This is a genomic window from Streptomyces sp. NPDC001858 (assembly GCF_053594615.1).
Genome location: NZ_JBSFEV010000008.1, coordinates 225,252 through 276,140, shown reverse-complemented (window position 1 = coordinate 276,140; position 50,889 = coordinate 225,252). Strand labels below are relative to the sequence as shown.

Genomic DNA, 50,889 nt, shown 5'->3' with positions numbered 1-50,889 from the left:
CGAGGAACTGCGCGACCAGCCACAACGCCGCCGCAGCCGAACAACGGCACACCGCAGCACCCCGAAGGGGCGCGAGGAACTGCGCGACCAGCCACAACGCCGCCGCAGCCGAACAACGGCACACCGCAGCACCCCGAAGGGGCGCGAGGAACTGCGCGACCAGCCACGACGGCGCCGCGCCAGGACGACGGCACATCGCGGCACCCCCAGCGGAGCGCTCAGCGTTCGCGCCGGGACTGCGGCGGGATACGGATGGGCAGGGCGCCGAGCAGCCGTTCGCGGACCGGCGGCGCGGTCGGCTCGCTGTCGGCGACGACGGGCCGGTCCTCCGCGAACCGGGCGGCCGCCACCAGTTCGGCGATGCGCGCACCGCTGCGCCGCCCCTCCAGGTGCAGCCGTCCGACGTTGGCCCGGTCGTCGGCGAGCAGCGTCAGGACGGCGCTGGGCCCGGCCGTGTACGTCGCGAGGTAGCCGTCGGCTCCGCGCACCAGCAGCTCGCGGAACTCGCCGCGGGCGGCGAGGTCGACCATGCGGCTGCCGACGCCGAGGGCCGCCGCGGTGAGCGCGGCCAGCCCTTCCGGCTGTACGTCCGGCAGGTCCTGGGCGAGGACGAGACCGTCCGCGCTGGCCGCCAGCGACCCCGTCAGCTGCGGCACGCGGGCGCGCAGCCGGTGCAGTTCGTGCAGAACCTCGGCCTCGACGGCCATGACCGGTGTCCCTTCGGCGCGTTGTCGTGCCTCCGAGGCCGAGGCTACGGAAAACCACGGCCGGAATCCATGACTTTGGCATTTTCCAACGGAACATGCTGCACGGCGCGAAGTGATCTCAACCAACCCGCGAACAAGGCGAGTTGAGGGTTGCGTGAGCGCTGTGGACGTCTCATGCTGGCCGCATCACCGAGGCCGGGGGGCCACGCGATGCGATACGGGCGCGGGATACGAGTAGCCGTTCTGCTGGCTGCGCTGACGCTGGCGGCCGCCTGCTCGAACGGCGACGGCGACGGCGGCAACGGCAACGCCGACGGCGGCGACAGCGGCGCGGCCCGCGAGGACACGGCGAGCGTCACGTCGGTGCCCGAGGTCTCGAGCAGCAGCCCGAGCCCGTCCAGGTCGCCGTACTACGACAGCAACGACAACGTGCTGATGGCCAAGGGCGACTGCTACGGCCCCCCGACGGAAGACCAGGAGGGCAACGCCGTGGAGTTGCCCTGCGACGACCCGGAAGCCATCGGCAAGGTCCTCAAGCGCGTCACGGAGAGAATTGGCGCGAACTCCTACGCCGACTGCCCCGACTCCTCGGACGACGTGCTGGGCATCACCGGCGAAGCCCCGTGGGAGATCGCCGGCTCGCGCGACTACGTCAAGTACGCGGGCGGCGTGGGCTACGCCTGCGTCCGCAACCTCAAGGCCCCACACCCGGGTGAACCGGGCGGCGGCGGCATGGAGGTCGAGATCGGCGACTGCCTGGAGGCCTCGGACACGGCCGAGAAGTACCAGGAGGTCCCCTGCAAGGGGGAGGTCGTCCCGGACGTCAAGGTCGTCGATATGACGGACCTGGACGGCAAGTGTCCGCGTGCGGACGACGACGTGGTGGTCGAGACGTCGTTCACCGGCGAGGTCAGGTTCGGCGCCATCGAGTACTGCGTACGCGCCTACACCCAACCGTGAGGCCGCCTGGCAGACGGTGAGACTGCGGTCCGAGGGCGCCGACGCCTGTGAGCGAGGGGTCGACCGCAGCTCGGTGATCGAGCCGCACGCGGACAGGGCCCGCCCCGACGCGGATGGTGGGCGAGCCCTGTCCGCCGGGTCCGATTCCCGGATCCCGGCGCCCGGCGGGCCCATGAGTGCGGGGCCGCCGGCCTTGGTGCACGGCGCGCACCCCGTACGGGCGACGCACACCCCGCCCGCGCTGCCGGGGGTCCGGACGCGTGGCGGGCCTCCCGGCAGGGAAGGCGCACCCTGACGGGCCGTCTTCGGCGTCCGCGCCGCCGACCCGCTTGATCGCCCACGCCTCGCGGCGCGCGATACTGGCATGCGTACCTCGCCACCCTGTCGTCGCCGCCCTCACGAATGGACTCATGCACATCTCCGCGACCGTTCCGTCCACGGCTCCCGCCACGGTGTGGCAGTCCCGTGGCCGCCACACCGGCCCCACCGCGCCGGACGTCCTGCGCAAGAATCTCCAGGCCCTCAAGGACGCCGAGACCGTCCAGGACTTCAAGGAGCTGCCCGACACCGACACCCCCGAGGGGTGGACGGCCTTCGAAGCCCGGTGGCTGGTGGCGGACGACGTGACCGTCCGCGCCCGGCTCACGCTCGCCGAGTGGTCGGGCCAGGGCCAGGAATGGACGCTGACGGCGGAGGCGGAGCAGCCGTGGGACCTGCGATGGCCGTCGCCGGCGGCCATGTTCTGGCCCTGGGAGACGGACGCCGCGTGGGGGCACGAGACCGTCACCGGTGAGCGCTATCTGCGCACCAACCCGCTCCCCGTCGACGAGAAGGAACTGCGGCGCACGCTGCGCAACGCCCTGCGCGACGCCTGGACGGTCCATGTCGTCGTCCACGAGGCCATGACGCCGGACGAGCGGGGCCGGCGGTCGCTGGTCCCGCTGCTGCCGCCCGGCCTGCATCACCGGGTCGTCGAGCACCGGGCGGCCCCGCATCAGCTGCGCACCGTGAACTGGGCGCTCAAGGAGTCCGGGGTGGAGGTGCCGCGCGGCGGTGCGCTGGTGCTGCCGGGGGCGCCGGCTCCGGCCGAGTACGACGTCGTCGACTTCTCGGTGCGCAGCGTGTTCCTGGACGGGACGCATCCCACCGAGCTGCTGGACGCGGTGCGCCGCTTCGCCGCCCTGCCCAGGCCGCTGCCGGAGGGCGCCGAGGCCGCGCTGACCGAGCTGCGCGAGCGGTGGCAGCTGCTGACCCTGGAGGAGGAGCTGGCGCGCGAGCGCGACCTGGTGGTGATGTACAAGGAGGCGCTGGAGGCGATGACGGAGTCCCGGGACCTGTACCGGGAGGCCGCCGAGCATGCGCACGAGGCGCTGGCCGCGTACCGGGAGGCGGCCGCCGAGGCGGGCGAGCTCCGGCAGCCCCCGCCGGCCAAGAAGACCGGCTCGCCCTTCCAGCAGCTGGGCCGGACCCTGGAACGCCTCAAGGAGACGACCATGGGCCTACGCCCGACACCCCCGACAACCACCCCGCCGGACCACCCGGACACCGCCCCGGACGCAGGAACCGGCACCGACGACCCCAGGACGACCGAACCGTAGGCCCCCGGCGGGACGGCGGGCCGCTGGAAGCCCGCCGGGTCGGTGTCGGTGTGGGTGCGGTCGCCCTGCACCCCCGAGATGCGACACGCGACTTGGCCCTGCCCACTACCAGGGTCGCCCGGTGCGCTCCGCCACTCGGACGCGGCAGCCGTGTGAGATTGCGCCCGCGGGGAAATCGTCAGAGAGACAGACTCGGAGACAAACAGAGCAGACGCCGCACGACGGACCATATGGGAGGGCCCGTGGATGCGCCAACCACGCTCGTCGTCGTCGCGGTGGTGGTCGCCGCCGTCCTGTTCGCCGTGGCCGCCGCCGTGCTGGTGCGTCTGGTCCGGGCCCGCCGGGGCCTGAGACGGGCGGGGCTGCCCACCGGCCCGCGCTGGGTGTTCTGGGGGGCGGTCGCCTACTTCGTGCTGCCGGCCGACGCGCTGCCCGACCCCGTCTACCTCGACGACATCGGCGTCCTCCTGCTGGCCCTGCGTTCGCTGCGCCGGGCCCCCAGAACCGCCCCGACCCAGGCCCCCGACTGACGTTCTCCGAAACCGATTTCCACCCCGCCCGAGCCCGATCTCCCCTGCTCCGCGCCCTGCTGAAGGCCCGACTCCCCGATGATCACGGAGAGTAAGGAAACCAACCACCCGTTCGATTCGTATAAGTGACTGAAGGACACACACATCCAGCAGCACTGAAGCGGGCCCGAGTGACGTCGCACAGCGGCACCGCTTGATCGAGGCAGTACCGACGAGGGAGAGACGATGCAACCGTTCACGCTCAACTACGCACGCCCTGCGGCCGAGTTGGAGTTCGCCACTGCGTACGCCTATGACCCCGGACTGCAGTTGAACGTGACTCTCGACGGCCGGATCGCCGCTCGTGATCACGCTCTGCTGAGAGAACTCGGGACCACGACCTCGACTGCGGGCTCCAAGACCCACTTCGACGACTGAACACGGACCGACGACAATGACCGTGCTCATTCTGACCTGTGAAGAGGACGTCACGGCGGACATGGTGGTCGTGCACCTGAACGCCGCGGGCGTCCCGGTCGTCCGACTCGATCCCGCCGACCTGACGTATTCCGTCGCGCTCTCCGGCGAGTTCGTGCACGGAGCCTTCCGGGGCCATCTGTCCTCCGCCGGGCGGCTGGTGAGCCTCGGCGGTGTCAGGTCCGTGTGGGTCCGCCGGCCCGGCTCCCCCGCGGCCAAGGCGCCCGAACCGTCCGCGTGGCTCACGGAGGAAGCCTCGCAGGCGCTGTACGGCATGCTCCGCGGTACCGAGGCGCGCTGGATGAACCACCCGGACGCGTCGCTGCGGGCCCGGCACAAGCCCTGGCAGCTGCGGCTCGCGCAGCGCAGCGGCCTGCCCGTGCCCGCCACGCTCATCACCACGTTCCCGCAGGCGGCCCGCGAGTTCGCGGACCGCTATCCGGATCTGGTGGTCAAGCCGGTGTCCGGGGCGCACCCGCAGGATCCGCCGCGCGCCGTGCCCACCACCAGGGTCCCGGCGGACGCCGACTTCGCCGCGGTCGCCTACGGTCCGACGCTGCTGCAGCGCCGGGTGGCCAAGCGGGCGGACGTCCGGCTGACCGCGGTCGGCGACCGTCTCCTGGCCGCCCGGAAGGAGACGGCCCCCGAGAGCGACCCGGACGTGGTGGACGTGCGCTTCGCGCCGTCCACCACCCCGTGGCGCCCCGTCGAGGTCCCGCCGCGCCTCGCCGAGGCCGTGCGGAGATATCTGCGGGACGCCGAACTGGCGTACGGCGCCTTCGACTTCGCGGAGGACACCGACGGGACCTGGTGGTTCCTGGAGTGCAACCAGTCCGGGCAGTTCGGCTTCGTGGAGGTGGACACCGGTCAGCCGATCGCCCGCACCATCGCGGAGTGGCTGGCCGGGTCGCCCCCGGAGCCCGCCGCCCGGCGATCCGACCGGTGCGGCTCGGCCGCCGGCTGAGCCACCGGGGCTCCTGGCCGTCCTCCGACGGCCAGGGACGGTCCGCTCTCCCGCGTCCCCACAGGCGCCGCCGCGGACTCCAGCAGCGCGTCCGCCGCGGCGACCGCCTCCCGGACGTCGCCCGTGCCCGTCAGCACGCACAAGGTGTACGTCACGTCCTGGAGTTCGCGAGCCGTCTGCGGCCGCGCCCGCTCCGCCTGAGCGATCTTCAGCGTCGCGTACCGGGTCAGCAACGTCCTGGTGACCCTCGGGTCCGGCACGATCACGAGCGCCCCTTTCGGTGGTGGTGCGCTGCGTGTGCCCGGACCGCGGCGCATCATGCGCGTCGGACGAACTTGTCACCCGCCGGGGTCATGATCGGGCCACCCGGGGCCCCGCGGGCCGTCAGGCGACCTGCCCGCTGTGCAGGTCCGTGTACGCGCCGCCGCGCCCCAGGAGTTCCTCGTGGGTGCCGGTCTCCAGGATCCGGCCCTCCCCCATCACCACGATCCGGTCCGCGCCCCGCACGGTGGACAGGCGGTGCGCCACCACGAAGGTGGTGCGGCCGTGCAGCAGCCGGGCGAGGGCCTGTTGGACGAGCGCCTCGGACCGGGTGTCGAGCGCGGACGTGGCCTCGTCCAGGACCAGCACCTTAGGGTCCCGGATCAGGGCGCGGGCGATGGCCAGGCGCTGCTTCTGCCCGCCGGACAGCCGGGCCCCGCGCTCGCCGACGACGGTGTCCAGACCGTCCGGGAGCCGCTCGACGAACTCCAGCGCGTTGGCGTCGCGCAGAGCCGTGCGGACGGCCTCCTCATCGACCTCGTCCTCCATGCCGTAGGCGACGTTCTCGCGGATCGTGCCGTCGAAGAGGATCGACTCCTGCGGCACCACCGACACGAACCGCCGGTAGGTGCGCAGATCCAGGGTGTTCATGTCGGTTCCGTCGAGCAGCACCCGGCCCGAGGTCGGCCGGATGAAGCCGATGACGAGGTTGAGCACCGTGGACTTGCCCGCGCCGGACGCCCCGACGAGGGCCACGGTCTCGCCCGGCGCCGCGGAGAGGGTGAAGTCGCGCACCGCCGGGCTGCCGCCGTCGTCGTACGCGTAGCCGACGTCCTCGAAGCTCACCGACCCGTGCAGCGCGGTGAGTTCGGGTTTGCCCGCGTTGTCCTCCAGCTCGGGCGCCTGGAGGACCTCGCCGACCGAGCGCACCGACTCCAGGCCCTTGGTGATGACCGGGGCGAGCCCGGTCAGGGTGGTGGTGGAGTTGGTGAGGGTGGTCAGGAAGGCGCTGAGCATCACGACGTCGCCGGCGGTGACGCCCCACAGGCCGTAGTACGAGATCAGCGCGGCGCCGGTGAGGACGAGCACGCCGATCACATTGAGCAGCACCCAGGCCAGCGAGCCGAACCGTCCGTTGAGCAGGTCGAGGCGCATGCCGGAGGTGAGCAGCCGGCTGAGGGTGCCGTCCATCCGGCGCAGCGCCTTGCGCTCCAGGCCGTGGGCGCGGGTGACCGGGATGAGCCGGGTCATCTCGGTGACGCGGGAGGACAGGGTCTCCACCTCGTGCCGGAAGTCCTCGTTGTGGGCGCGCAGTCGGGCCCGCAGCCGGTCCACGAGCAGGGCGGCGGCGGGCACCACGACGAGGAAGACGGGCACGAACTCCGGGGTGCGCCAGGCGATGATGACGAGGCCGCCGGTGAGCACGGTGAGCGCGCCGAGGCCCTGTTCGGCGGTCTGCTGCACCATCTGCTCGACGGTCTCGACGTCCCGCACCACCTTGGCCTGGAGCACTCCGGCGCTGACCCGGGAGTGGTAGCCGATGGACAGCTGCTGCATCCGGGTGCAGAGCGCGGAGCGCAGGGTGGTTCCCATGCGGCGGACGCTGCCGTAGAGCAGGCGGACGTAGAGCAGGTGCAGCGGGTAGTTGACGAGCAGGATGAACAGGATCACCCCGGTGCTGGTCCAGAGCCGGCCGATCGGCTGGTGCTGGACGACGGTGTCGATGATGGACGCGGTGATCAGCGGCAGCAGCCACACCGGGCTGTGCTTGACGGTGAACACGCCGGCCGCGGCGGCGAGGCTGCGGCGGTCGGCGCGCAGGAGGTAGGCCAGGGTGCGGATCGGGTGCTCGCCCCGGTATCGGTGGTCGAGCGGTCCTTCGTACGACGACGCCATGAACGTCGGTCCTCTCGCTCGGTCGGGTCGTCCGGTCGGGTCGTCCGGTCCTCGGGGGGGGGCGGGTCAGCCGGCGGCGTCCAGTTCCGCGAGTTCGTCGGCCGTGAGGCGGAGTTCCGTCGCGGCGAGGGAGTCGAGGACGGTCTCCGGGCGGCTGGACCCCGGGATCGGCACCACCACTGGCGACTTGGCGAGCATCCAGGCCAGGCAGACGCGCTGCGGGCTGACCCCGTGGGCCTCGGCGACCTGGGCGAACGGCGCGTAGGAGGAGCCCAGTTCGCGGGCGCGGGCGATGCCGCCGAGCGGGCTCCACGGCAGGAACGCGATGCCGAGCTCGTCGCACAGGCGCAGTTCGGGCTCGCTGGAGCGGAAGGCCGGGGAGAACTGGTTCTGCACGGCGACGAGCCGGCCGCCGAGGATGTCGTTCGCCTGCCGGATCTGCCCGGGGTCGGCGTTGGAGATGCCGGCCGCGCGGATCTTGCCCTGGTCGAGCAGGTCGCGCACCGCGCCGACGGACTCCGCGTACGGGATCCGCGGGTCGGGGCGGTGGAACTGGTACAGGTCGATCGCCTCCACGCCGAGCCGGCGCAGCGAGGCCTCGCAGGCCGCCTTGAGGTGCTCGGGGCTGCCGTCCAGGGTCCAGCTGCCGTCGCCGGGGCGCAGATGGCCGCCCTTGGTGGCGACCAGGACGTCGCCGCCCCGGTCGTGGGAGGCGAGGGCCTTGGCGATCAGGGTCTCGTTGTGGCCGACCTCGTCGGCACGGAGGTGGTAGGCGTCCGCGGTGTCGATGAGGGTGACGCCGGCGTCCAGAGCGGCGTGGATCGTGGCCAGGGAGCGGGCTTCGTCCGGGCGGCCTTCGATCGACATGGGCATGGCGCCCAGACCGATCGCGCTGACGTCCTGGTCACCGATGCGGCGGGTCTGCATGGGCTCATGACCTCTTTCGGAGTGCGGCTGCGGGCGGGCAGGGGGAAGTCCGGTGCACCGGGAGGTGAGCGCGGCGCACCGGACGTCCTCCAGCCTGACCCGGCCGTCGGCCGCGGGTCCAACGCGAGAAAGCGAACGCATTCAGCAGTGTGGCCGCTCAATCGCTCTGCGTGCCGTCCCCGGAGACGAATGAGCGGCGCGGGGCCAGTCTGGAAGGGTCACCCGCCGCGGTGACAGCGCTTCCCCGCTTTCCCGCCCGAAGGAGACCAGGACGTGCCGCTTCCCGCCGAGAACCATCACACCCACGCCTCGCCCGTCGCGCTCGCCGTCCGTCAGGCCGTCGCGGACGGGCTGATCGGGGAGGACCGGCCGGTGGCCGGGTTCCTCGATGTACGGGGCGTGCGCGACAGCGTCGCCGCTCTGCACGCGGCGTTCGCGCAGGTGCCGGACGTACTGCACGCCTTCGCCGCCAAGGCCTGTGCGCTGGTGCCCGTGCTGCGGCTGCTCGCCGACGCCGGGATGGGCTGCGAGGTGGCGAGCCCCGGTGAGCTGCAGCTGGCGCTGGACGCGGGGTTCGCCCCGGCGCGCATCGTGCTGGACTCGCCGGCCAAGACCCGCCGGGAGATCCGCGAGGCCCTCGCCCTGGGGGTCGCGCTCAACGCGGACAACCTCGACGAGCTCGACCGGATCGACGCCCTGCGCCCCGCGGACTGCGCGTCGGTGCTCGGGCTGCGGGTCAATCCCCAGGTCGGCGGCGGGTCCATCGGGGCGATGAGCACGGCGACCGCGACCTCCAAGTTCGGGGTGGCCCTGCGCGATCCGGGGGCCCGTGCGCGGGTCGTCGAGGCCTTCGCGCGGCGCCCGTGGCTGACCCGGCTGCACGCGCACGTGGGCTCGCAGGGCTGTCCGCTGTCCCTGATCGCGGCGGGCCTCGCGCAGACGCACCGGCTCGCCGAGGAGATCGACGCGCGCGTCGGGCGCCGCCAGGTGACCAGCCTCGACCTGGGCGGCGGGCTGCCGGTGAACTTCGCCGACGACACGGTCACGCCGACCTACGCCGAGTACGTCGCCGCGCTCACGGCGGCGGAGCCGGCGCTGCTGGACGGGCGCTATCAGCTGGTCACCGAGTTCGGCCGCTCCCTGATCGCCAAGAACGGCTTCACGGCGGCCCTCGTCGAGTACGTGAAGGACGCGGGCGGCCGGCGGGTCGCGCTCACGCACGCGGGCGGGCAGGTGGCCACCCGGACGGTGTTCATGCCGGATGCCTGGCCGTTGCGGGTGTCGGCGTTCGGGCCGGACGGCACGCCCAAGCGGACGCCCGTCGTGCGGCAGGACGTCGCCGGGCCGCTCTGTTTCGCCGGGGACGTGGTGGCCCACAACCGGCCGCTGCCGGCGCTCGCCGAGGGGGACCTGGTCGTGCTCCACGACACCGGCGGCTACTACTTCTCGGCGCACTGGTCGTACAACAGCCTGCCGAGGCCCGCCGTGTACGGCTATCTGCTGGACGCCGGTCAGGTCAGATTCGCCACGGTCCGGGCCGCGCAGACGGTGCGGGAGATCTCCGCGGAGAGCGGTCTGGCGCAGGCGGACGCCCTGCTCACGGGCTTCACCGCGGCGGCCCGCCCCTGAGACGGGGCTGTCCGGGGCGACCCCGGCTGTGCGAGGCTCGCCCACGACAGGGATCATTTGAATGTTGGACAGCAACGGAATGTCGGACAGCAACACGGCAACAGGGAGAGTCAGCGGTATGCGCATCGGTCTGCTCGGCACCGGCCCATGGGCGCAGATGGTCCACGCGCCCGTCCTCGCCGCCCACGACGACCTGGACTTCGTCGGAGTCTGGGGCCGGCGTCCGGAGGCCGCGCAGGAACTGGCCGACCGCCACGGGACCAGGGCCTACGACGACGTCGACGCCCTGCTGGCGGACGTGGACGCGGTGGCCGTCGCGCTGCCGCCGGACGTCCAGGCGCAGCTCGCGGTGCGGGCCGCCGGGGCCGGCTGTCATCTCCTGCTGGACAAGCCCGTCGCGGCGACGGTCGCGGGAGCGCAGGCGGTGGTGCGGGCGGCGGCGGAGGCCAAGGTCGCCTCGGTCGTCTTCTTCACCAGCCGGTTCGGGTCCGAGGCCCGTGCCTGGCTCGCCGAGCAGGCGGCCGTCGGAGGGTGGTTCACGGGCCACGCGCAGTGGCTCGGGGACGTCTTCCACGGCGACGGCGACAGCCCGTTCGCCACGCCCTGGCGCGGCGAGAAGGGCGCCCTGTGGGACGTCGGTCCGCACGCGCTGTCGGTGCTGCTGCCGGTCCTCGGCGACGTCCGCCGGGTCACGGCCGCGGCCCATGGCCCCGCCGACACCGTCCACCTGGTCCTGGACCATGCCGCCGGCGCCTCCAGCACGCTGACGCTCAGCCTGACGGCCCCGCCCGCGGCGACGGGCGCGAGCCTGGAACTCCGCGGCACGGCCGGGGTGACCGAGCTCCCCCGGGACACGACGGACGCCCACACCGCCCTCACCCGGGCCGCGGACGAACTGCTCACCGCGGCCCGCGAGGCCCGCCCCCACCCCTGCGACGCGGCTTTCGGTCTCCGCGTGACAGAGATCCTGGCCGAAGCCGAGACCCTGCTGGAGACCGAAACCCGCTGACTCAGTCCGCCTCACCCGGCGATCTCGAAATTCATCCGTTCCCGGACGATCGGGTAGCCCGCCCTGGTGAAGTGGGCCGCCATCGGGAAGTTGCCCTGGTCGGTGGCGGCGGCGATGAAGTCGGCGCCGCGTTCGGCGAGGTGGTGGGTGCATTCGGCGAGCAGGTCGTAGGCGTAGCCGTGGCCCCGTTGCTGCGGCAGGACGCCGATGAACCCGATGCAGGGGCCGGAGGGGTTGTGGGCCGGGATGTGGATGCCGGCCAGGTCGCCGTCCGGGGTGCGGGCGACCTGCCACCACTCGCGCGGGGACGGGCACCAGCGGAAGAAGTCCATCTCCTCTTGGGCGGCCTGGTCGAGGCCGCCTTGCTCGATGGCCTTGCGGGCGTGGGCGTCGAGGGTGTCGGAGTGGATGCGGCGCAGGGCGTCGAAGAAGACGGCGTCGTCGGGTTCGGCGGAGAAGGTGAGCCGGCCAGGGCGGTCGGGCAGGCCGCACTGCGGGGTCCAGCGGTACACGAAGCGTTCGACGAGCGGGGTGTGGCCGGCCGCGCGGGCCACCGTCTGCCGGGCCTCGACGGCGGCGCGCATGACGGGGTCGTCGCGCCAGCCGCCCGGCATGACCAGCTCCAGGCCGACCTGCCAGGGCGCGGTGCGCAGGAGTTCGGCGGCGGCCTCCTCCTCGCCGTCGGCGAAGTCGAACCACTCGACGACGAGGGGTTCGGCGTCGTCCGGGCCGCCCCACCAGGCGGCGCGGGCGACGACCCGGCCGTCGCGCAGGGCGACGCGCTTCCACTGCGGGCGGTAGGTCATCCTGCCGAACGCCTCGGCGGCGCGCAGCGGGTCGGGCAGGGTGTCGAAGAGATGGACGTCGCTCTCGTCGAGAGCGCGGATGACCAGGTCGGTCACGGATTCCTCCGGGATGCATGCGTGGTGGTTGCTGCGCTCCCGGGCGTCGGACGCGGAGATCGGACTCGCGGTCAGACGGGGCACGCCGGGGTCACGGGGTGGGAGCGCGGGACGGGTGTGCACTTCATGGCGCTCGCCTCCTTCCGTGGGTGTCCGGGCGTGCGGTCACACGGTAGGGGGTCGCTCGGGCTCGCGTCCATCGGTTTTCCCGGCGTGCGCGGGCCCGTGCCGGGGTGGAGCGTGGGGGTGTGGCACGACAGCACGGGGACCGGCGTGGGTGGCTGCGGGGCGCGCCGCCGCCGCGCTGGGTGCGGGCGCTGCCGCTCGTCCTGATCGCGGGCGTCTGCGCCGCCACGCTGGCCAGCCCCGACCCGCTGGACATCGGCTTCGTGCTGGGCGCGATCCCGCCGCTGGCCGTCCTGACGTACGGTCCGGTGGCGACCGCTCTGCTGGGCGCGGCGGTCGTCGTGATGCTCAACGTGCCCGCGTTCCAGCTGGACCGGCCGGGGCAGACCGATGTGCTGACGGTGTGTTTCGTCGCCGTGCTGAGCGTGTTCGTGGCGTTCGTGCGCCGCCGCCGGGACGTCCAGCTGGACACCGAGCGCACGATCGCCGAGGCCGCGCAGCGTGCCCTGGTGCCGCCGGTGCCCGAGCGGGTGGGCCCGGTGCGCTGCGCGGGTCTGTACCGGGCGGCGCAGGAGGGGACGCTGGTCGGCGGCGACTTCTTCGATGTGCGGATGAGCGCCCATGGGGTGCGGGCGGTGCTGGGCGATGTGCAGGGGCACGGGCTGGCGGCGGTGGCGACGGTGGCCGCGCTGCTCGGCGCGTTCCGGGAGGCGGTGCTCGATCTGCCGACGGTGGAGGCGGTGGCCGCCCGGCTCGACCGGCGGCTGGTGGTGGACTCGGCGCGGGTCGCCCATGCCGAGCTGTTCGCGACGGCCGTCCTGCTGGAGTTCACGCCGCAGGCGGACGCCGTGCGCGTCGTCGTCTGCGGGCATCCGCCGCCGGTGCTGCTGCGCGAGGGCCGGGCGAGCGAGGTGCCCGCCGTCCCGTGGACGCCCCTGGGGCTCGGCCTGCCGCAGGGCGCCGCGCTCACCGCGCACGTCCTGCCGCTGCGCCCCGGCGACCGGCTCTTCCTCGCCTCGGACGGCGTCTCGGAGGCCAGGGACGACGCCGGCGTCTTCTACCCGCTCCTGGACCGGCTGCCCTCCCTGGCCGCGGACGGCGACACCGACCCGGCGGCGACGGCCGACCGGGTGTGGGCGGACGTCCTGCGGTACTCGCCCACCGTCCGCGACGACGTCACGATGCTCGTTCTCGCGCCGTGGCGTCCTGGCCGCTGAGAAGCTCCGCGTCGCCCTCGGCGTCGATGTGCGGCAGGATCCGGTCCAGCCAGTGCGGCGTCCACCAGGCGTGCTTGCCGAGCAGGGTCATCACGGCGGGCACCATGAGCAGCCGGACCACGGTGGCGTCGATCAGCACGCTCACCGCGAGGCCCAGGCCCAGCATCTTGACCACGATGTTGTCGCTGATGATGAACGCGGCGAACACGCTCACCATGATCAGGGCGGCGCAGGTGATGACCCGGGCGGTGATCTCCAGCGCGTGGGCGACGGAGTCCTTGGCGTCGCCGGTGCGCAGCCAGTTCTCGTGGACGCGGGAAAGCAGGAAGATCTCGTAGTCCATGCTGAGGCCGAAGATGATCGCGAACATCATCATCGGCACATAGCTCTCGATGGGCACGTCGCCGTGGACGCCCAGCGCGGGCCCGCCCCAGCCCCACTGGAAGACGGCGACGACGACGCCGTACGAGGCCGTGATCGACAGGACGTTGAGGACGGCGGCCTTGACCGCGACGAGCAGGCCGCGGAAGACGGCGAGGATGATCAGGAAGGCGAGGCCGACGACCACACAGATGATCAGGGGAAGCCGGCTGGCGACGATGTCGCGGAAGTCGACCTGGGCGGCGGTGGTGCCGGTGACATAGCCCTTGGCGTCGTAGCCGGAGACCGCGTCGGGCAGGGTCGTGTCCTTGAGCCGGTTCGTCAGCTCGGTGGTGACTTCGTCCTGCGGGGCCTGCGTGGAGTAGACGGTGGCGAGCAGGACGTCGCCGTCCTGGGTGGTCGTCAGCGGGGTGACGGTGGCCGCGTCGGGCACCGCGGTCAGGGTCTGCTGCGCCTGGTTCTGGAGGTCGGTGCGTTTGTCGGAGGGGACGGAGGTCTGGTCGATGACGACGGTGAGAGGCCCGTTGGAGCCGGGCCCGAAGGCGTCGGTCATCAGGTCGTAGGCCCGCCGGTCGGTGAAGGAGGTCGGGTCGGCTCCGTCTCCGATGTGGCCGAGCTGGATCGAGAAGACCGGGATGGCGAGGATCGCGATGACGGCGACACCGCCCCCGAGGTACTGCCAGGGTCTGCGCTCGACGCGCTTGGCGTAGCGGTGCCAGGTGCCGTGCGGGGTGGCGCCCGGTTCGGCGTCGGTCTCGGCGACGGGTCTGCGCACGTGCCAGCGGTCGATGGCGTGGCCGATGAGCCCGAGCATGGCGGGGACGAGGGTGAGGGCGCCGGCGACGGCGGAGACGACGGTGATGGCGGCGGCGAGGCCGAGTTTGCCGATGAAGGACACCCCGGACGCGTACAGGCCCATCAGCGCGATGATCACGGTGGTGCCGGAGACCAGCACGGCGCGCCCGCTGGTGGCGGTGGCGTGTCCGGCGGCCTCGGCGGGGTCGGCGCCGTCCATCAGGTTCTGCCGGTGCCGGGTGATCAGGAACAGGGCGTAGTCGATGCCCACGCCGAGGCCGATCATGGTGGCCAGGGTGGGTGAGACGGTGGCGAAGGTGAACGCGGCGGCCAGCAGCCCGAGGACGGCGAGTCCGCCGACGACCCCGACCAGCGCGGTGAGCAGGGGCAGACCGGCCGCGATGACACTGCCGAAGCCGATGAGCAGGACGACGATGGCGACCGCGAAGCCGATCAGCTCGCTGATCCGGTCGTTGGCCTCGGGCCGGGCCAGTTCGCCGAGCGAGCCTCCGTACTCGACGTCGGCGCCGGCCGCCCGCAGCGGCTGGACGGCCTGGTCGACGCCGTGCAGGTAGTCGTCGCCCAGGGTGTTGGGCTGCTGGTCGAAGCGGACGGTGATGTAGCCGGTCTTGCCGTCGCTCGACACCGGGCCGACCTTGGTCGGGCTGACCGAGAGGGGGTTCTGCGCCGAGAGGACGTGGGGCAGCTTCTGCAGATCGCCGACCGTCGTGGACATCTGTGAACTGAGCGCGCTCAATGCCTGCTCGTCGTCGTGCAGGACGATCTGGGCGCTGTATCCGCCGGCCTGCGGGTCGTGCTCCTTGAGGACGTCGAGGCCTTCCTCGGACTGGGTGCCCGGGAGCTGGAAGTTGTCCTCGTAGGTACCGCCGACGGCACGGTCGATCACTTGGAGGGCGACCAGGGCCACGAGCCAGGCGACGATGACGATCAGGAAGTGACGGGCGCACCAGGCGCCGAGCCTGCGCAGTCCCCCGCGTCGCGGGGCGCCGGCGGTGGTGGGTGCCATGGGCCCATTACACGCCCGGCCGATCTTCGCGGCATCTCGGACGCACCCGATCCGGAACTGATCGCGATTGCAGGGTGCGGCTCCAGGATGAATGGTGTTAGTACATTCCTTCGGACCCGAGGAGCAGATGCCATGCCGAAGCCGAAGCCAGGCGCCTCCGAACCGTCCCCGGACCGCGTCACCCCGGACGACCTGCTCCATACGCGCACCGGCACCGAGGTGTCGCCGGAGGACATGGTCCTCGTCACCGGGCGGGACCTCACCCCGCGCAACCTCGAGTGGGCCCGCCGCAAGCTCGCCGAGGAGGGACCCTCCGCCATAGAGAAGCTGCTGCCGTGAGGTAGCGGCCCCTTCCGCCGCGGGCACCGCGACTGCCAGACTGCGGAGGATGCCCGACTTCGACATGCTCGTCCTCGGATCAGGTCCCGGCGGTCAGAAGGCCGCCATCGCCGCGGCCAAACTGGGCCGCCGGGTCGCCGTCGTCGACCGCCCCGACATGGTCGGCGGGGTCTCCCTCCACACCGGCACGATTCCCTCCAAGACGTTGCGCGAGGCGGTGCTCTATCTCACCGGGCTCACCCAGCGCGACCTGTACGGCCAGAGTTACCGGCTCAAGGAGAACATCACCGTCGCCGACCTGACCGCCCGGACCGAGCATGTGGTCGGGCGGGAGATCGACGTCATCCGCAGCCAGTTGTCCCGCAACCATGTGGCCCTGTTCGCCGGCACCGGCCGGTTCGTCGACGCGCACACGGTCGCCCTGCGCGAGATCACCGGGCAGGAGCGGCTGATCAGCGCCGAGCACATCGTGATCGCCACCGGGACGCGGCCGGCCCGGCCGGACAGCGTGGAGTTCGACGGCCGGACCATCCTCGACTCGGACAACGTCCTGACGGTCGAGCGGGTGCCGCAGTCGATGGTGATCGTGGGTGCCGGTGTCATCGGGATGGAATACGCCAGTATGTTCGCCGCGCTCGGCAGCAAGGTGACGGTGGTGGAGAAGCGGGCCGGGATGCTCGACATGTGCGACGTCGAGGTCATCGAGTCGCTCAAGTACCACCTGCGGGACCTGGCGGTGGCCTTCCGGTTCGGGGAGACCGTGGCCGCCGTGGAGCGGCATCCCCGCGGCGCGCTGACCGTGCTGGAGAGCGGCAAGAAGATCCCGGCGGACGCGGTGATGTACTCGGCCGGCCGGCAGGGCCTGACCGACGAACTCGACCTCGGCAAAGCGGGGTTGGCGGCCGACCGGCGCGGCCGGATACCGGTCGACGAGCACTACCGCACACAGGTCCCGCACATCTACGCCGTCGGTGACGTCATCGGCTTCCCGGCGCTCGCCGCGACGTCGATGGAGCAGGGCCGGGCGGCCGCCTACCACGCCTGCGGCGAACCGGTCGGGCAGATGCACCACCTCCAGCCGATCGGCATCTACACCATCCCGGAGATCAGCTTCGTGGGGCGGACGGAGGATCAACTCACCGAGGAGCGGGTGCCGTTCGAGGTGGGCGTGGCCCGGTACCGCGAACTGGCCCGCGGGCAGATCATCGGCGACGCGCACGGCATGCTCAAGCTGCTGGTCTCGCCCGTGGACCGCAAGCTGCTCGGCGTGCACTGCTTCGGGACCGGAGCGACCGAGCTGATCCACATCGGTCAGTCGGTGATGGGCTGCGGCGGGACCGTCGACTATCTCGTCGACGCGGTGTTCAACTACCCGACGCTGGCGGAGTCGTACAAGGTCGCCGCCCTCGACGCCACCAACCGGCTACGGCAGTTGGACCGCATCGGGGACTGAACAGGGACGGAGCGGGGACGGAGCGGCGGCCGGGCGGGGACTGACCGGCCGTCATGAACATTTGCCACCCGGCAAGCTTGAAAGCTCAACCGGTAGGGCTATAGTCACTCGCACACTCGGTGTGACCGTTCGCCGACACAGAGCTGGAACGGTATCCTCCGCGCGCCCCGCTGCCGACGTTTCCCGAGGTCATCCCCTCTCGGTGCACGGCGGTGCTCCACTCCTCCCCACCCCCGAAACGCCGTCGGGTCGTCCCCGGATCGGGCGGCGTGCACGACGGAAAGCGGCACAACGATGAGCAACAGCACCGGAAGAGGGCTCCAGGCGAACGTGCTGGGCACCTTCGACACGGTGGTGATGGCGGTCGCGGGCAGCGCCCCGGCCTACTCCATCGCCGCCACCACGGCGGTCCTGGCCGGGGCCGTGGGCCTGGCCGGTCCGGCGGCACTGCTGTACTGCGCGATACCCATGCTGGGCATCGCGCTGGCCTTCAGCCGGCTCAGCCGGATCGACGTCAACGCCGGCGCCAGCTACTCATGGGTGGGGCGCACGCTCCACCCGTTCCTGGGCTTCATCAGCGGCTGGGCGCTGGTCGTCTCGGCGACCATCTTCATGGTGGCGGGCTCGCTGCCGGCCGGTTCGATGACGCTCGCCCTCTTCGACGAGGACCTCGCCGACAACACGGCCCTGTCGACCGTCGTCGGCGCCGCCTGGTTCCTGGTGATGCTGGCGGTGGTGCTGGGCGGGGCCCGGCTCACCGTGCGCGCACAGTTGATCATGTCGGGGGTGGAGCTGGCGATCCTGGCGCTGTTCGCGGTGCTCGCCGTCTTCCACACGGACAAGTCACTGCCGTTCGACTGGTCCTGGCTGGGTTTCAGTCACTTCGACGGGGTGTCCGGCTTCGCCTCGGGCGCACTGGTCGCCGCGTTCTACTACTGGGGCTGGGACGTGACCAGCAACCTCAGCGAGGAGACCCGCAACAGCCGCCGTACGACCGGTCTCGCGGGACTCATCGGCGTGGGCATCGTCTTCCTGCTGTTCGAGGTCTTCACCATCGCGGTGAACATCATCCTCAGCTCGCAGCGAATCGAGGACAACGGCGCGAACGTGCTGGCGGCGCTGGGCGAGGAGGTGTGGCCCGGCTGGGGCGGCAAACTGCTGATCGTGGCCGTGATGCTGTCCACCGTCGCCACCCTGGAGACGACCCTCATCCAGGTCACCCGCTCGCTGTTCGCGATGGGCCGCGACCGTACGATGCCGTCCGCACTGGGCAAGGTGCACCGCGCGTGGAACACGCCCTGGGTGGCGATCTCGGTGGTGGGCGGGGTGGCGCTGGTGCTGTTCGTCGCCTCCAACGCGCTGGGCTCGGTGGGCGACATCCTCGGCGACGCGATCTCGGCGATCGGCCTGCAGATCGCCGTCTACTACGGACTGGCCGGCCTCGCGGCCGTCGTCGCCTACCGCAAGACGCTGCTGAACTCCCCGGCCGACTTCGTCCTCGGCGGGCTGTGGCCGCTGTTCGGCGCGCTGTTCATGTTCTGGATCTTCGTGGAGTCGCTCGGCGAGCTGGACCCCGCGGTGATCGCCATCGGCATCGGCGGACTCGCCCTGGGGCTGGTGCCGATGCTCTGGTACTGGCGGCAGGGCAGCGACTACTACCGGCCCGCCCGGCTGGACGCCTCGCAGACCGTCGAGACCGGCTATCTGCCGGACGGCGACCGGGCCGGGCAGAGCGCCGTCCACGAGGGTCTGTCCACCGACTTCTGAGAGGGGACCCGATGGCGCGGGACCGCTTCGCCCCCGATTTCGACCCCGACTGCGGGGACTCCGCCCTCTCCTCCACCCGGCACGACATCGTCATCGGCCGCTGGCAGGGGCTGCGGGACCTGCTGCGCACGACCGGACCCGACTGGCTCGTGCGCGGTCACCGGGTCCGGCTGCTGGCGCAGGCCTGCGCGGACAGTTCGACGGTGGAGACATGGCTGGCCGCCGAGCCGCGCAGCGCCGACGCGCTGATGCTGCGGGCGGCGACGGAGACCGCCCGGGCGTTCAACGTCGCCATCGCCGCCGGCCGGGGCGCTCCGGTCGACCGGACGCGCGTCGACGCCGCGGTGCTGGCCTGTCTGGCCGCCGCCGAGGCCTATCTGGACGACCCGACGCCATGGACCTCGCTGATCTCGGTCGCCCGGCTCTACCCGTCCGGGGTCCGGCGGCAGGAACTGGCCCGCTGGTGGGACGAGTTGCACCGGCGGGACCCGTACAGCATGGAGGGCCACCTCCAGGTCCTGCACTACTACTCCGCCCGCTGGCACGGCTCGCACGGCCTGATGTACGACTTCGCCCGGGACGCGGCCGGCGTGGCCCCGCCGGGCTGTCCGCTGCCGGTGCTGGTGCAGTACGCGCGCGTCGAGGAGTTCCGCCACACCGTCGACGCCGCGCAGGGCCGTTCCTCCTCGGTGGCCCTGAGCCAGCACTGGAAGAACGACGGCGCCGTCAGCGACGTCCGCCGCACCTGGGAACGCTGGATCATGGGCCGCTCGGCGGACGTCGTCGCCCCGGGCGAGCTGCGGGACGTCAACTACCTCGCGCACGCGGCCTGTTCGGCGGGCGCCGCGGAGGTGGCCGCGCCGCTGCTGCGGATCCTCGGCCGCCGGGCGACCCGCGCTCCCTGGTCGTTCACCGGGGATCCCGCGCAGCAGCTCGTCAAGTGGCGCAAGGAGTGGGGGGTACGCGACTGACCGGTGCGCACTCCCCCGGCCGGGTCAGGGAGCGGCGTTCGGGCCGTCCGGGCGGCTGCCGCGGCGCTCGACCATCTCCCGGCTGAGCCCCTCCGTCTCCGGCTCGGGCAGCCGCTCGAAGCCCTCCTCGGTGATCACGGAGACGATCGGGAAGATCCGGCGGTTGATGTCGGGGCCGCCGGTGGCGGAGTCGTCGTCGGCCGCGTCGTACAGGGCCTGGAGCGCGGTGAGGGCCGCGTCCCGCCGGGACATGTCGGCGCGGTACAGCTTCTTCAACGCCCCGCGGGCGTACGGGGATCCGGAGCCCTCGGCGTGGAAGGGCGACTGCTCGTACAGGCCGCCGGCCACGTCGAAGCTGAAGATACGGCCCCGGGCGCGCGAGGCGGGGACGGCGGTGTCGTAGCCGACCAGGAGCGGGACGACGGCGAGGCCCTGCATGGCCTGGCCGAGGTTCTGCCGGATCATCGTGGCCAGCCTGCGCGCCTTCGCGCCGAGGGTCATCGCGACGCCCTCGACCTTCTCGAAGTGCCCCAGCTCGACCTGGTACAGCTTCACCATGTCCAGGGCGAGGCCGACGGTGCCGGCGAAGGCGACGGCGGTGTGCTCGTCCGCCGGGTGCACCTTCTCCAGATCGCGCTGCGCGATGAGGTTGCCCATGGTGGCCCGGCGGTCACCGGCGATCAGCACGCCGTCGCGGTAGGTGAGGGCCAGCACGGTGGTGCCGTGCGGGAAGCTGTCCGGGGCGGCCCGGACGCCGTCCGGGAACGGCGGGCGGGTCGGGAGCAGCTCGGGGCGGTGCACCGCCAGGAACTCGCTGAACGACGAGCCTCCCGCCGTGAAGAACTCCTCGGCCAGCCGGCCCTCCTGCCCACGCCCGCTCGGTCCGCTCATGTCAGTCCTCTCCCCGCCCGCTCCGACATCCCCTACCTACCAGCGGCCCGGGGCCGGGAAACTCAGTCGTGCGGGAACGAGTGGTGCTCGTGGGCGATCAGCCAGCGGCCGCGCTCCTTGCGCAGGCCGAAGGTCAGCCGCAGCCGCAGGGTGGGCTGCGCGGCCAGTTCCTGCGGTGTGCCGCAGCGCAGCAGGGCGTACGCGTAGGCGACGTCGTGCCCGGCGGTGACGTCGAGCGTGTCGATGTCGAACCGGGCGCCCTGCGCCTGCCAGGCGAAGAACGGCGGCCAGCAGGCCCGGTAGGCGGCCAGCCCGCGGATGCCCTCGTGCGGCGCGGGCACGTCGTACATGACGAGGTCCTCCGCGTGTCCGGCGACGACGGTCTCGAGGTCGCCGCGGTGGACGGCGGCGGCCCAGCGGCTGATCAGGACGCGGATCTGCGTCTCGTCGTCGTACACGGTCGTCCTCCTTTCTGCGTGGGGTCTCCTTCCAGGAGACTGCGACACTCGGCTGTGTGCTCACTTTCGACGATCTGCTGCTGCGCGCCCGCGCGCTCGCCGGGGACGGACGGCGACGGGTGCTGCTCGGCATCGCCGGCAGCCCCGGCGCGGGCAAGACCACCCTGGCCGAGCGGCTGACGCGGGAGCTGGACCGGGCCGCGCACGTCCCGATGGACGGCTTCCACCTCGCCGACGCGGAGCTGGACCGGCTCGGCCGCCGCGACCGCAAGGGCGCGCCGGACACCTTCGACGCCGCCGGGTACGCGGCCCTGCTGCGGCGGCTGCGGGAGGACGCCGACGACGTGGTGTACGCGCCCGGCTTCGAGCGGGTGCTGGAGCAGCCCATCGCGGGGGCCGTCCCGGTGCCGCCCTCGGCCCGGCTGATCGTGACGGAGGGCAACTATCTGCTCCTGGGCACCGGCGCGTGGACGCGCGTGCGGGCCGAGCTGGACGAGGTGTGGTTCTGCGAGACGGACGAGGAGGAGCGGGTCCGCCGGCTGATCGCCCGGCACGAGCGGTTCGGCAAGGGCCACGCGGAGGCGGTGGCCTGGGTGGAGCGCAGCGACGAGCGCAACGCCGAGCTGGTGGCGGCCACACGGGAGCGAGCGGACCTGGTGGTCCCCCTGCCTGTCGATGGCACGCGCTAAGCGGGTCCGGCGAAGTCCGCGGCGGTTCGGCAGCGCCCCTTAAGGGGCGCGGGGAACTGCGCGACCAGCCACGACGGCGCCGCAGCCGAACGACGGCACATCGCGGCACTTCCCGCGGAGCGCTTAGCGCCGGCGAGCCGCACGGCAGCGCCCCAAAGGGGCGCGGGGCGCTGACATTTGCGGCTCCGCCGCGCGGGCGCGACCGGCCACAACGGCGCCGCAGCAAAACAACGGCACATCGCGGCACCTCCAGCGGAGCGCCACGCGCCGGGCGTCCTGGAGCGTCGGTTCGGGCTCTCGCTCTCCCCCGCCTGCTTCCAGGACGCCCGGCTGCCCACGTACCCGTTGCGGGTCGCCGTTACGCGGAGAGGACTCCTGAGGCCTGGTCGAAGAACTCGGTGAGCTGCGCCTTGATCGACTTCTTGCCGAAGGCGATGGCGAGGTTGGCCTGGAAGAGCAGGTCCCAGACCTGGTCGGCGCCCTGCGGCGGGGGCACCGGGTTGGGCAGCGCGTCGGTCGCCTTGGTGACGCGCTGGGCGATGTAGTCGGCGTTCGCGATGTTGAGCTTGTCGGTCGCGGTCAGGCCCGCGGAGACCAGCTTGCGGGCCTTGTCCGTCGGCGGGATGCCGCGCAGCAGCTGGAAGTCCTTGATCGCGCTCTCGTCCTGCGCGATGAACGAGATGATCTTGACGGAGTCGGCGACCTTCGTGCTGTGCTTGGTGGCGCTGAGCAGCACCCCGCCGTTGACGAAGTTGCCCTCGCGGGCACCGGAGAAGTCACCCTGCGGGGTGGGCAGGAAGTCCAGCTGCGCGTCGGTGATCGAGCCGCCCGCGCCGTAGACGCCGGAGTCGAAGGTGAACAGCGCCTTGCCGATGACGACCGCGTTCTTGGTGAGGTCGTTGTGCGCGGCGGAGGTGACGGCCGGCGGCGGGCAGGCGTCGACCTCGCGCATCTCGGTCCAGTACTCCCACCAATCCCGCAGGGTGTCGGCGGTGAAGCCGAGCTCCTTGCCGTCGTCGGAGAAGAAGCTCTGGCCCTTCTCCCGGGCGAAGACCTCGAAGCACTGGAGGGTGCCGCCGCCGCCGTCGTCGACGCCGTAGATCTTGCCGCCGCTCTTCTTGTAGACGTCCCTCGAGATCTCCTTGAGGTCCGCCCAGGTCCATTCGCGCTCCGGCAGCTCCAGGCCCAGCTCCTCCAGGCCGCTGCGGTTGACGGTGAGTTGGTTGATGCCCATGCCGGACGGGACGCCGTACAGCTTGCCGTCGACGGTGCCGTTCGCCAGGAGCGTCTTGGAGAAGCCGGTGAGGTCGAGGCCCTTGCCGACGTACTCGTCGAGCGGGGCGAGGACGCCCTTGCGGGCGTACTGGGCGACCAGCGCCGTGTCCATCTGCATGAGGTCCGCGGCGCTGCCGCCGGCGACGTTGGTGTTGAACTTGTCGAAGTACCCGTCGTATCCGGAGTAGGTCTCCTGGATCTCGATCTTCGGGTTGGCCTTCTGGAAGGTGGCGAGGGCCTTCTTGTACGCCGCGTGGCGCTCGTCGCTGCCCCACCAGGTCATGGTCAGCTTGCTGCCGGCGCTGCCCTCCGCGGTGCCGCTGGAGCAGGCGCTCAGCGCGCCGCCGAGCGCGCCGGCGGCGGCGAGACCGCTCGCGGTGCGGAAGAGGGTTCTGCGCGAGATCTGGTGACCCAACGGGTCCTCCCTGGATGTGCGTGACGGATTTCCGCGCCGGTCGCGCACCCGTGGGGTGGGGCACGGATCTCGGCGGCGTACAGCTCCAGTGCCCCGGCGCGGACCTCGGCGCCGTCGGGGGCGGGCAGCAGGCAGGCCAGCATAGGCCGCCGCCGACGCAGCTGATCATCTGGGTGCCCGCCTTCTGCGGGTCGGAGCAACGGGCCTACGGCAGGCGGGAGTCACGCGGCTTCAGGTTCGGGTGGCCGGGGTGGTCGTCCCGGCGGACCCGCTCGCGCAGCGGGCCCTGCTCGATCACGTCGGCGAGGACGGCGTCGTACGCCTCGGCGTGTCGGGCAGGGCGTGCTGCAGGCGCGGTTCGTCGGGTCAGACGACGGGCGCGGAGCGGCGGGCGCGCAGTGCGACGGTCAGTGTGTGCGGGCCGAGTCCTCCGATGTAGACGCGGTTCCCGGTCGTCGCGTCGGTGCCGCCCGCCACGCTGTAGTCCTGACCCGGGTCGTACCGCAGTACGTCGCTGCGGTCCGGTCCGGCGAGCGGTTCGCCCGCCTCGACGTCGACCTCGACGCGGATCTCGTCGTCACCGGCCCGGTAGGTCATCGGGCCGGTCGGCAGGCACCAGCGTCCGTCGCCGAGCGGGACGGCGCCCTCCGGCTCGCCGTCCGGCCGGAAGGTCAGTTCGAGGGACCAGGGGACGCGGGGTCCGCTGATGTCGATCCGCAGGTCGGCGCCGTCCTCGCGCAGGTCCACCTCGACGCGGGTGGTGTGGGAGACCTCGTCCCGAGGGCGGTCCGGGAAGGCCATCGAGGCGGAGAAGCGGCCGTCGTCCACCAGCCGGTAGACGCCGTCGTCCCGCCTCTCGTCCTTGGCGAGCGGCTGGTAGTAGGCGGCCGTGAGGGTCTGCGTGAGCCGGTAGCTGTTGGCGGCGGGCTGTTCCATGTCGGCGGCGCGGAACGGGCCCAGGTCGAAGAACCCCCGCGAGAGCCGGACCGCGTCGAGGACGGCGTCGCCGGCGAACAGGCGCAGGAAGGTGGGGTTGCAGGCGAGGCCGGAGCGGATGCGCCGGTGCTCGGGCACGTCGGAGCCGCCGTACACCACGGTGTGCGCGGTGGCCGAGGCGCGGGCGCCGAGGCGTGCGGTGGCGAGGTACCGGTCGCGCGGCAGGGTCTCCGCGGCCGGGGCCGGCAGGGCGTGGCCCAGGTCCGGGGTGAGGAGGATCTGGGCGAGCAGGTCGGGGTCGTCGATGCCGCCGTCGGCCGCCAGCAGCGCCGCGCGGGCGAAGTCGCCCCGGCCGGCGCGGATCGCGAGCAGCCGGTAGTGCGGCAGGTAGGGCGCCAGCGGGAACGGGTGGTTCTGGTCCTGCCGTCGTGAGTGGACGGTCTCCACCGTGCCGTCCGGCCTGATGAGGTCCAGGGTGGTGGCGAGGTTGCGTTCGACGGCGTACAGCAGGTCGGCGCGGCCGAGGACCTCGGCGAGCAGCAGCAGCGACGGGTTGGAGACGTGGGCCGCGTAGTTGGCGCTGCGTTCCGAGTACAGGCCGTCGGCGTCGATGTCGATGCCCTCGGAGAGCCACTCCTCGACGCGGTCGAGGAGGCGGTCGTCCGGGAACGAGCGGTGCAGCCGGGCCAGCGCCGCCGACAGTTCCCAGCGGTGGTTCGGGGTGTGCACCCCGCCGGTCAGGAGCGCTTCGGTGGCGGCGCCGGCGATCTCGGCGAGCGCGGCCGTGACCTCGCGCAGTTCCGGGCCTCCGGCTGCGGCGAGGACGTGCGCGTCGCACACGTCGTTGACGGTGAAGCCGGAGTCCGGCGGCGACTGCACGTTGTCGCCGCCGGCGAAGAGGCCGGTGGTCGTCTGCGTGGCGCGCAGGGCGCGCAGGCAGGTCGTCGCGGCGGCGACGGCCCGGCTGCTGCCGTGCAGTGCCGAGTCCGGGGACCGGTACGCCGCGATCAGGGTCTTCACCCGGTGGGCCAGGGCGCGGTGCGGCACACCGGTCGGTTCCTCGTCGGGGCCGGCCGCCAGCGGGGCGGCCAGCCGGTCGGCGGCACGCGCCGCCGCGCGGACGAACTCGTGGTCGAGCGGGGTGGGCAAGGTCAGTCCTTCAGTCCGGCGTTGATGTCGGCGTTCATGACGTACTTCTGGAAGACCAGGAAGACGACGATCAGCGGAACCATGGAGATGACCGATCCGCCGAGCAGCACCGACCAGTTGATGTTCTGCGCTCCGACGAGGCTCTGGATGCCGATCTGCACGGTGAACTTCTCGGGGTCGTTCAGCATCAGCAGCGGCCAGATGTAGTCGTTCCACCGCCACTGGAACGACAGGATGGCGAGCGTCAGCATGATGGGCCGGGAGAGCGGCACCATGATCCGCAGGAAGATCGACAGCTCCTTCGCGCCGTCGATGCGGGCGGCCTCGATGAGCTCGTCGGGGACCGTCAAAAAGAACTGGCGGAACATGAAGCACCCGGTCGCCGTGAGCAGAGCCGGGAGGATGATGCCGGCGAGCGAGTTGTAGAAGCCGAGGTCGCGGACCACCAGGAACAGCGGGGCGAGCATGACCTCGGCCGGCAGCATGGTGGTGGCCAGGATGCAGAGGAAAAAGGCCTTGAGCCATCTGTTGTCGTACTTGGCCAGCGCGTATCCGGTGCAGCAGCTGACTCCCACCGTGAGGATCGTCGCGATCACACACACGATGGTCGTGTTGATGAAGTACTGGGCGAAGTTGGCGCTTGCCCACGCTTCCTTGTAACCCGACACGGTGGGGTTGTCCGGGAACACCGTCAGCGGAAGGGAGAACAGGTCTCCCGCCGGCTTGAAGGAGCTGAGGACGAACCACAGCACCGGAATCGCGTAGAGGCCCGCCAGGACCCACAGCAGTGTCGTCGCGGGAATCGCGCGCCGAAGCCCGCCGGTCGCCGAGCCGCGGGACTTCTTCTTGGGGACGGCCCGTACGGAGTCGGCGTCGACCTTGCGCGGCATGTCTGTGGTTGTCATCGGTTCTCCACCCGCCGGTTGACCATCATCTGGATGATCGCGACGCCCATCAGGATGAGCATGAGCACGAACGACGCGGCGCTCGCGTAGCCGATCTGGCCTGCCTTGAACCCCGTCTGGTAGATGTACTGGACCAGCAGGTTGTTCGACGTTCCGGGTCCGCCGCTGTTGAGGGAGGCGAACACCGCGTATTCCTTCATCGCGTGGATCGTGTTGAGCAGGATGACGATGAAGGAGGTGGGCGCGATGCTCGGCAGTGTGATGCTGATGAACTGGCGCCACGGACCGGCGCCGTCGAGCGCGGCCGCCTCGTAGTACGACGTCGGTACGTTCTTGATCGCCGCGATGAACAGCAGCATGGAGAAGCCCGTCCAGGCCCAGGCCGCCGCCACCACGACCACGATCAGTGACAGGTCCGCGTTCGACTGCCACGGAACGGCGCTTCCGCCGACCTTCTCGATGAGGTAGTTGACCAGTCCGAAGTTCTCACCGAACAGCCATCGCCACAGGACACCCACGATGATGGGCGACAGCAGCCACGGGATGAAGAAGAAGAGGCGGGCGACCGACGCGCCCTTGGCGTGCTTGCTCACCAGCACGTTGGCGATGACCAACGACAACACGAAGTTCAGCGGAACGAAGAGCACGGTGTAGAGCAGCGTGCGGGTCGTCGCGTCGTAGAAGGCCGAGTCCCCGAGCAGCTTCTCGTAGTTGTCCAGTCCGACGAACTGGAACGACCCCACGCCCGTGTAGTCCGTGAAGGAGTAGACGAGCCCGATCACCGCCGGCCAGACGAAGAACAGCGCGAAGAGCACGACATTGGCCGCGATGAGGACCAGTGGCGCGAGGGTGTACTTACTGCGGCTCCTGGGCGGGCTCACGGACACGTCCGAGGCGCGTTTTGTCATCTTCCTGACTCCGTGCTGGTGGATTGGATAGCGGTGGGCTCACGCCATGAGCCCGGCATCACGCGGACGTCCATGTCCGGGCGGCGGTGGCTCGCACCGCCGCCCGGACCTGGGTCCTACTTCACGCCGCCGACCTGCTGGTCGTAGCCGGCCACGATGTTCTCCAGGGCCTTGTCGGACGACTGCTCGCCGTTGATCGCCTTACCGATCTCCGCCTTGGTCGGGTCGTCGGTGAGGCTCTTGCCCTTCAGCGCCCAGTTCGTCTGCGCGACGTTGAAGTAGCCGGAGATGGGGGCGTAGAGCGGGATCGACTCGTTGTAGAGCTTGAACGCCGCCTGCGCCGCCTCGGACTTGAAGGGGTACGTCGGGTTCAGACCGCTCTCGACCGGCAGGAACCCGGACGCCTCGCACAGGGCCTGGTAGTGGGCCGGCTCGTACAGCCAGGACAGGAACTTCGTCGCGGCGGAGGCCGCGTCGGCGTTGTTGTTGAAGCCGACGGTCATGCCGCCGCTGTTGACGTCGCTGGCCTGCACCGGCTCGGCGGGGGTCGGGACGCTCGCCCACTCGAACTTCGTGATGCTCTCCGCGAAGGCGGGAACCTGCCACACGCCGGACCAGAAGGCGACCACGTCACCGCTCTGGAACATGGCCGACGGGTCGGCGCCGCTCGTCCACACCGACTTCGGGATGGTCTTGTCGTCGTTCCAGCCGACGAAGGTCTTCACGGCCTTCTTGGTCGCCTCGTCCGCCGAGAACTTGCCGGCGGAGTCCGCGTGCATGTACTGCCCGCCCATCTCGTACACCATGGCGCGGAGTCTGGACGGCGACTGGTCGAAGGTCAGGGAGTACTTGGCCTTGGTCTTGTCCCGGACCTCGTTCGCCGCCTTGATGAACTCTGTCCAGGTCCAGGTCTTGGAGGGCGACGTCGGGTAGGAGACGCCGGCCTTCTCGAAGAGCGACTTGTTGATGAACATGCCGGACGCGGTGACGTCCGAGGGGATGGACAGCACCTTCCCGGACGAGTCCTTGGCGACGAAGTTCGCGTTGATCTTGTTGCTCTTGTTGTTGGCGATGTCGCTGAGGTCGAGCAGCTTGTTCGACCAGATCGGGTCCAGCTTCGGCACCGCCGCCACGTCGGGCAGGGAGTTCGCCTGCGCGGCGTTGCGCAGCTTCGTGTCGTAGCCGTCGTAGGGGAGGTTGACGAGCTTGACGTCGACGCCCGTTTCCTTCTTGTACTCCGCGACCATCTTCTTCCAGCCCGCGTCCTGCCCCGGAACCGTGGAGATCCAGAACGTCAGCGACTTGGAGGTACCGCCCGAGTCGCTGTCCGACCCGCAGGCGGAGAGCAGCAGGGCGCCTGCCGTGGCCACGGCTGCGAGGGGAACCATACGGCGCATACCGCCGCGGCCGAGTCGGCTGGAGCGCCGCACACCTACAGTGGTCATCTTCGATCCCTTTTTCGTCGTACGGGACGGAGCACGGCGCCGACCAACGCGGCACAGGTGCACTTTGGAGGAAATTCCGCTTTCCGAGGGCGCGGCCTCGCCCGGCCGCGTCGTTCCTACGGGTGGGGTCCCCGGCCTCCAGGCCGTCGCCCAGCGAGCACGCCCTCGCATGGCTGCCGTACATCATCGTGTACTGGCGGGACGCTACCCCAAGCCGGTGTCCCGACCGACTTAGAAAGCGCTTGTCCGGACATTGGCAGACTGAGTCCGAGGCCGTCAATCCTTAGCCCCCGCGGCCTGGGTCACGGTTTGGACTCCCCGGGCGACCGCGAGCCGTGCCGCGCCCGCGACGGTGCCGGAATCCCCCACCGTGCTGCTGACCACCTCGGTGGGCCAGCTCAGCCGCGCCAGCTCGGCCCGCACACCGGGCAGCAGCTGCGGATCCGCGCCCGTGCTGCCCCCGAGCACGATCAGGCCCGGGTCCAGCACGGCGGTCACGGCGGCGGCCAGGCGGCCCACGTCCGCGGCATGCCGTGCGACGAGCTCGCGGGCCGGGGCGCGGCCCTCTCCGGCCAGCGCGAAGAGCCGCTCGGTGGTGCGGGGACACGGGCCGTCGGCGCGGCTCCAGGCCGCCGCGGCCCGGCGCAGCAGGGAACGGGCGCCGATGTACTCCTCCAGGGCCTCCTGGCGCGGCTCACGGCCCTCGTCCCACGGGTAGGGCAGCCGGGCCAGCTCACCGGCGGCGCCGTTCGACCCGCGCAGCACCTGGCCCCCGACGACGATGCCGAGGCCGATGCCCACGCCGATCCGCAGATAGCCGAAGGTGTGGCGGCCGTGGGCGGCGCCCTCGTGCAGCTCCGCGAGCGCGGCGCAGTTGACGTTGTTCTCCAGGTGCACGGGAACGCCCGGCGGCAGCGCGACGGTCACGGCGTCGAAGACCGGCCCGGCCTTGGCCGTCGCGGGCCGCATCCCGCTGCCCTGCCGGTTCCGCTCGGCGACGTCGCCGACGGCCACGACGATGGAGCGCAGCGGCAGGCCCTCGGGCAGCGCGGCGAGCGCCTCGCGGACGGCGCCGGCGGCGTCCTTGCGGGAGGCGGTGGCCTCGGCGAGCAGCGCGCCGTCCAGAGCGCAGCTCCGGACCCGGGTGAGGGCGGGCCCCAGGTCGACGGCCAGGACGGCGCCGGCGGCCGGCCCCAGACCGTATACGGCCGGGGAGCGGCCGGTGCCGCCGGACACGGTGCCGGAGTGCGCGGCGAGCCGGGCGCCCTCGAGCTCGACCACGGCGGAGGACACCGTCGGCTTGGACAGCCCCGCCATGCTCGCGAGCTGCGGCCGGGTCGCGCTGCCCGCCCGGGCCAGCACGGCGAACACGGCACTGGCGCTCTCGGTGAGGCGGGGGGTTTCAGCCACGTCGAGTTCCACAGTTTCCCCCACACGGGTACAGGGCCGCGCGCCCCGACCGAGGGGCTCGGCGGGCTGCGGCGATGGGATGCACCGACGTCGCGCGTTCCCGCCCCGCGACGGCCCCGGAGGGCCCTGCGGTGGTCGAGTGCGCGATTACTCTTGACGCACTGTACTTCGTTAGTTAACTTCCTAACGAACTTCACGGTACTCGCCTACCGTGCTTCGTCAGAAGCCCGTCCCGGGGCTTCCCTAGTTCATCAAACCCCGCGTTTTTGCAGGTCACGGTTCGCCCGCCGTCGTATGTCAGCGCATCGACGAAAGAGGATCCGTGCAGGACTCTCCCCCTTCGAGCCCCCTCGTGGTCGGCGTCGACGTGGGCGGCACCAAGACACAGCTGCGCGCGCTCGCCGGCGCGGACGTCGTCGCCGACCATGTCCGCGCCAGCACGGGCTGGGGGCCGCACAACCCGGCCGCCGCCGCGCGCTGGCTGGCCGAACTGCTCCATGAGGCGCTGCCCGCGGGCTCGCACCCCACGGCGATCGCCGTGGGGGCGCACGCCTGCGAGACCCCTCTGCAGTGCGCGCGGATCCGCGTCGCGCTCCAAGAACTTCTCGGCGTTCCCGCGCACATCGTGGGCGACGCCGAACTGCTCGTTCCCGCCGCCGGGCTGGAGAAGGGCGTCGGCCTGGTGGCCGGCACCGGCTCGGTCGCGGTGGGCCCGGGCCCCGACGGCCACCCCGTTCAGGTGGGCGGCTGGGGCGCGGTCCTCGGCGACGAGGGCGGCGCCGCCGGTCTGGTCCGCGAGGCGGCCCGGGCGGTATGGGCCGCGCACGACCGCGGAGAGCTGCCCGACGCCCTGGCCCGTGGCCTGGTCGCCGCGTTCGGCGTCCCCGAGGTCCCGGCGCTCGGCGCCGCCCTGGAGGCCGCCTCGCCCGTCTCCGCCGAGTGGGGACGGCACGCGCCCGTCGTCTTCGCGGCCGCCGCCGAGGGCTCCCTGCCTGCCCGCTCCGTGATCTCCGAGGCGGGCCGGGACCTCGCCGCGCTCGTCGCCCGGCTCGCCGCCCGCGGGGTCCTCGTCGACGACGTGGTGGTGGCCGGGGGCACGGTGCTCGGCCAGCCCGCGCTGTACGAGGCGTTCACCGACGCGCTCGAAGCGGCCGTACCGGGAGCGCGGGCGCAGCCGTTGACCGTGCCGCCGGTCGAGGGCGCGGTGGCGCTGGCACGCGCGCTGCTCGCGCGTTCGCCCCTGTGAGATGCAGGTCTCACGTTCACCCACAGGACATGCACCGGTCGCCGGGCCATCGCAGAAGAGTCACAGGCCCGCAGTAGATCTTCGCTCGTACGTGTCATCCGGCTCACCAAGCGTCAGCACAACCATGGGCCGCACAGTGATCACACCTCTTCCCTCTGGCCGCTCGGCCGATGAACTCGCTCAGTCGAAGAACTCAAGAGAGGCATTACCCATGCCGTCAACCACCGGGACCCACACCTCCCCGGCCGTGAACCGAAGGCGCTTTCTGAAGATCTCCTTCGGTGGCTCGGCGGCCCTCGTCGCCGCCCCGACGCTGGTGTCCTGGCTGGCCGCCGCCGACGCCAAGGCCGCCACGAGCCTCCCCTTCGTCGACGACTACAAGACGAACCTCACGACCAACACCACGCCCGAGACCAACGCCGTGGTGCGCATCCTCGGCGGCTTCGCCCAGGTGTGGAAGACCGGCGCCGCCTGGAACACCGGCGCCCCGCTGCGGCCCGAGATCCTGCGCGCCAACATGCGCTACTGCATCGCGCTCACCACCCGGCGCACCGACGCCCAGGGCAGGGAGGCGTTCGTCTACGACCGCCAGCACCAGAGCTACGCGATGATCGCCGCCCTCGGCCCGCTGACGGACCTGTACAAGGCCGGAGCCAAGGCCGTCACCTCGATCACCAGCGCGCCGGACACCACGCCCCCGACCACGATCAGCGACGCCGTGCCCGCCGACGCGCCCGCCGGTTCCGCGATCGGCGCCGGCTCGTACACCTCCGACCTGGGCCAGGTCGCCAAGCTCGTCGACACCGTGCGCGGCCCGTTCGCCTCGGGCAACCCGGGCAAGTACGCCTTCCAGTACCCGCGTCCGTGGCGCATGAACGAGAACAGCCAGGTCGTCGACACGGGGAAGACCGACGCGCTCGGCTACCCGGTGTACGACTCCAAGGTGGTCGTGGTCCCGCAGCTGCTGCGCCAGCGCAGCACCTCCCCCGTCGACGACGGCGGCTTCCCCAGCGGTCACACCAACGCCTTCCACCTGGCGTCGCTGGCGTTCGCGTACGCGGTGCCCGAGCGGTTCCAGGAGCTGGTGACCCGCGCGCTGGAGCTCAGCCACACCCGGATCATGTCCGGCATGCACTCCACCGTCGACGTCATCGGCGGCCGCATCATGGCCACCGCGCTCGCGGCGGCCACGCTCGCCGACCCGGCCAACGCCGACCTCAAGGCCGCCGCCCGCGCCCAGGCCCTGGCCTACTTCACCGCGCGCACCGGCACCACCGCCGACACCCTGGCCGCCTACGCGCACTCCGACGCCTCGGACAAGTACGCCGACCGGGACGCCAACGCGCGCGCCAACAAGCCCCGGCTGACCTATGTCCTGGAGCGCCAGGGCCGCAGGACGCCGCTCACCGTGCCCAAGGGCGCGGAGGTGCTGCTGGAGACGCGTCAGCCGTATCTGACCGCCGAGCAGCGCCGCGCGGTGCTGCGCACGACCGCGCTGGACTCCGGCTATGTGCTCCTCGACGGCGTCGAGCAGTGGGGCCGGCTGAACCTGTTCGCCGCCGCCGACGGCTACGCCGCGTTCGAGTCGGACGTCACGGTCACCCTGGACGCCGCCAAGGGCGGCTTCCACGCGGCCGACGCATGGCGCAACGACATCGACGGCGAGGGCGGCCTGACCAAGCGCGGCTCCGGCACGCTGACCCTGACCGGGCACAACACCTACCACGGCGGCACCGTGGTGGAGGCGGGCACGCTCGTCGCCGGGCACGCAGGCGCGCTCGGCCAGGGCGAGGTGCGGCTCACCGGCGGCACGGTGCGCGCCGACCTGCCGGTGCGGGTGCGCGGCACGTGGACGCAGACCAAGGGCGCGACCCTGGACCTGCCGCTGCGCCGCCACCACGGCGCGGTGCTCACCGTCTCGGGCCGGGTCACCCTGGGCCAGGGCTCGGTGCTGTCGCTGCGCCTGGACGCCAAGCAGCCGGCCGTCGCCGGGACCGTCGTCCCGGTGATCGACGCCGGCTCGCTGCGCGGCCAGTTCGACAAGGTGGAGCTGAACTCCGACAAGCTGCGCGCCGTACCCGTGTACACGGCAGACGGTCTGTCGGTACGACTCCTCAAGCGGTAACGCGCCGCGTGGCGGGAGCTGATGCAGAGTAGGCCCATGAGGCCGCTGCCGGATCGCTCCCGCCACCGCCCGGCGGGGTCGCCGCGGGGCGGATGATGGCGCACCGACCGCACGCGGCCCTGAAGACCGCCCCCGACGCGCGACCCACGTCCTTTCGGCTGCCGCGCCCGGCACTGCTCGTCCCGGTCCTGGCCGTCGTCCTGCTCGCGCAGCTGGCCGTCGCGATGGTCACCGCCGCCGTGCAGGAGACGCCGACCATCGACGAGCCGGTGTACGTCGCCACGGCGGCCGAGTATCTGCACGAGCACCGGGTGCGCCTCAACCCCGAGCACCCGCCCCTCGGCAAGCTCGTCGTCGCGGCCGGGGTGGCCCTAGCCCACCCGCAGGTCGACCCCGCGTTCTCCGGCAGCCAGGAGGCGGCGGGGCGGCGCCTGCTGTACGAGTCGGGCAACGACCCCTGGCGGCTGATGCTGTTCGCCAGACTGCCGGTGATCGTGCTGACGCTGCTGTTCGGCCTGGTGGTGTTCGCCTTCGCCCGCGACCTGGGCGGCCCCGCCGCCGCGCTGACGGCGCTGGCCCTGTACTCCCTCACCCCCGACGTCGTGGCGCACGGCTCGCTGGCGACGCTGGACGTCCCGGCGGCCGGCTTCGTGCTGACGTCGGCGTGGCTGCTGTGGCGGGCCCGCCGGGGCAGGCCGGGCCGGTGGCTGCCGCTCGCCGGGGCCGCGCTCGGCGCCGCGCTCGCGACGAAGATGAGCACCCTGGCCGCGGTCCCCGTCCTGCTGGCCCTGGCGGCGTGGACGGTGTGGGTCCGGCGACCGCGCGACGTCCGCAGGTGCCTGCTGGGGGCCGGGGTCGTGGCGGCGGCCGCCGTGGCCGTCGTCTGGGCCTCCTATCTCGCGGTCGACCCGCGGCTGCGCTGGGACCCCGTGGCGGCCCAGGTGCCCGCCGTGCACGGGCTGCACGGGCTCCTCGTGCGGGCGCTGCCCTTCCCGCAGGCGTATCTGGACGGCATGCGGATCCAGTTCGGTCTGGAGCACCGGACGTGGCAGGGCTTCCTGTTCGGGCATGTGTACTCCGGCGGGCGCTGGTACTACCTGCCGGTCGCACTGGTCGTGAAGACCCCGCTCGGCATGCTCGCCCTGTGGACCGCCGGGGCGATCGCGCTGCTCGCGGTGCGCCGGCTGCGGCCCGCCGCGCCCTACGTGCTCCTGCCGGCCGCCGTGCTGCTCGCCTCGGCCATGACCGGGGCACGGGATCTGGGCACCCGGTACGTGGTCTTCGTGCCGATGTTCCTGGCGGTGGCCGCGGGGCGCGTCCTGGCGCTGCGGTGGCGCTGGACGCCGGTGACGGCCGCGGCGCTGGTGGCGTTCGTCGCCGTCAGCTCGCTGCGCGCGTTCCCGTACTACCTGCCGTACTCCAACGAGGCGTTCGGCGGGCCGGCCAGGACGCATCTGCGGCTGCACGACTCCAACGTCGACTGGGGCCAGGACCTGGGGCGGCTGGCAGGACGGCTGCACACCCGGTACCGGGGCGAGCGGGTGTGGCTCGTGTACAAGGGCAGCGGGGTGCCCGCCTACTACGGCATCCGCGCCCGCGATCCGCTGCGGGCGCCCGTGCGCAGCGTGCACGGGCTGCTGGTCGTGTCGGACTCCGCCGCCGCCAAGGCGAAGGGCCGGCTCGCGGTGCTGCTGCGCACCAGCCGGCCGGTCGACGAGGTCGGGCACTCGATCACGCTGTACCGGCGGTAAGCCGCGATCACCGAGGCGGGAAGGGGCTCTCCTCGCCCTCCCTGGACGACCCGGTCCCTGAGCTATGTTGAGCTTCGTGGAAGACAAAGGAGGCGCACCGGTGCCATCGCCGCAGCAGGCACGCGCACAGGCATCCGCGATCACCTCGGGCAGAACCGGTCCGGAGACGGAGGCGTCCCCGACCTCCCGGCTCCGGGCCCTCTTCGACGGACCCCATCTGTCCCCGGGCCAGCGACGCATCGCCCAGTATCTGATCGAGCACATCACCGAGGCGGCGTTCCTGTCGATCACCGACCTCGCGGACCGGGTCGGGGTCAGCCAGCCGTCGGTGACCCGGTTCGCCGCGGCGGTCGGCTTCAGCGGGTATCCCGCGCTGCGGGAGAGGCTCCAGTCGATCGCGCTGGGCACCCTCGCCGCCGGCGGCCCCGCGGCGGCGGAGGTGAACCGCAGCAACGAACTCCAGGCGGCGGTCGACGCGGAGATCGAGAACCTGGAGAACCTGCGGCGCGACTTCGCCGACCCGGACCTGGTGATCGACGTCGGCCGCCAGTTGTCGCAGTCGACGCCGCTGACCATCCTCGGGCTGCGGATCTCCGCCTCGCTCGCCGAGTACTTCGCCTACGCCGCCCGCCGGGTCCATCCGGACGTCCGGCTGGTGACCCGGGGCGGCAGCGTCGCCTACGACGCGCTGCTGCAGTCCAGGGAGGCGGGCGGGACCTGGGTGCTGGCGTTCTCGATGCCCCGGCACGCGCAGGAGACGCTGACGGCCGTGCGGGTCGCACGCAGCGCCGGGCTCAAGGTCGCGCTGGTCACCGACCTGGCGCTGGGGCCGGTGGCCGACGAGGCCGACGCCACGTTCGCCAGCGGCACCGGGTCCCGCCTGGTCTTCGACTCCTACGCCGCCCCCGGCGTGATGGCGGCGGCGCTGCTCCAGGCGATGAGCGACGCGGGTCCCGAGCGCACCCAGGCGCGGCTCGAGGAGTATGAACAGATCGCCGAGCAGCACCAGTTCTTCCTGCGGGAATGACCCGGTCCACGCGACCTCCGGACCCTCCTGCCGGGCCCCCTCCCGGACCCCCCTCCACGGAAAAAGACCAAAGGGATCAATGCGGGTATATCGCGTATGAATGTTTTCATACGCCTTGCAAAGCCGACGGCATATATAAATACTGCTCACGGCCGCACCCGCCCGCAAAGGGCTCCTGTACGGGCACCCGAAGCCGCCGTCCCCTACCCGCGTCGGCGCTCGAGGGTGTTCGGGGCCTCGCTCGCGCGAGCGCCCGTGGCGGCGGCCCCGGTCATCCCCTGGACCGGGGCCGCCCCGAACCGTCGGACCACCGTCACGACGCCATACACCCGGAAGCGATGATCATGACCCTGACGACGACGCGCATCAGCTCGGACTGGCCGTGCCAGGTCAAGACTCCCGGCAGCTACGACTGGGAGCGCTCGGCCGCCAAGTGGCTGCGCGAGCTGGTGCCCGCGCGCTATGCCAGCTACCCCGTCCTGATGCGCCATCCGGTGCTGCTCGCCCGTCACGCGCAGATCCAGGTCCAGAACGAGGTCCGGGTGGCCCGCACCGCCCTGCAGACCGCCCGCGCCGACCTGCCCCGGCTCGGCCTGCCGGAGTCGGTCATCGAGCACACGATCAAGATGTACGCGGCCGAGGTCCTGCAGCTGCAGCACATCGCCCGCAGCGTCCGCGCGGTCACCCAGGCCCTGGTGGACCAGAGCACCGGCCGCTGAGCGCTCCGCTGGCAGTGCCGCGATGGGCCGTCGTTCCGCTGCGGCGCCGTCGTGGCTGGTCGCGCCCGCGCGGCGGAGCCGCAGATGTCAGCGCCCCGCGCCCCTGACAGGGCGCTGCCGAACCGCCGCCGACCTCCCCCGACCCGCGGTCAGGCGCCGGTGGCGGTGCGGGACTCCAGGTCGCGGCGGGTGTCGTCGCCGTAGACGCCGGTCTCGTCGCCGCGGATGCCGTACCAGAGCTGGAAGCGTGCCACGGCCTCGGTGAGCACGGTGTCGTAACGGCCGTCGGTGGGGCCGTTGTCGTACACGTTCGGGATCCGCAGCAGGCGCTGCTGGAGGTCGCTCACCTCGGGGCCGCTGTCGCCCTCCCGGAGCGTGCCCGCTCCGTCGGGGTCGGCGGACGCGGTCGCCGGGGCGGTGACGGTCGCGGCGGGGGCGGGCGTGGACGGCTGGGTCTGCGCGGCGGCCTGGTCGCCCCGGCCGGGCAGCAGCAGGGCGCAGGCGAAGCCGACGAGCGCCGCGCCGAGCACGGCGACCGCGGCCACGGCGGCGCGCGGCGGCCCGGAGGCCTGTCCGGAGCGCGGACGGCGTTCCCGTCTCGGCCCGACGTCCCGGTCCCGCACGGGCGGCAGTTGCTCGGTCACGTCCTCGTTGCCGAGCGGTTCCTTCGGCAGCTGCACGGCCTCGTAGCTGCCGGTGGCGTCGTCGGTCATCTCGCGGAACAGCTCCGCGAGGGCGTCGGTGTTGCGCGGTCGCAGGACCCGGATGGGTTCCAGGACCGGGCGTTCGTGCGGCTTTCCGGGTTCCTCCGGCGTCGGCACGCTCGTCTCCCTCCCGTCGGTCCCCCGGGAGAGATACGTGTGCGCGGGCGGCCGGGTTCAGCCGTCGAGGAAGCGGTGCAGGGAGCGCGTCGTCGCGGCGACGAAGGCGTCCCGTCCGGCGTCGTCGAGGGCGTCCAGGGACAGATACGGGTTGAGGTCCTCCAGCTCCACCAGCAGCAGTTCGCCGTCGGGGGCGCGGCAGGCGTCGACGCGCTGGATGCCGTGCGCGAGGCCGTTCCAGTCGACGAAGCGCCGGGCGAACTCCAGGTCCCGGACGGTGGCCCGGTACGGCTGAAGCTCCCAGCGGCGGTCGGGGTGCGGGGCGTAGAGCGCGTACTGGAAGTCGTGGTCGACGTAGTAGAAGGACACCTCGTAAGCGAAGTCGACGCACGGCTGGACGAGGACCGAGCCGTCGGCCAGGGCGGGCAGCGCGTCGGCCGTGACGATCCGCAGGCCTATGGAGTCCGCGCCCAGCTTGGGCTTGACGACGTAGCGGTCGGCCGCGGGCAGCCGGTGCAGGTCCGCGGGGCGGTCGACGGTCGGGATGACGGGGAAACCATCGGCGCTCAGGTCGAGGAGGTACTGCTTGCCGGCCATGTCGGCGCGGCCGGTGAGCGGGTTGTAGACGCGCACGCCGTCCTGGAGGGCGCGCTCCCGGAAGGCGTCGTACTCCTCGCGGTAGCCCAGCACCGGGCCGCTGTTGCGCACGACGACGCCGTCGAAGGACCGCATGAGCGCGGCCGCGTCCAGCGGATGGCACAGGGCGAGGTCGAAGTGGGCGCGCAGCCGGGAGGTGAGGAAGAGGTCCTCGTCGCAGTAGCGGCGCCCGCGGGCCTCGTAGGCCAGGTCCGTGACATACAGAAGACGGGGGCGGGCGGCAGGCATGCGGGTCTCCCGGTGTGCTGCGAAGCGGTGCGGAAAGGTTACGTCAGAGCGGGAGCGGCGGTGGCGCGGCGGTGCGGGGCGGTACGGCCGCGACGGACGGGACTCCTGGGCGGGGCCGGACGAGCGGGTCGTACGATGACAGGACCGCCGTTTTCTCCCGAAGGGCTCGTCGACTCCCGTGACCACCGCAACCCTCCTCGACGGCAAGGCCGCCGCAGCCGACATCAAGAGCGAACTCGCCCTCCGCGTCCAGGCGTTGAAGGAGCGAGGCGTCACCCCGGGACTCGGCACGATCCTCGTCGGCGACGACGCGGGCAGCCGTTCCTACGTGGGCGGCAAGCACCGCGACTGCGCGCAGGTCGGCATCGCCTCGATCCGCGTGGAACTGCCCGCCGACGCCTCCCAGGCCGACGTCGAGGCCGCCGTGCTGCGGCTCAACGCCGACCCGGCGTGCACCGGCTTCATCGTGCAGCTCCCGCTCCCCGCGCACATCGACACCCACGCCGTGCTGGAGCTCATCGACCCCGTCAAGGACGCCGACGGTCTCCACCCGACCAACCTGGGCCGGCTGGTGCTGGGCAGCCCGGGCCCGCTGCCCTGCACCCCGCGCGGCATCATCGACCTGCTGCGCCGCAACCTCGTGCCGATCACGGGCCAGCACTTCTGCGTCATCGGCTGCGGCGTCACCGTCGGGCGGCCGCTGGGCCTGATGCTGACCCGCAGCACCGAGCACGCCACGGTGACCCTGTGCCACGAGGCCACCCAGGACACGGCCGCGCACGCCCGCGAGGCGGACGTCGTGGTGGCCGCGGCCGGAGTGGCCCACATGGTCCGACCGGACTGGATCAAGCCGGGCGCGACGGTGCTGTCCGTGGGCCTGACCCGCACGGTCGAGGGCATCCTCGGCGACGTCCACCCGGACGTGAGCGATGTCGCCGGTTCCTTCGCGCCGCCGATCGGCGGGGTCGGACCCATGACGCGCGCGATGCTGCTGACGAACGTCGTGGAGGCGGCGGAACGGATCTGACGTCCGCACGCCCGGCCGGGCAAACGGTCTTCGGGCACTCGGTTCCCCTTCCGAGGGAACTGAGTGCCATGGGCGGCCCTCAGGTGCTACGTTCCCGTCCATGAGCACCACCGACAAGGCCGAGGCCAAGCCGCCCATGCGGGACGCCCTGGTCGCGGCGGCCTTCCGGCTGTTCCTGGAACGGGGCTACGAGCAGACCACCGTCGACGACATCGTGGCCCTCGCCGGGGTCGGCCGACGGTCCTTCTTCCGCTACTTCCCCTCCAAGGAGGACGTGGTCTTCCCCGACCACGAGCGGTGCCTGGCCGACATGACCGCGTTCCTCGCCGCGAGCGGGCCGGAACACGAGCCGGTGCGACGCGTCTGCGACGCCGCCCGGCTCGTGCTGCTGATGTACGCGGAGAACCCCTCCTTCTCCGTGCAGCGCTACCGGCTCACCAAGCGGGTGCCGGGGCTGCGCGCGTACGAACTGTCGGTGGTCTGGCGCTACGAGCGCGCCCTGGCCGAGTATCTGCGGGGCCGTTTCGCCGGCCGGCCCGACGGCACGCTGCAGGCCGATGTGATCGCGGCCGCGGTGGTCGCCGCGCACAACAACGCCCTGCGCTCCTGGCTGCGTTCGGACGGCCAGGGCGAGGCGACCGCGACCGTCGACCACGCCCTGGAGTACGTGCAGTCGGCGTTCGGCACGACCCCGGCAGCGGCGCCGACGCCGGCGTCGGCGGCGGAGTCGCCCGGCGACGGGTGCCCGGAGGACGTCGTCGTGGTGGTCTCCCGCCGTGGGGCGCCCCTGTGGCGCGTGGTCCAGGAGATCGAGACGGCCCTCGGACGGGACTGAACCCGACTTCAGATTAGGGGTACGCAGTGCCTTTACGGGTGACACTGAGTGCCATACCCTGTGGGCGTGCACGGTGGCACGGCGAACCGGGCACGTGCGTGCACGGGTGAGCCGCGCACATAAATTCCGGCCGAGTGCAGGGAGTTGACCCGCGTGTACCACTACTCAGGAAACGCCGTTCAGCAGGTCGCCGGCTCCGCGGCGGGCGTCCTCGACCGCGTGGGCGCCGACGGCGACACGATCCTCTTCCAGCGCTGCACCTGGTGCGGCACGGCCATGTACCACCGGCTCCTGTGCCCGGTGTGCCAGGGCAGCGACCTGCGCACCGAGCGCAGCGAGGGCACCGGCACGGTGCGCCACGCCACGGTGGTCAACCGCAACACCCCCGGCGCACGCAATGTGTCCCTCGTCGAGATGGCCGAGGGGTTCGTCGTCCGCGGCCGGGTCATGGGCCCGCTCATCGGCATCCACAGCGGCGACCGCGTCCGCCTCTCCACGGTCAAGGACCCGGTACGGGGCGAGCCGGTCTTCCAACTCCTCGACGAGCCTTATCGGGCCTGGCACTAGGCGCTCCGCTTGAGGTGCCGCGATGTGTCGTGGTTCGGCTGCGGCGCCGTTGTGGCTGGTCGCGCAGTTCCCCGCGCCCCTTCAGGGGCGCTGCCGAACCGGCGCCGACATCGTCCGGCCCGTTTAGGGTCGGGCCCGGTGACCGGTTTCTTGTCCTTTCCGGGCAGAGTCCGGCGGCACAGGCAACCCACAGGTCTCCTTTCGCTTCCTTCGGGGTGCGAGGGGCTCCCCGGACGGAGGGGGTTCCCGCACTCCGAGTGTTGAGGAGCGGACCTTGATCCGTGCCCGGCGAATAGGTGTCACCGCCGTGGCCGCGCTCGCGGCCCTGGCGGGAACACCGGGACTGGCACAAGCCCGACAACCTTCCGAGACAAGAGCGTCGACCGCCTCCACCGACCGCGCGCTGCCGCCGGGGTGGCAGGTCAGCGGAGCGGGAGCGGCCCGCGCGCTGGTCTGGCGGTCGCCCACCCCCGTGCCCATGGGCGACGCCCGCGTGGAGTTCCACGCGGGCGACCGACTGCTCGGCGTGCCGAAGGCGGGGAAGGACGGCCACACCTTCCGGCTCCCGCTCGCCGACGCCGGCGACGCCCCCCTGACGGACCTGCAAGTACGCGCGAGCGGGCGGCGTCTGGACGCGCCTGCCGACAACTCCGCCGCAGGTGAACGGCGTTCGCTCAAGAGCGGGCAGCCCCCGGCCACACCCCCGCAGGCCCCGGCCCCGGCCAACTCCGTCGACCCCGGCAAGCCGGGCTCGTACCGCACCGCCACCGGCGAGTACGACCTCGCCCCGGTGCGGCTGCCGGGCTACGCCGAGCCGATCGAGATGCGGGCCGTGGTGGTCGCGCCGAAGGGGGCCACCGGCAAGCGGCCGCTCGCGCTGTTCCTGCACGGCCGCCACTCCACCTGCTACACGCCGGGCGCCGAGGACGACGTGAGCGGCGCGTGGCCCTGCCCGGCCGGCACCAAGGAGATCCCCAGCTACAAGGGCTATCTGAAGGACCAGCAACTGCTGGCCTCCCAGGGCTATGTCACGGTGTCGATCTCCGCCAACGGCATCAACGGCCAGGACTACCTGGCCGAGGACGCGGGCGCGCAAGCCCGCTCCTCGCTGGTCCGCGACCACCTCGCGAAGTGGGCCGCCTGGTCCGCCCGTCCGAACACCGCCCCGGCCGGGGTGCCCGACGCGACGAAGGCCGACCTCTCGCGCGTCCTGCTGGTCGGCCACTCGCGCGGCGGCGAGGGCGTCAACCGGGCCGCCATGGACAGCCTCTACCCGCCGCCCGCCGACCAGGACGGCTACCGGGGCCCGGTCCGCTGGAAGATCCGCGGCACCGTGCTCGTCGGACCGACGATCTTCGGCCAGAATCCGGTCGCCGATGTGCCGTCGGCGACGATCCTGCCCGGCTGCGACGGCGACGTCTCCGACCTCGAGGGCGAGACCTATCTCGACGGCACCCGCGGCATCAGCAACGGAAGCGCACTGCACAGCGCGGTGTACGTGGTCGGCGCCAACCACAACTTCTTCAACAGCGAGTGGACCCCGGGCCAGTCCGAGGCCCCGGCCTGGGACGACTTCTACGACGACCCGGACCGGCCCGACCAGGTCTGCTCGAAGAGCGCCCCGACCCGGCTGACCGCCGACCAGCAGCACCAGGCCGGCGCGACCTACATCGCCGCCGCGGCCCGGCTGTTCGTCGCCGGCGACGACCGGGTGCGCCCGCTGCTCGACGGCACCGGCAGGCGCGCCCCCTCCGCCGACCCGGCACGTGTGCTCACGCACGCGGTCGGCGCCCGTCGCACGGGCGGTTTCGTGCCCGACGGCGGGGTCACGGTGACCGGCGGCCGGGTGTGCTGGGCGGATCCCGACCCGGACCGGGCCTGTCTGCACGCCGACGCCCTGGGACGCTCCCCGCACTTCGGCTGGTGGGACCTGGAGAAGGACAGCGGCAAGAGCGCGGTCGCGATGCGGTGGTCCGCGCCGGGCACGCCGACGAGGATCACCTCCACCGCTGCGGTCTCCCTCTCCGGCGCCAAGAGCCTGGCGCTGCGGGTGTTCGTGCCGCCGAACACCACCGGCACCGCGCTGGACGTGTCCGTCACCGACTCCGCCGGCCGCCGTGCCGCGCTGGGCCGGGTCGAGGTCGACGGGCTGCCGGGCTCCGACCTCACCGCCTCCTACTGGGCCCGCGAACTGCGCGTCCCGCTGACCGCCGCCACCCGCGCCGGACTCGACCTCGGGCACATCAAGTCCCTTGACCTGACTCCGCGTTCGGGTTCCGGGCAGGCCTGGTTCATGGACGCCTGGGGCTGGTCCCCCGGCCTGCCCGCGGTGCGGACGGCGACCCTGCCGCGCGTCGACATCGGCCGGCTCACGGTCGAGGAGGGCGACTCCGGCACCGCCACCTACCGCATCCCGGTCAAGGTGTCCGGACACGGCAGCGGCACGGTCCGCTTCTACGTCGTCGACCCGGACACCGGCGAGGCCGCGGAGAAGGTGCTCCCGGTGCGGGCCGGCAGCACCCCGATCGAGGTGCCGGTCGAGGTGAAGGGCGACACGCTCTTCGGCTACGACGAGCAGCACGACCTCCTCGCGAAGGCCGTGCGCGGCGCGGTCGTCGGCTCCTACCGGGGCGGGGTGACGGCGCAGAACGACGACCCGGAGCCGACGGCGACCATCACGCCCGTCGCCGACCGGGTCACCGAGGGCGAGTCGCTGACCTGGCGGATCTCCCTCTCCGAGGCGGCCGCCGCGGACGTCGTGCAGCTGGTCCGGATCGTCCCGGTCGCCGCGGGCCCGGAGCTGTCCACCAAGGACGTGGACCCGCAGTGGCTGCTGGACAACGCCGGTGAGGAGGCCGACCCGGAGCGGCCCCTGTCGGACACGTTCCTGTGGCTGTGGATGGCCGTCCCGGCCGGGGAGACGAGCATCGACTTCTCGGTGCCGACGGTGCGGGACCAGGTGACCGAGCCGGCCGAGTCGCTGAGCCTCGTGCCGACCGACGAGTGGGCCGAGCCGCTGCCGGACCGGCCGGTGCTGACGGGGACCGTCGTGGACGCGCCGTAGCGGCGCGCCGAACCGCCGCTCCGCAGCGACACGGGGGCAGGGACCGTACGGTCCCTGCCCCCGTTTCCTTCCCGCTCAGAGCGTGATGCGGATCCCGACGGTCCCCTTCGGGCCCCGCCGCAGCCGGCTGCCGAAGAGCGTGAGGCGGCCCACGACGCCGTACTTGCGGGCGAGCAGCGAGCGGTAGCGGGCCGTGGTCGGCGGGTCGCAGATCTCGGCGGTGGCCGGGACCTGTTCGCCGGTCGGGTTGCCGCGGACGTCGCAGGGGCCGACGAGGACGTCGCCGCGGGCCCGGATCCGCTTCACCTTCCAGGAGTCCGCGACGGACCAGACCCCCAGCGCGTCACCGTCCCGCACCACCCACACCGGGGTGGCGACCGCGGTTCCGTTCTTCCGGTAGCTGGTGATCAGCAGGTACTTGCCCGCCGCCAGCCGGTCGAGCGCGTTGTCGTCCATGCCCGTAGCTTACGGGGCATCCGTGGAGTCCATCAGTTCCACTGGGCGCAAGGAAAGACCAGGTCAGACGCCTCTCGGCTGCCGCCTGCGTACGGCCTCAGGGGCGCCGGCCATCAGATGCCGTGTCCCGGTCCGTGACGATGATGCCGCATGACGACCAGCCTGAACACGGAGGTTTCACCGGGAATACGAGATCCGCCCGGCCGGGCGCACCTCAGGCTGTCAGGGACTTCCACAGGGTGATCGGGCGGTCCTCGACCGCGACCTGATCATTGTGTCCGTGGCCGTCGGCGATGGAGATGATCCGGTATTTCTGCTGGTGGAACACCCAGAACAGGCTGAACCCGTTGATGCGTTGCATGTCCGGCACGGCGAGGAACTCGTCCACGCGGGAGATCCCGGCCAGTGACTGCCACAGGCTGAGCGAACGGTCGCCGCGTTCGATGACGTCGTTGTGTGCGGAGCCGTCGGCGATCGAGATCAGCCGGTAGACCTGCTGCCCCAGGGAGGAGTGGAAGAGCCAGTAGTAGCTCTTCCCGTTCTGGCGCTGCATGTCGGGGACCGGCAGGAAGGCGTCCACCTGCGCGATTCCGTTGAAGGAGGCCCAGGCCGAGATCGGCCGGTCGGGCCGGTCGACGGCGGCTGCCGCCTCGGGGGCGAGCCCGGACTCCGCTCCGTCCGCGACCGAGATCAGCCGGTAGACCTGGCGGCCTTCGGCGGTGTGGAACAGCCAGTACCGGCTCCGGCCGCCCACGCGCTGCTCGTCCGGCACCGGCAGGATCGCGTCCACCTTGGATACGCCGTCGTAGCACGGCCAGGTGGACAGGGGCCGGTCGGGGCGCTCGACGACGTCCTTGTGCTCGTCGCCGTCGGCGATGGAGAGGGTGCGGCAGACCGGTCCGTCGCCGCCGGTCCCGTAGGCCCAGTACCAGCTCTTGCCCTGGTCCCGTTGCCGGTCGGGGATCGGCAGGAAGGCATCGGTCGGCCGGACCGCGTCCGGGAGCTTGTCGGTGAGGCGGCCGTCGCCCAGCAGCCGCAGTGTGGTGAGCGAGGGGACGAAGGCGTAGACCGAGCCCTCGGTGGTGACGAACTGATGGAAGCTCAGCTCGGTCGTCGCGTTGGGGCTCTCGAAGGCGACCTTGCCCGTGGGGCCGACCATCGGGTCGGGGCCGGGCTTCGCCGGGCGGTTCGGCGGGAAGTCGACGTTGTTGATCCAGCTCTTCTGGATGAACTCGAACTGCTCGACGAGGTCGGACTGGTAGCAGACGAAGAGCAGTCCGCGCGGGTGGTCGGGGCCGCCGGGGCCGTCCGAGGCCGGGTCGAAGGGCGCGCCGTAGGGGGCGCCGCGGCGGATGATCCGGCGTCGGTCCATGACCGGGTTCTCGGGGAACGGCTCCGTGCCGGGCTTCTCCTGCAGGCCGTCTCGGGGGTTGGTCTTGCGCAGGTGGGAGAAGAGCGGGGTGGTGAACCCCTCGGGGTCGTTGCGGTAGCCGAAGTCGTTGTCCTGGCTCGCGAGGGCATTGTCCGGCATGTCGGCGTGCGGGCACTTGGCGACGGGCGTGCCCGAGCGCCAGCGGCCCACCAGGCGGGCGGCCAGCCATTCGGTGGTCGCCTCGTCCGGCACCACCTTGGCCTTCCTCAGGACCTTCAGTTGCGCCGTGACCTGGGCCCACCAGCCCGGGACGTCCTGACCGAGCCGGCGCACCACCTGGAAGCTGCCGTTGCCCGCCCATTCGGGCATCTCGTCGTACGGAATCCCGCCGACCCGGTCGTGCCCGATGACGAATTCACCGGGCGGGATCAGGCGGGTGCCCGGGTGGTCCTTGACGTACTCCGGCCGCTTCGGGTCGGGCTCGTCGAAGCCGATGACCCCCGGCTCGCTGACCCCGTCCTTGAAGCCGAAGTGTTCCTTTCCGCGGCGGGTGCCCGGCAGTGTGGCGCCGTTCTGCTGGAAGACGATCACGATCTTGGCCTGCGCGGCTGCCTCACGCTGGGCGGTCAACGCGTCCTGGAGCCCCTCGGCGGTGTCGGAGGCGACGGTGATCACAGCGTGCACGGTCTGGCCCTTACCGTCCCCGAACAGCCAGTTCTCGGGTGAGCTGTCGCTGGTGTCGCCCAGTGAGCGCTTGTGGGACCCCTCCTTGAACGCCTCCAGAGTGCCGCCCTTCGGTACCGAGGGCAGGGGGTCCTTGCCACCGATGAGGACCTTCAGGCCCTCGTAGGTGAAGCTGACGTTCGTCCAGGTGGCCTTCAACGTCTGCGGGTCGTCGCCGCCGGTGGCTTGTCTGGCCTTGCGGAACGCCGCGTTGAAGGTGGCCACCTGTCTGGTGGTGGAGATCTGGGAGGCGAGCCGCTTCACCCAGGTGCGTGCCCGCGCGGGGTCCTCGAACTTGAGGAAGAGCAGTGTCATGCGGTCCTTCTTGAAGCCCGCGATCACATCGCCCTGAATGTCGTCATTCTGACGAAGTTCAAGGTCTTCCGTCATGGTTTCTCCTCGATCGTCACATATGCCACGTGATCATTATAGTGATCATGAAGCTACGCTACGTGATCGGCGCGAGGGCGGCGTCTTCGGGTCGGTCGCGTCGCGATCTTGTGCCGTAGTACAGAACCCCTGCCCCGCAAGGGTTCTGACCCGCTCGGCCGTCGAGAGGTCACCCGCCTGCCCGGCATTGCGCGACAGCGGCAGCCCGGCACGCGAACACTGTGAGTAGTCGTATGCCTGCGTCGTGCACCTATGCCGTGCGCTTACGTCATGTGCCCCCGTCATGTGATCGCCAGCGGATCGGTGACACGGCGCGGCCGCGAGTCAACCGCTGCGCGTCCTGCCCTCTCTCTCACAAGGAGTCCCATGTCCCCCAGGAGCCTGCCCGGTCCGTCGTCCAGAAGGATGGTGTACGCGGCGATCTCCGCGTGTGCCGTCTCCGCGCTGACACTCACCATGGTGTCGTCCGGCCCGGCCGCTGCCCACGAGCACGGCGGTGACGCCCCCTCGGCCGACCGGGCGCAGGCCGACCCGGACGAGGCGACGGTCATCGGCAAGGAGCACGCCGAGGAACACGCCATGACCAGGAGGGCCCTCAAAGCCGTCGGCGAGTACCCGCAGTCCACCCGCACCGAGCGGCTCAAAGCACTGGCGGCCTCACAGACCAAGGTCAACGCGGACTTCGACGCGCTGGACGCCGGTAGGTTCCGGGAGTACTTCCAGTCCCCGGACTTCGCCGCGCACATCGCCATGCTGCCCACCGGCAAGGTGCTGCTGTTCTCCTTCGAGCGCATCGAGACCAACCCCCAGAAGGAGCCGGCCCCGACCGACACCATCGGCAAGGAGAACGCGGGCCGCGCATACCTGTGGGATCCGGCCAAGGGCACCGGCCCGGGCTCGTTCACCAAGGTCACGCCGCCCGTGATCAACATGCCGGACGGGCTCAACCAGCCCCGCCCCGCGCCGTTCTTCTGTGCCGGCCACTCCTTCCTGCCCAACGGGATGCTCGGTGTCTTCGGCGGCAACCTCGGCGGCAACGGCGGTAGCGGCGCGAAACTCTCCCTCGTCTTCGACCCATGGGAGGAGAAGTGGTACCAGAACCAGGACATGGTGGTCGGCCGGTGGTACCCGTCGGTGGTGACCGGCGCGGACGGGCGGCAGCTGATCATGTCCGGCCAGTCGGAGCTCGGCTGGGGTACCCCCACCCCGATCGTCGAGCGCTTCCCCGCCCTGAACAAGCCCGTGCCCACGGCCAAGACGGACAAGCCGGAGGGCTGGGCAGTGGAAGGATTCAAGGCCGACGCCCCGTTCAAGCGGGACTACCCGCACCTCTTCTCGCTGCGGGACGGCAAGATCTACGGCCTGGGCCGCAACCCCGAGCAGCAGTGGAAGTTCGACCCCGTCGCCGAGACCCGGACGGACCTGGCACCCCGACCGGACAACATGCCGCGCAACTACGGTTCGGCCGTGCCGCTCCCGGCAGGCTTCAAGGGCCCGGACTCGGTGCTGGTACTCGGCGGAGACCGGAACGACCCGAACACGTATCAGCTGGTCGGCGGCCAGTGGAGCAAGGAGAAGGCGAGAGCCTTCGGTCGCACTCAGGACGACACCCTGCTGATGCCGGACGGGACCCTGATGACCGTCAACGGCGCCTTCGACATCCGTGACTACGGCAACGGCCCGTACAACCCCAACGCGGACCTGAAGTACCGCCAGATCGAACTGCGTGACGAGAACGGCAACTGGAAGCTCGGCCCGGCCCAGCGGCTGCCGCGCGGCTACCACTCCAACGCCGTGGTGCTCCCGGACGGCCGGGTGATGGTCACTGGTGACGAGCTCCAGCAGCTCGCCAACGACCCCGACATCACCGACGACATGAACGGCAGCATCGAGATCTACGAGCCGGCCTACCTCCAACAGGGCAGCCGCCCCCACCTCGGCATCGTGTTCAACCCGTCCGTCGGGTACAACGACAAGATCACGGTGAGCAGCAACACCGCCTCCGACATCACCCGTGCCGTCCTGCTGGCGCCGACCACCGCAACCCACTCGGTCAACACCAGCCAGCGCCATCTCGACCTGCGGATCAAGAGCCGCAGCGGCAGCTTCCTCGAACTCCAGGCACCGCCGTCGGCCAATGCTGCCCCTCCCGGCTACTACATGCTCTTCCTCCTGAACGAGGAGGGCGTGCCCAGCACCGCCGGCTGGGTCCAGGTCAAGCCGGCCTCGGGCGGCCAGACCCCGGGGGCGAAGCAGTGACCGCTTAACCCTGACGTGCCTGCGGCGAGTCTCGCGGGCACCTCCGCCGCAGCCCAGCGCAGATACCTTCTGAGGTGGGCTGCGGCCTCGCCCCAGGACAAGCTCAGGGTGGCAGGTCTGCCATGCTGCGCAGACACGGCAGACAGCCGCCCGCATCGCTCCGCCTCCGGCAGTCGACTACCGGCCGGAAAGTCTCGATGTGCTGTTCGGAACCGGTTCCCGATGACCACCACTTCGTCGGCGCGTGCCGGCTCCTGCGCACCGGCCGCTGGATTGGAGCCTCAACTCGACCACTGCGGTCCGGGCGAAGTCGGCTGCGGTTCGCCGACCGCGCCTCACCACCTCGGCAGCAGCAGCTCGTAGTCCGGCCGGAACCGCCGCATGTACCCGGTGTCGTCGCGGCCCCGCACACCTGAGTCGAGGTAGCGGCGGTGCAGCCGGTCCAGGGCGTCGTGGTCCAGTTCGACGCCGAGGCCGGGCCCGGTCGGCACCTTCACCGCCCCGTCCTTCAGTTCCAGGACGCCGGGGACGATCACGTCGTCGGCGCTGTTCCACGGGTAGTGCGTGTCGCAGGAGTGGTCGAGGTTGGGGATGGCCGAGGCGACATGGGTCATGGCGGCGAGGCTGATGCCCAGGTGCGAGTTGGAGTGCATGGACAGGGCGATCCCGAACGCCTCGCAGACGGCGGCCAGTTCACGGGTGCGGCGCAGTCCGCCCCAGTAGTGGTGGTCGGTGAGGAGGACCTGGATCGCGTTCTGCTCGATCGCCGGCTTCAGGTGTTCCCAGGCGATCACGCACATGTTGGTCGCGAGCGGCAGCGGCGAGTTCTCGGCGACCGCCGCCATGCCGCCGATGGTGGCGGTCGGGTCCTCCAGGTACTCCAGCACTCCGTCTAGCCGGCGGGAGACGTACTTCGAGGTCTCCACCGTCCAGGCGGTGTTGGGGTCCAGGCGCAGGGGCTGTCCGGGGAACGCCTCCGCGAGCGCGCGGATCGCGGCGATCTCCTCGTCCGGCGGGAAGACGCCGCCCTTGAGCTTGAACGAGGTGAAGCCGTACCGCTGTTGCATCAGCCGGGCCTGCTCCACGATCCCGGCCGGGTCGAGGGCCTCGGGCCAGTCGTCGCCGATGGCGGGGCGGCCGTCCAGCTCCGGGTGCTCGGCCCACTTGTAGAAGAGGTACGCGGCGAAGGGCACGGCGTCGCGGACCCGGCCGCCGAGCAGATCGCT

Annotated in this window: 43 protein-coding genes (1 of these 43 cut by a window edge); 23 read left to right on the top strand and 20 right to left on the bottom strand. The window is 71.8% G+C overall.

What is annotated here, in order from left to right; genetic code table 11:
- The coding region (locus tag ACWCPF_RS14875) for a hypothetical protein (RefSeq protein WP_451045411.1) at positions 1 to 196 on the bottom strand (196 nt) is incomplete at its 3' end.
- Positions 197 to 218: 22 nt separating this feature from the next.
- The gene (locus ACWCPF_RS14870; RefSeq protein WP_451045410.1) at positions 219 to 707 is read right to left on the bottom strand and encodes a roadblock/LC7 domain-containing protein; all 489 of its coding nucleotides are present in this window, start codon (positions 705 to 707) and stop codon (positions 219 to 221) included.
- A 210-nt stretch (positions 708 to 917) separates the two neighbouring features.
- Here ACWCPF_RS14870 and ACWCPF_RS14865 point away from each other — a divergent pair, with 210 nt between their 5' ends.
- From ACWCPF_RS14865 to tgmB, 5 genes are all read left to right on the top strand, one after another.
- A complete protein-coding gene (locus tag ACWCPF_RS14865) occupies positions 918 to 1,667 on the top strand; it encodes a hypothetical protein (RefSeq protein WP_451045409.1) in 750 nt (249 codons plus the stop codon).
- 410 nt (positions 1,668 to 2,077) lie between these two features.
- The gene (locus tag ACWCPF_RS14860; protein WP_451045408.1) at positions 2,078 to 3,265 is read left to right on the top strand and encodes a hypothetical protein; all 1,188 of its coding nucleotides are present in this window, start codon (positions 2,078 to 2,080) and stop codon (positions 3,263 to 3,265) included.
- A gap of 242 nt (positions 3,266 to 3,507) precedes the next feature.
- Positions 3,508 to 3,795: a DUF1232 domain-containing protein gene (locus tag ACWCPF_RS14855; protein WP_451045407.1), complete on the top strand. Its 288-nt coding sequence runs from the start codon at positions 3,508 to 3,510 to the stop codon at positions 3,793 to 3,795.
- A gap of 225 nt (positions 3,796 to 4,020) precedes the next feature.
- Positions 4,021 to 4,212: a putative ATP-grasp-modified RiPP gene (gene tgmA, locus ACWCPF_RS14850; protein ID WP_451045406.1), complete on the top strand. Its 192-nt coding sequence runs from the start codon at positions 4,021 to 4,023 to the stop codon at positions 4,210 to 4,212.
- Positions 4,213 to 4,228: 16 nt separating this feature from the next.
- Positions 4,229 to 5,215: an ATP-grasp ribosomal peptide maturase gene (gene tgmB, locus ACWCPF_RS14845; protein ID WP_451045405.1), complete on the top strand. Its 987-nt coding sequence runs from the start codon at positions 4,229 to 4,231 to the stop codon at positions 5,213 to 5,215.
- Here tgmB and ACWCPF_RS14840 read toward each other — a convergent pair.
- The 3 genes from ACWCPF_RS14840 to ACWCPF_RS14830 all read right to left on the bottom strand — a co-directional run bounded on the left by ACWCPF_RS14840 (position 5,119) and on the right by ACWCPF_RS14830 (position 8,299).
- The gene (locus ACWCPF_RS14840; RefSeq protein ID WP_451045404.1) at positions 5,119 to 5,481 is read right to left on the bottom strand and encodes a DUF5133 domain-containing protein; all 363 of its coding nucleotides are present in this window, start codon (positions 5,479 to 5,481) and stop codon (positions 5,119 to 5,121) included. The genes tgmB and ACWCPF_RS14840 overlap by 97 nt on opposite strands.
- A gap of 118 nt (positions 5,482 to 5,599) precedes the next feature.
- On the bottom strand, positions 5,600 to 7,372 hold the full coding sequence (locus ACWCPF_RS14835; protein ID WP_451045403.1) for an ABC transporter ATP-binding protein: 1,773 nt from the start codon (positions 7,370 to 7,372) through the stop codon (positions 5,600 to 5,602).
- A gap of 66 nt (positions 7,373 to 7,438) precedes the next feature.
- Entirely contained in the window at positions 7,439 to 8,299 is an 861-nt protein-coding gene (locus ACWCPF_RS14830) for an aldo/keto reductase (protein ID WP_451045402.1), read from the bottom strand.
- Positions 8,300 to 8,572: 273 nt separating this feature from the next.
- Here ACWCPF_RS14830 and ACWCPF_RS14825 point away from each other — a divergent pair, with 273 nt between their 5' ends.
- Together ACWCPF_RS14825 and ACWCPF_RS14820 are read left to right on the top strand one after the other, a co-directional pair.
- Positions 8,573 to 9,928, top strand: coding sequence for a diaminopimelate decarboxylase (locus ACWCPF_RS14825; RefSeq protein ID WP_451045401.1), 1,356 nt, complete (start codon positions 8,573 to 8,575; stop codon positions 9,926 to 9,928).
- A 118-nt stretch (positions 9,929 to 10,046) separates the two neighbouring features.
- The gene (locus ACWCPF_RS14820) at positions 10,047 to 10,937 is read left to right on the top strand and encodes a Gfo/Idh/MocA family protein (protein ID WP_451045400.1); all 891 of its coding nucleotides are present in this window, start codon (positions 10,047 to 10,049) and stop codon (positions 10,935 to 10,937) included.
- 11 nt (positions 10,938 to 10,948) lie between these two features.
- Here ACWCPF_RS14820 and ACWCPF_RS14815 read toward each other — a convergent pair whose 3' ends face one another.
- Positions 10,949 to 11,269 (bottom strand): GNAT family N-acetyltransferase, encoded by a 321-nt coding sequence (locus ACWCPF_RS14815; RefSeq protein ID WP_451045454.1) that lies wholly within the window; start codon positions 11,267 to 11,269, stop codon positions 10,949 to 10,951.
- A gap of 818 nt (positions 11,270 to 12,087) precedes the next feature.
- On the opposite strand from ACWCPF_RS14815, the gene ACWCPF_RS14810 reads away from it, so the two are divergent.
- Positions 12,088 to 13,182, top strand: a complete 1,095-nt coding sequence (locus tag ACWCPF_RS14810) for a PP2C family protein-serine/threonine phosphatase (RefSeq protein ID WP_451045399.1) — start codon at positions 12,088 to 12,090, stop codon at positions 13,180 to 13,182.
- Here the strand turns inward: ACWCPF_RS14810 and ACWCPF_RS14805 are convergent.
- Entirely contained in the window at positions 13,142 to 15,385 is a 2,244-nt protein-coding gene (locus tag ACWCPF_RS14805) for an MMPL family transporter (protein ID WP_451045398.1), read from the bottom strand. The genes ACWCPF_RS14810 and ACWCPF_RS14805 overlap by 41 nt on opposite strands.
- Positions 15,386 to 15,517: 132 nt before the next feature.
- Here ACWCPF_RS14805 and ACWCPF_RS14800 point away from each other — a divergent pair, with 132 nt between their 5' ends.
- The 4 genes from ACWCPF_RS14800 to ACWCPF_RS14785 all read left to right on the top strand — a co-directional run bounded on the left by ACWCPF_RS14800 (position 15,518) and on the right by ACWCPF_RS14785 (position 19,915).
- A complete protein-coding gene (locus ACWCPF_RS14800; RefSeq protein ID WP_451045397.1) occupies positions 15,518 to 15,724 on the top strand; it encodes a hypothetical protein in 207 nt (68 codons plus the stop codon).
- A gap of 49 nt (positions 15,725 to 15,773) precedes the next feature.
- Entirely contained in the window at positions 15,774 to 17,177 is a 1,404-nt protein-coding gene (sthA, locus tag ACWCPF_RS14795; protein WP_451045396.1) for a Si-specific NAD(P)(+) transhydrogenase, read from the top strand.
- Between the two features lie 294 nt (positions 17,178 to 17,471).
- The gene (locus tag ACWCPF_RS14790; protein ID WP_451045395.1) at positions 17,472 to 18,944 is read left to right on the top strand and encodes an APC family permease; all 1,473 of its coding nucleotides are present in this window, start codon (positions 17,472 to 17,474) and stop codon (positions 18,942 to 18,944) included.
- An 11-nt stretch (positions 18,945 to 18,955) separates the two neighbouring features.
- The gene (locus ACWCPF_RS14785) at positions 18,956 to 19,915 is read left to right on the top strand and encodes a hypothetical protein (protein ID WP_451045394.1); all 960 of its coding nucleotides are present in this window, start codon (positions 18,956 to 18,958) and stop codon (positions 19,913 to 19,915) included.
- 24 nt (positions 19,916 to 19,939) lie between these two features.
- On the opposite strand, the gene prcB is transcribed toward ACWCPF_RS14785, so the two are convergent.
- Both prcB and ACWCPF_RS14775 read right to left on the bottom strand, forming a co-directional pair.
- Positions 19,940 to 20,806, bottom strand: coding sequence for a proteasome subunit beta (gene prcB, locus ACWCPF_RS14780; RefSeq protein WP_451045393.1), 867 nt, complete (start codon positions 20,804 to 20,806; stop codon positions 19,940 to 19,942).
- 62 nt (positions 20,807 to 20,868) lie between these two features.
- Entirely contained in the window at positions 20,869 to 21,264 is a 396-nt protein-coding gene (locus tag ACWCPF_RS14775; protein WP_451045392.1) for a YybH family protein, read from the bottom strand.
- Positions 21,265 to 21,320: 56 nt separating this feature from the next.
- Here ACWCPF_RS14775 and ACWCPF_RS14770 point away from each other — a divergent pair, with 56 nt between their 5' ends.
- Positions 21,321 to 21,953: a nucleoside/nucleotide kinase family protein gene (locus ACWCPF_RS14770; RefSeq protein ID WP_451045391.1), complete on the top strand. Its 633-nt coding sequence runs from the start codon at positions 21,321 to 21,323 to the stop codon at positions 21,951 to 21,953.
- Positions 21,954 to 22,311: 358 nt separating this feature from the next.
- On the opposite strand, the gene ACWCPF_RS14765 is transcribed toward ACWCPF_RS14770, so the two are convergent.
- From ACWCPF_RS14765 to ACWCPF_RS14740, 6 genes are all read right to left on the bottom strand, one after another.
- Positions 22,312 to 23,643 carry an ABC transporter substrate-binding protein gene (locus ACWCPF_RS14765; RefSeq protein WP_451045390.1) on the bottom strand — a complete coding sequence of 444 codons (1,332 nt, stop codon included), beginning with the start codon at positions 23,641 to 23,643 and terminating at the stop codon, positions 22,312 to 22,314.
- A gap of 366 nt (positions 23,644 to 24,009) precedes the next feature.
- On the bottom strand, positions 24,010 to 25,728 hold the full coding sequence (locus ACWCPF_RS14760) for a hypothetical protein (RefSeq protein WP_451045389.1): 1,719 nt from the start codon (positions 25,726 to 25,728) through the stop codon (positions 24,010 to 24,012).
- A gap of 2 nt (positions 25,729 to 25,730) precedes the next feature.
- Positions 25,731 to 26,633, bottom strand: a complete 903-nt coding sequence (locus ACWCPF_RS14755) for a carbohydrate ABC transporter permease (RefSeq protein ID WP_451045388.1) — start codon at positions 26,631 to 26,633, stop codon at positions 25,731 to 25,733.
- Positions 26,630 to 27,541 (bottom strand): carbohydrate ABC transporter permease, encoded by a 912-nt coding sequence (locus ACWCPF_RS14750; protein WP_451045387.1) that lies wholly within the window; start codon positions 27,539 to 27,541, stop codon positions 26,630 to 26,632. Before ACWCPF_RS14750 ends, ACWCPF_RS14755 begins: the two co-directional genes overlap by 4 nt.
- A gap of 116 nt (positions 27,542 to 27,657) precedes the next feature.
- Positions 27,658 to 28,986: an ABC transporter substrate-binding protein gene (locus ACWCPF_RS14745; protein ID WP_451045386.1), complete on the bottom strand. Its 1,329-nt coding sequence runs from the start codon at positions 28,984 to 28,986 to the stop codon at positions 27,658 to 27,660.
- A gap of 276 nt (positions 28,987 to 29,262) precedes the next feature.
- Positions 29,263 to 30,396, bottom strand: coding sequence for an ROK family transcriptional regulator (locus ACWCPF_RS14740; RefSeq protein ID WP_451045385.1), 1,134 nt, complete (start codon positions 30,394 to 30,396; stop codon positions 29,263 to 29,265).
- Between the two features lie 322 nt (positions 30,397 to 30,718).
- On the opposite strand from ACWCPF_RS14740, the gene ACWCPF_RS14735 reads away from it, so the two are divergent.
- From ACWCPF_RS14735 to ACWCPF_RS14715, 5 genes are all read left to right on the top strand, one after another.
- Positions 30,719 to 31,642 carry an N-acetylglucosamine kinase gene (locus ACWCPF_RS14735; protein WP_451045384.1) on the top strand — a complete coding sequence of 308 codons (924 nt, stop codon included), beginning with the start codon at positions 30,719 to 30,721 and terminating at the stop codon, positions 31,640 to 31,642.
- A gap of 211 nt (positions 31,643 to 31,853) precedes the next feature.
- Positions 31,854 to 33,767 carry a phosphatase PAP2 family protein gene (locus tag ACWCPF_RS14730; protein ID WP_451045383.1) on the top strand — a complete coding sequence of 638 codons (1,914 nt, stop codon included), beginning with the start codon at positions 31,854 to 31,856 and terminating at the stop codon, positions 33,765 to 33,767.
- 92 nt (positions 33,768 to 33,859) lie between these two features.
- Complete coding sequence (locus ACWCPF_RS14725; RefSeq protein WP_451045382.1) at positions 33,860 to 35,518, top strand: ArnT family glycosyltransferase; 1,659 nt, start codon at positions 33,860 to 33,862, stop codon at positions 35,516 to 35,518.
- 100 nt (positions 35,519 to 35,618) lie between these two features.
- Positions 35,619 to 36,545, top strand: coding sequence for a MurR/RpiR family transcriptional regulator (locus tag ACWCPF_RS14720; RefSeq protein WP_451045381.1), 927 nt, complete (start codon positions 35,619 to 35,621; stop codon positions 36,543 to 36,545).
- 338 nt (positions 36,546 to 36,883) lie between these two features.
- Positions 36,884 to 37,264 (top strand): hypothetical protein, encoded by a 381-nt coding sequence (locus ACWCPF_RS14715; RefSeq protein ID WP_451045380.1) that lies wholly within the window; start codon positions 36,884 to 36,886, stop codon positions 37,262 to 37,264.
- Between the two features lie 149 nt (positions 37,265 to 37,413).
- Here ACWCPF_RS14715 and ACWCPF_RS14710 read toward each other — a convergent pair whose 3' ends face one another.
- On the bottom strand, positions 37,414 to 38,085 hold the full coding sequence (locus ACWCPF_RS14710) for a peptidoglycan-binding domain-containing protein (protein WP_451045379.1): 672 nt from the start codon (positions 38,083 to 38,085) through the stop codon (positions 37,414 to 37,416).
- A gap of 57 nt (positions 38,086 to 38,142) precedes the next feature.
- Positions 38,143 to 38,970 (bottom strand): hypothetical protein, encoded by an 828-nt coding sequence (locus tag ACWCPF_RS14705; protein ID WP_451045378.1) that lies wholly within the window; start codon positions 38,968 to 38,970, stop codon positions 38,143 to 38,145.
- Positions 38,971 to 39,148: 178 nt separating this feature from the next.
- On the opposite strand from ACWCPF_RS14705, the gene ACWCPF_RS14700 reads away from it, so the two are divergent.
- The 4 genes from ACWCPF_RS14700 to ACWCPF_RS14685 all read left to right on the top strand — a co-directional run bounded on the left by ACWCPF_RS14700 (position 39,149) and on the right by ACWCPF_RS14685 (position 44,463).
- Positions 39,149 to 39,997, top strand: a complete 849-nt coding sequence (locus tag ACWCPF_RS14700) for a bifunctional methylenetetrahydrofolate dehydrogenase/methenyltetrahydrofolate cyclohydrolase (protein ID WP_451045377.1) — start codon at positions 39,149 to 39,151, stop codon at positions 39,995 to 39,997.
- A gap of 136 nt (positions 39,998 to 40,133) precedes the next feature.
- Positions 40,134 to 40,832 carry a TetR family transcriptional regulator gene (locus ACWCPF_RS14695; RefSeq protein WP_451045453.1) on the top strand — a complete coding sequence of 233 codons (699 nt, stop codon included), beginning with the start codon at positions 40,134 to 40,136 and terminating at the stop codon, positions 40,830 to 40,832.
- A gap of 153 nt (positions 40,833 to 40,985) precedes the next feature.
- A complete protein-coding gene (locus ACWCPF_RS14690) occupies positions 40,986 to 41,399 on the top strand; it encodes a Zn-ribbon domain-containing OB-fold protein (RefSeq protein WP_451045376.1) in 414 nt (137 codons plus the stop codon).
- A 274-nt stretch (positions 41,400 to 41,673) separates the two neighbouring features.
- The gene (locus ACWCPF_RS14685) at positions 41,674 to 44,463 is read left to right on the top strand and encodes an alpha/beta hydrolase family protein (RefSeq protein WP_451045375.1); all 2,790 of its coding nucleotides are present in this window, start codon (positions 41,674 to 41,676) and stop codon (positions 44,461 to 44,463) included.
- Positions 44,464 to 44,538: 75 nt separating this feature from the next.
- Here the strand turns inward: ACWCPF_RS14685 and ACWCPF_RS14680 are convergent, their stop codons facing one another.
- Together ACWCPF_RS14680 and ACWCPF_RS14675 are read right to left on the bottom strand one after the other, a co-directional pair.
- On the bottom strand, positions 44,539 to 44,919 hold the full coding sequence (locus tag ACWCPF_RS14680; protein WP_451045374.1) for a PPOX class F420-dependent oxidoreductase: 381 nt from the start codon (positions 44,917 to 44,919) through the stop codon (positions 44,539 to 44,541).
- A 214-nt stretch (positions 44,920 to 45,133) separates the two neighbouring features.
- Positions 45,134 to 47,404, bottom strand: a complete 2,271-nt coding sequence (locus tag ACWCPF_RS14675) for a Dyp-type peroxidase (RefSeq protein ID WP_451045373.1) — start codon at positions 47,402 to 47,404, stop codon at positions 45,134 to 45,136.
- Positions 47,405 to 47,770: 366 nt separating this feature from the next.
- On the opposite strand from ACWCPF_RS14675, the gene ACWCPF_RS14670 reads away from it, so the two are divergent.
- Positions 47,771 to 49,663 carry a galactose oxidase-like domain-containing protein gene (locus ACWCPF_RS14670; RefSeq protein WP_451045372.1) on the top strand — a complete coding sequence of 631 codons (1,893 nt, stop codon included), beginning with the start codon at positions 47,771 to 47,773 and terminating at the stop codon, positions 49,661 to 49,663.
- Positions 49,664 to 49,998: 335 nt separating this feature from the next.
- On the opposite strand, the gene ACWCPF_RS14665 is transcribed toward ACWCPF_RS14670, so the two are convergent.
- Positions 49,999 to 50,889, bottom strand: partial view of a glucarate dehydratase family protein gene (locus ACWCPF_RS14665; protein ID WP_451045371.1) — the 3' portion only. Its footprint extends 366 nt past the window's final position; only the last 891 of its 1,257 coding nucleotides appear in the window; the start codon falls outside the window, past its right edge; the stop codon is at positions 49,999 to 50,001.

Bases quoted from the DNA above. Each gene is read 5' to 3' on its own strand.
- ACWCPF_RS14830 (WP_451045402.1), bottom strand. From the start codon at position 8,299: ATGCAGACCCGCCGCATCGGTGACCAGGACGTCAGCGCGATCGGTCTG.
- ACWCPF_RS14695 (WP_451045453.1), top strand. From the start codon at position 40,134: ATGCGGGACGCCCTGGTCGCGGCGGCCTTCCGGCTGTTCCTGGAACGG.
- ACWCPF_RS14785 (WP_451045394.1), top strand. From the start codon at position 18,956: ATGGCGCGGGACCGCTTCGCCCCCGATTTCGACCCCGACTGCGGGGAC.
- ACWCPF_RS14790 (WP_451045395.1), top strand. From the start codon at position 17,472: ATGAGCAACAGCACCGGAAGAGGGCTCCAGGCGAACGTGCTGGGCACC.
- ACWCPF_RS14805 (WP_451045398.1), bottom strand. From the start codon at position 15,385: ATGGCACCCACCACCGCCGGCGCCCCGCGACGCGGGGGACTGCGCAGG.
- ACWCPF_RS14730 (WP_451045383.1), top strand. From the start codon at position 31,854: ATGCCGTCAACCACCGGGACCCACACCTCCCCGGCCGTGAACCGAAGG.
- ACWCPF_RS14860 (WP_451045408.1), top strand. From the start codon at position 2,078: ATGCACATCTCCGCGACCGTTCCGTCCACGGCTCCCGCCACGGTGTGG.
- ACWCPF_RS14865 (WP_451045409.1), top strand. From the start codon at position 918: ATGCGATACGGGCGCGGGATACGAGTAGCCGTTCTGCTGGCTGCGCTG.
- ACWCPF_RS14750 (WP_451045387.1), bottom strand. From the start codon at position 27,541: ATGACAAAACGCGCCTCGGACGTGTCCGTGAGCCCGCCCAGGAGCCGC.
- ACWCPF_RS14725 (WP_451045382.1), top strand. From the start codon at position 33,860: ATGATGGCGCACCGACCGCACGCGGCCCTGAAGACCGCCCCCGACGCG.
- ACWCPF_RS14715 (WP_451045380.1), top strand. From the start codon at position 36,884: ATGATCATGACCCTGACGACGACGCGCATCAGCTCGGACTGGCCGTGC.
- ACWCPF_RS14800 (WP_451045397.1), top strand. From the start codon at position 15,518: ATGCCGAAGCCGAAGCCAGGCGCCTCCGAACCGTCCCCGGACCGCGTC.
- ACWCPF_RS14815 (WP_451045454.1), bottom strand. From the start codon at position 11,269: ATGGACTTCTTCCGCTGGTGCCCGTCCCCGCGCGAGTGGTGGCAGGTC.
- ACWCPF_RS14870 (WP_451045410.1), bottom strand. From the start codon at position 707: ATGGCCGTCGAGGCCGAGGTTCTGCACGAACTGCACCGGCTGCGCGCC.
- tgmA (WP_451045406.1), top strand. From the start codon at position 4,021: ATGCAACCGTTCACGCTCAACTACGCACGCCCTGCGGCCGAGTTGGAG.
- ACWCPF_RS14745 (WP_451045386.1), bottom strand. From the start codon at position 28,986: ATGACCACTGTAGGTGTGCGGCGCTCCAGCCGACTCGGCCGCGGCGGT.
- ACWCPF_RS14820 (WP_451045400.1), top strand. From the start codon at position 10,047: ATGCGCATCGGTCTGCTCGGCACCGGCCCATGGGCGCAGATGGTCCAC.
- prcB (WP_451045393.1), bottom strand. From the start codon at position 20,806: ATGAGCGGACCGAGCGGGCGTGGGCAGGAGGGCCGGCTGGCCGAGGAG.
- ACWCPF_RS14670 (WP_451045372.1), top strand. From the start codon at position 47,771: ATGTCCCCCAGGAGCCTGCCCGGTCCGTCGTCCAGAAGGATGGTGTAC.
- ACWCPF_RS14680 (WP_451045374.1), bottom strand. From the start codon at position 44,919: ATGGACGACAACGCGCTCGACCGGCTGGCGGCGGGCAAGTACCTGCTG.
- sthA (WP_451045396.1), top strand. From the start codon at position 15,774: ATGCCCGACTTCGACATGCTCGTCCTCGGATCAGGTCCCGGCGGTCAG.
- ACWCPF_RS14705 (WP_451045378.1), bottom strand. From the start codon at position 38,970: ATGCCTGCCGCCCGCCCCCGTCTTCTGTATGTCACGGACCTGGCCTAC.
- ACWCPF_RS14675 (WP_451045373.1), bottom strand. From the start codon at position 47,404: ATGACGGAAGACCTTGAACTTCGTCAGAATGACGACATTCAGGGCGAT.
- ACWCPF_RS14755 (WP_451045388.1), bottom strand. From the start codon at position 26,633: ATGACAACCACAGACATGCCGCGCAAGGTCGACGCCGACTCCGTACGG.
- ACWCPF_RS14835 (WP_451045403.1), bottom strand. From the start codon at position 7,372: ATGGCGTCGTCGTACGAAGGACCGCTCGACCACCGATACCGGGGCGAG.
- tgmB (WP_451045405.1), top strand. From the start codon at position 4,229: ATGACCGTGCTCATTCTGACCTGTGAAGAGGACGTCACGGCGGACATG.